The sequence below is a fragment of the Paenibacillus sp. 19GGS1-52 genome (assembly GCF_022369515.1).
Classification (GTDB): Bacteria; Bacillota; Bacilli; order Paenibacillales; family Paenibacillaceae; genus Paenibacillus_AQ.
Map to the genome: position 1 here is coordinate 5,017,069 of NZ_CP059724.1, position 57,671 is coordinate 5,074,739.

At 46.7% G+C, this 57,671-nt stretch carries 43 protein-coding genes and 1 pseudogene (2 of these 44 only partly in view); 17 read left to right on the forward strand and 27 right to left on the reverse strand.

All coding sequences use genetic code 11. The features are described 5' to 3' along the window. A protein-coding gene (locus tag H1230_RS23395; RefSeq protein WP_239712258.1) for a PadR family transcriptional regulator crosses the window boundary here: on the forward strand, positions 1 to 102 show its end. It extends 228 nt beyond the left edge of the window; 102 of the gene's 330 nt are visible here — the last part of the coding sequence; its start codon lies off the left edge, out of view; it ends in the stop codon at positions 100 to 102. After that, positions 99 to 647, forward strand: coding sequence for a DUF2812 domain-containing protein (locus H1230_RS23400; protein ID WP_239712259.1), 549 nt, complete (start codon positions 99 to 101; stop codon positions 645 to 647). The genes H1230_RS23395 and H1230_RS23400 overlap by 4 nt, the downstream gene beginning before the upstream one ends. Positions 648 to 716: 69 nt before the next feature. On the opposite strand, the gene melA is transcribed toward H1230_RS23400, so the two are convergent. The 6 genes from melA to H1230_RS23430 all read right to left on the reverse strand — a co-directional run bounded on the left by melA (position 717) and on the right by H1230_RS23430 (position 9,168). Beyond that, positions 717 to 2,222 (reverse strand): alpha-glucosidase/alpha-galactosidase, encoded by a 1,506-nt coding sequence (gene melA / locus H1230_RS23405; RefSeq protein ID WP_239712260.1) that lies wholly within the window; start codon positions 2,220 to 2,222, stop codon positions 717 to 719. Positions 2,223 to 2,322: 100 nt separating this feature from the next. Continuing rightward, complete coding sequence (locus tag H1230_RS23410; RefSeq protein WP_239717518.1) at positions 2,323 to 3,252, reverse strand: AraC family transcriptional regulator; 930 nt, start codon at positions 3,250 to 3,252, stop codon at positions 2,323 to 2,325. A 159-nt stretch (positions 3,253 to 3,411) separates the two neighbouring features. Then, positions 3,412 to 5,466: a methyl-accepting chemotaxis protein gene (locus H1230_RS23415; RefSeq protein ID WP_239712261.1), complete on the reverse strand. Its 2,055-nt coding sequence runs from the start codon at positions 5,464 to 5,466 to the stop codon at positions 3,412 to 3,414. Positions 5,467 to 5,558: 92 nt separating this feature from the next. Beyond that, positions 5,559 to 6,404, reverse strand: a complete 846-nt coding sequence (locus H1230_RS23420) for a sugar ABC transporter permease (RefSeq protein WP_239712262.1) — start codon at positions 6,402 to 6,404, stop codon at positions 5,559 to 5,561. Continuing rightward, a complete protein-coding gene (locus H1230_RS23425) occupies positions 6,401 to 7,714 on the reverse strand; it encodes a sugar ABC transporter permease (RefSeq protein WP_239712263.1) in 1,314 nt (437 codons plus the stop codon). Before H1230_RS23425 ends, H1230_RS23420 begins: the two co-directional genes overlap by 4 nt. Positions 7,715 to 7,824: 110 nt before the next feature. Continuing rightward, on the reverse strand, positions 7,825 to 9,168 hold the full coding sequence (locus H1230_RS23430) for a sugar ABC transporter substrate-binding protein (protein ID WP_239712264.1): 1,344 nt from the start codon (positions 9,166 to 9,168) through the stop codon (positions 7,825 to 7,827). Positions 9,169 to 10,057: 889 nt separating this feature from the next. Between H1230_RS23430 and H1230_RS23435 the strand changes: the two genes are divergently transcribed. Beyond that, on the forward strand, positions 10,058 to 11,803 hold the full coding sequence (locus H1230_RS23435; RefSeq protein WP_239712265.1) for a glycoside hydrolase family 13 protein: 1,746 nt from the start codon (positions 10,058 to 10,060) through the stop codon (positions 11,801 to 11,803). A gap of 80 nt (positions 11,804 to 11,883) precedes the next feature. Here the strand turns inward: H1230_RS23435 and H1230_RS23440 are convergent, their stop codons facing one another. Next, positions 11,884 to 19,506 (reverse strand): pullulanase, encoded by a 7,623-nt coding sequence (locus H1230_RS23440; RefSeq protein WP_239712266.1) that lies wholly within the window; start codon positions 19,504 to 19,506, stop codon positions 11,884 to 11,886. A 545-nt stretch (positions 19,507 to 20,051) separates the two neighbouring features. Between H1230_RS23440 and H1230_RS23445 the strand changes: the two genes are divergently transcribed. From H1230_RS23445 to H1230_RS23480, 8 genes and pseudogenes are all read left to right on the forward strand, one after another. Beyond that, on the forward strand, positions 20,052 to 21,089 hold the full coding sequence (locus tag H1230_RS23445) for a LacI family DNA-binding transcriptional regulator (protein ID WP_239712267.1): 1,038 nt from the start codon (positions 20,052 to 20,054) through the stop codon (positions 21,087 to 21,089). A gap of 221 nt (positions 21,090 to 21,310) precedes the next feature. Beyond that, positions 21,311 to 21,973 carry a beta-phosphoglucomutase gene (gene pgmB, locus H1230_RS23450; RefSeq protein WP_239712268.1) on the forward strand — a complete coding sequence of 221 codons (663 nt, stop codon included), beginning with the start codon at positions 21,311 to 21,313 and terminating at the stop codon, positions 21,971 to 21,973. 176 nt (positions 21,974 to 22,149) lie between these two features. Next, a complete protein-coding gene (locus tag H1230_RS23455; protein ID WP_239712269.1) occupies positions 22,150 to 24,468 on the forward strand; it encodes a glycoside hydrolase family 65 protein in 2,319 nt (772 codons plus the stop codon). A gap of 90 nt (positions 24,469 to 24,558) precedes the next feature. Then, positions 24,559 to 26,241, forward strand: coding sequence for a glycoside hydrolase family 13 protein (locus H1230_RS23460; RefSeq protein WP_239712270.1), 1,683 nt, complete (start codon positions 24,559 to 24,561; stop codon positions 26,239 to 26,241). Between the two features lie 102 nt (positions 26,242 to 26,343). Beyond that, positions 26,344 to 27,204: an AraC family transcriptional regulator gene (locus H1230_RS23465; RefSeq protein ID WP_239712271.1), complete on the forward strand. Its 861-nt coding sequence runs from the start codon at positions 26,344 to 26,346 to the stop codon at positions 27,202 to 27,204. A gap of 297 nt (positions 27,205 to 27,501) precedes the next feature. Then, positions 27,502 to 28,423, forward strand: a pseudogene (locus H1230_RS23470) (IS1595 family transposase). 32 nt (positions 28,424 to 28,455) lie between these two features. Beyond that, entirely contained in the window at positions 28,456 to 28,842 is a 387-nt protein-coding gene (locus tag H1230_RS23475; RefSeq protein ID WP_239712272.1) for a hypothetical protein, read from the forward strand. A gap of 331 nt (positions 28,843 to 29,173) precedes the next feature. Beyond that, on the forward strand, positions 29,174 to 30,025 hold the full coding sequence (locus tag H1230_RS23480) for a DegV family protein (RefSeq protein ID WP_239712273.1): 852 nt from the start codon (positions 29,174 to 29,176) through the stop codon (positions 30,023 to 30,025). Here H1230_RS23480 and H1230_RS23485 read toward each other — a convergent pair whose 3' ends face one another. The 7 genes from H1230_RS23485 to H1230_RS23515 form a co-directional block, all read right to left on the reverse strand. Further along, entirely contained in the window at positions 30,026 to 31,621 is a 1,596-nt protein-coding gene (locus tag H1230_RS23485) for a PAS domain-containing protein (RefSeq protein ID WP_239712274.1), read from the reverse strand. Positions 31,622 to 31,810: 189 nt separating this feature from the next. Further along, positions 31,811 to 32,500 (reverse strand): ABC transporter permease, encoded by a 690-nt coding sequence (locus tag H1230_RS23490; RefSeq protein ID WP_239712275.1) that lies wholly within the window; start codon positions 32,498 to 32,500, stop codon positions 31,811 to 31,813. Further along, positions 32,493 to 33,413 (reverse strand): ABC transporter ATP-binding protein, encoded by a 921-nt coding sequence (locus H1230_RS23495; protein ID WP_239712276.1) that lies wholly within the window; start codon positions 33,411 to 33,413, stop codon positions 32,493 to 32,495. Before H1230_RS23495 ends, H1230_RS23490 begins: the two co-directional genes overlap by 8 nt. A 106-nt stretch (positions 33,414 to 33,519) precedes the next feature. After that, positions 33,520 to 34,455: a sensor histidine kinase gene (locus H1230_RS23500; protein WP_239712277.1), complete on the reverse strand. Its 936-nt coding sequence runs from the start codon at positions 34,453 to 34,455 to the stop codon at positions 33,520 to 33,522. Further along, positions 34,452 to 35,174, reverse strand: coding sequence for a response regulator transcription factor (locus tag H1230_RS23505; protein ID WP_239712278.1), 723 nt, complete (start codon positions 35,172 to 35,174; stop codon positions 34,452 to 34,454). The genes H1230_RS23500 and H1230_RS23505 overlap by 4 nt, the downstream gene beginning before the upstream one ends. Then, positions 35,149 to 35,805: a class I SAM-dependent methyltransferase gene (locus H1230_RS23510; protein ID WP_239712279.1), complete on the reverse strand. Its 657-nt coding sequence runs from the start codon at positions 35,803 to 35,805 to the stop codon at positions 35,149 to 35,151. Before H1230_RS23510 ends, H1230_RS23505 begins: the two co-directional genes overlap by 26 nt. 18 nt (positions 35,806 to 35,823) lie before the next feature. Then, positions 35,824 to 36,429 (reverse strand): hypothetical protein, encoded by a 606-nt coding sequence (locus tag H1230_RS23515; RefSeq protein WP_239712280.1) that lies wholly within the window; start codon positions 36,427 to 36,429, stop codon positions 35,824 to 35,826. Positions 36,430 to 36,556: 127 nt separating this feature from the next. On the opposite strand from H1230_RS23515, the gene H1230_RS23520 reads away from it, so the two are divergent. From H1230_RS23520 to H1230_RS23530, 3 genes are all read left to right on the forward strand, one after another. Beyond that, positions 36,557 to 36,997 carry a hypothetical protein gene (locus H1230_RS23520; RefSeq protein ID WP_239712281.1) on the forward strand — a complete coding sequence of 147 codons (441 nt, stop codon included), beginning with the start codon at positions 36,557 to 36,559 and terminating at the stop codon, positions 36,995 to 36,997. Positions 36,998 to 37,131: 134 nt separating this feature from the next. Beyond that, positions 37,132 to 37,776, forward strand: coding sequence for a DUF4304 domain-containing protein (locus H1230_RS23525; RefSeq protein WP_239712282.1), 645 nt, complete (start codon positions 37,132 to 37,134; stop codon positions 37,774 to 37,776). 351 nt (positions 37,777 to 38,127) lie between these two features. After that, a complete protein-coding gene (locus tag H1230_RS23530; RefSeq protein WP_239712283.1) occupies positions 38,128 to 39,519 on the forward strand; it encodes a SpoVR family protein in 1,392 nt (463 codons plus the stop codon). Between the two features lie 472 nt (positions 39,520 to 39,991). On the opposite strand, the gene H1230_RS23535 is transcribed toward H1230_RS23530, so the two are convergent. From H1230_RS23535 to H1230_RS23560, 6 genes are all read right to left on the reverse strand, one after another. Beyond that, a complete protein-coding gene (locus H1230_RS23535; RefSeq protein WP_275590952.1) occupies positions 39,992 to 40,786 on the reverse strand; it encodes an ATP-binding cassette domain-containing protein in 795 nt (264 codons plus the stop codon). Between the two features lies 1 nt (position 40,787). Then, on the reverse strand, positions 40,788 to 41,504 hold the full coding sequence (locus H1230_RS23540; protein ID WP_239712285.1) for a GTP-binding protein: 717 nt from the start codon (positions 41,502 to 41,504) through the stop codon (positions 40,788 to 40,790). Continuing rightward, entirely contained in the window at positions 41,501 to 42,499 is a 999-nt protein-coding gene (locus H1230_RS23545) for an ABC transporter substrate-binding protein (RefSeq protein ID WP_239712286.1), read from the reverse strand. The genes H1230_RS23540 and H1230_RS23545 overlap by 4 nt, the downstream gene beginning before the upstream one ends. 293 nt (positions 42,500 to 42,792) lie before the next feature. After that, positions 42,793 to 45,267, reverse strand: a complete 2,475-nt coding sequence (locus H1230_RS23550) for an S-layer homology domain-containing protein (RefSeq protein ID WP_239712287.1) — start codon at positions 45,265 to 45,267, stop codon at positions 42,793 to 42,795. 226 nt (positions 45,268 to 45,493) lie between these two features. Further along, positions 45,494 to 46,693, reverse strand: a complete 1,200-nt coding sequence (locus H1230_RS23555) for a copper amine oxidase N-terminal domain-containing protein (RefSeq protein WP_239712288.1) — start codon at positions 46,691 to 46,693, stop codon at positions 45,494 to 45,496. A 121-nt stretch (positions 46,694 to 46,814) separates the two neighbouring features. Beyond that, positions 46,815 to 48,710 carry a PrkA family serine protein kinase gene (locus tag H1230_RS23560; protein WP_239712289.1) on the reverse strand — a complete coding sequence of 632 codons (1,896 nt, stop codon included), beginning with the start codon at positions 48,708 to 48,710 and terminating at the stop codon, positions 46,815 to 46,817. 157 nt (positions 48,711 to 48,867) lie between these two features. Between H1230_RS23560 and H1230_RS23565 the strand changes: the two genes are divergently transcribed. After that, a complete protein-coding gene (locus H1230_RS23565) occupies positions 48,868 to 49,728 on the forward strand; it encodes a DUF2161 family putative PD-(D/E)XK-type phosphodiesterase (protein WP_239712290.1) in 861 nt (286 codons plus the stop codon). Positions 49,729 to 50,118: 390 nt separating this feature from the next. Here the strand turns inward: H1230_RS23565 and H1230_RS23570 are convergent, their stop codons facing one another. Further along, complete coding sequence (locus H1230_RS23570) at positions 50,119 to 51,336, reverse strand: aminotransferase-like domain-containing protein (protein ID WP_239712291.1); 1,218 nt, start codon at positions 51,334 to 51,336, stop codon at positions 50,119 to 50,121. Positions 51,337 to 51,405: 69 nt separating this feature from the next. Continuing rightward, entirely contained in the window at positions 51,406 to 52,062 is a 657-nt protein-coding gene (locus H1230_RS23575) for a DNA-binding response regulator (protein ID WP_239712292.1), read from the reverse strand. Between the two features lie 285 nt (positions 52,063 to 52,347). Between H1230_RS23575 and H1230_RS23580 the strand changes: the two genes are divergently transcribed. Beyond that, the gene (locus H1230_RS23580; protein WP_239712293.1) at positions 52,348 to 52,755 is read left to right on the forward strand and encodes a hypothetical protein; all 408 of its coding nucleotides are present in this window, start codon (positions 52,348 to 52,350) and stop codon (positions 52,753 to 52,755) included. Beyond that, the gene (locus tag H1230_RS23585) at positions 52,752 to 53,819 is read left to right on the forward strand and encodes a phosphodiester glycosidase family protein (RefSeq protein ID WP_239712294.1); all 1,068 of its coding nucleotides are present in this window, start codon (positions 52,752 to 52,754) and stop codon (positions 53,817 to 53,819) included. Before H1230_RS23580 ends, H1230_RS23585 begins: the two co-directional genes overlap by 4 nt. Before the next feature lie 336 nt (positions 53,820 to 54,155). Here the strand turns inward: H1230_RS23585 and H1230_RS23590 are convergent, their stop codons facing one another. The 5 genes from H1230_RS23590 to H1230_RS23610 form a co-directional block, all read right to left on the reverse strand. Beyond that, the gene (locus tag H1230_RS23590) at positions 54,156 to 54,410 is read right to left on the reverse strand and encodes an AbrB/MazE/SpoVT family DNA-binding domain-containing protein (RefSeq protein WP_239712295.1); all 255 of its coding nucleotides are present in this window, start codon (positions 54,408 to 54,410) and stop codon (positions 54,156 to 54,158) included. A 123-nt stretch (positions 54,411 to 54,533) separates the two neighbouring features. Beyond that, positions 54,534 to 54,998, reverse strand: a complete 465-nt coding sequence (gene trmL / locus H1230_RS23595; protein WP_239712296.1) for a tRNA (uridine(34)/cytosine(34)/5-carboxymethylaminomethyluridine(34)-2'-O)-methyltransferase TrmL — start codon at positions 54,996 to 54,998, stop codon at positions 54,534 to 54,536. A 103-nt stretch (positions 54,999 to 55,101) separates the two neighbouring features. Then, the gene (gene serC / locus H1230_RS23600) at positions 55,102 to 56,193 is read right to left on the reverse strand and encodes a 3-phosphoserine/phosphohydroxythreonine transaminase (protein ID WP_239717520.1); all 1,092 of its coding nucleotides are present in this window, start codon (positions 56,191 to 56,193) and stop codon (positions 55,102 to 55,104) included. A gap of 103 nt (positions 56,194 to 56,296) precedes the next feature. Beyond that, positions 56,297 to 57,184, reverse strand: coding sequence for a hypothetical protein (locus tag H1230_RS23605; protein WP_239712297.1), 888 nt, complete (start codon positions 57,182 to 57,184; stop codon positions 56,297 to 56,299). A gap of 31 nt (positions 57,185 to 57,215) precedes the next feature. Beyond that, positions 57,216 to 57,671: the end of a GH36-type glycosyl hydrolase domain-containing protein gene (locus tag H1230_RS23610; RefSeq protein ID WP_239712298.1), read on the reverse strand. It continues 2,283 nt past the right edge of the window; 456 of the gene's 2,739 nt are visible here — the last part of the coding sequence; the start codon falls outside the window, past its right edge; the stop codon is at positions 57,216 to 57,218.

Here is a 57,671-nt window from a genome sequence, read left to right on the forward strand (position 1 = left end):
AAAATTACGGATGAAGGAATACATGTCGTTCAGACAGAAATGACCAGACTTGACGAACTTCTGAACAATGGAAGGAAGCTAATGGGGGGCGAAGCGGAATGAGTCGAACAGTTCGCAAATTATTCATGGACTTTGAGAAGGAAGAACAATGGCTGAATGAGATGGCCGCCAAGGGACTTGCGCTTATTAAATACTCCTGGGCCTGTTATGTATTCGAAGAAAGTGGCAGAGGGGAATTCATTTACCGGCTTGAGTTGCTTGAGAATGATCCAAAGGGAGCCAAATCTGCCGAATACTTAAAGTTTGTGGAGGAAACCGGAGCCGAGTGTGTGGCTGTCAATTTTCGCTGGGTCATATTCAGAAAAAAAGCAGCGGATGGACCCTTTACAATTTATTCCGATGCCGACTCCATAATAAAGCATTACCAAAGGGTACACCGCCTGTGGATTTCTTTGGCTATGATGGAACTGGTCATCGGCTTCATTAATCTAGGTATGTCTGTCTTGAACAATCGGAGTTCCCTTTCCAATATCAATCTTGTAATTGGTTTGCTGCTTATTGCATTGGGCGCAGTTTTCATTCTGTTCAGTATGCGGGTCCGCAAAAAAATCAAAAAATTATCCAGTGACAAGCTGATCCGGGACTGAGGAGTCTATCCATATTATAATTGTAAATGGGCCTGAAGCAAATTCCATCTGCTTCAGGCCCGTTCTGTGTTAGCGTACCTTTTCGCGGTCCTTACCCTTATCGGATTCCCCGGCATTCTTATTCGCCGCATCACGGTCCTGCATCATTTCGTCAACTGTCTTGACCTTCAAACGGGCAGCACCTTCGTTATTAGACAGAGTCGGCACAAGTTCTCCTGAGGCCAGCCGCTCTTTCGCTGCTGCTATTGCCTTTCCGTACTGAGGCAGCCACTGCTCTCCGGCCATAAGCATCTCGTCAACCATCTGCCAGATTTCTTTAGGATTACAAACCGCACCCACGAGTGGGTCCATCATAAAGGCCTGGCGCAGCAGCAAGTCATCCCCATGTACGGCAGCTTCGACGGCTAAGCGCTGTACTGAAATGCTGACGTTGCACACAGCGGCCAGCCCAAGCGGCAGTTCTCCCACGAGTGCTATGGAAATCCCATTATGGTCCACATAACCCGGAGCTTCAATAATCGCATCACTCGGCAGGTTGGCGATTACACCATTGTTCACTACGTTAAAATGGCCTCTGTAGACTCGGCCTGTTTCTAAACCTTCTATAATATAAGAGCCGTGTTCCTCACCGCGATTCTCCGCAGTATACTCTAGCGCCGGGTCTTGCATCCAGTTCGGAAAATCGGTTTCGAACCAGTTGCGCCCTTCTGTACAAACCCGTAAATATCCACCAGTTTCTCCATTAATCCAGCTTCCCAGGTCGATCCAGTCCATAATCTCGGCGCTGCGCTTGCGGTACCATGGTAAATATTCGCTTAGATGACCGTTCGATTCCGTGCTGTAATACCCAAAACGACGCAGCATGTCGATGCGCACCTTCTCCGTACGGCTGAATTCGGGGTGCTTCTCAAAAGCTTCGAGCAAGCCTGCCGTCAGATCCTTGCCCTGATGCTTCGCTGAGATATACCAGGTCTGATGATTGATCCCCGCACAGATAATATCCACATCGGCTTTGTTCAATCCATAGACATCGGCAATCTGCTGATGCCCATGCTGGACTCCATGACAGAGTCCAATCGTCCGCACACCGCCATATTTATTGCAAGCCCAGGTCAGCATAGCCATCGGGTTCGAATAATTAAGCAGCAGTACATCAGGTGAAGCCATTTCTCTAATGTCACGGCAAATGTCCAGCATCTCAGCAATCCCGCGTTGCCCGTACATAATGCCTCCGGCACAAAGGGTGTCGCCTACACACTGATCAACACCATATTTGAGCGGAATGTCCACATCGGTTGCGAAAGCCTCAAGTCCGCCCAGACGGATGGTACAAAATACGTACTTGGCATCCTTCAGTGCTTCTCTGCGGTTAGTTGTCGGCTGAATCTTTATGTTTAAGCCATTCTCTTGAATATCCCGCTGGCACAGCTCGGTGACCATCTCCAGATTATGGCTGTTAATATCCATAAACGAGACTTCAATCTCTTGGAATTCCTTTACTGTCAGTAGGTCACGCAGCAGTCCACGTGTAAAGCCGATGCTGCCCGCACCGATAAAAACTACTTTAAAAGACATCGATATCATCCTCCGGTCATGAATGGATTGTACTAATCCATTGTAGCAAGGGAGCTACGGGAAGCGTAACCAATATCATGACCAGTTTGGATTAATCGTGTCAAATATCCTCACTATCTTTTTGAATATCCTGCTGGCTGTAACTCCAGGAATGGCGTTCGATGGAATGGCGGTATTCCACAGGAGTGCAATCGGTATATTTTTTAAAAAGAAGATGGAAATATTGTCGGCTATTAATCCCCACATAATCAGCAATCTCGGCAATGGGGATATCACTTTGCCCCAGCAACATCTTAGCCTTCTCCATTCGCAGCATCGTCAAATAATCGGTCAGTGTCCGTCCGGTATGTATCTTGAAAATACGATGCAAGTAGCCGGGATGCAGGTTGACAGCTGCAGCAATATCCTTCACCTGAATATTCTGGTCATAATTCTGATGTAGAAATTCGATGCTCCGCCGCACATAGAGCTGTGTTGGCTGCTGGCTCATGGGCAGCTGTTCCGAGCGTTGTCTGGATATCCGCAGCAATAGCTCACAGAACAACAGATGAACCATACTTCCACCATTAGTCCCGCGCTGATCCAGTTCAAGCACCAACCCCTTCAGGACGTGATAGATCTCCTCTGGATCAGTCAACACCAGACTGGTAAAGGGAGTCTGCAGTAGTTCAGCCAGCGCTGGTTCTTCTTGGGCCAGCCTGCCGATGGAGGGAGCGACTCCCTTATATTCCATAAATCCAAATTCCACATTGAGCATCCGACAGGGAATCCCCTCGTCCACGATAAGCCTATGCGGGACATTAGCATCCAGAATGATTAGCTCACCCCGCTTCAGCCGAAAGCTCTGCTCATACCCTGTATTTGGCCGAACTTCAACAACACAGCTTCCAGAGATAAGATACATAATTTCCGTCGAATTGTGTCGATGATAAGACATCGTGTAATTATTCCATTGCTTGTAGTAGTAGGCAAAAAACTGTGGACTGTAATCTCCGGCCAGCAATGCCTGCTGAAAGAGGCTTCCGTTAATGTTTGGCAAGCTCCTCTCCCCCTTTCATAGCTTGATTATTAACTCAAGTGTAGCCTGCAAGAGAGATCCGGACAAGGGAGCGAGCTTTAAGTGCACAAACAGACCTCCGCATTCCGTGGTTTCCCTACGGCGTGCGGAGGCCCCTAAGTTCACTGCATTTCACACGTGAAAAGAGATGAGAGATTGCTTCAGGTCTTCAGCCAGTCCTTCCAGCTTAGCGGATAGGGCTACCAGTTCCTCGCTGACAATAAATTGCTGTGAGGACATAGAGGCTACTTCCTGCGTTGAAGCATTGGTCTGTTGCACAACTGAACTGACGCTGGCCATCGATTCACCTAAGCGCTGCTGGAACTCTATCAGCTCAAGGATCGAAGCAGAGGAGTGGCCAATGTGTCCGATGAAGAGCTCCATTTCCTTTTTGACACTTTCAAATATCGTTGACGACTCCCGCACGGAGGAGATCTGCTCGCGGAACAGTGGTGCCGCCTCATTGACAACCTTGGCCGTCTCTTCAATGTGTTGGCCAATCTCCTCAGTAATCTTGGAAACGGACTCGATTGACTGATTGGATTGGTTGGCCAACTGGCGGATTTCATCAGCAATCACAATAAATCCTCTACCGGCTACACCTGCTCTAACCGCTTCAATTGAAGCATTAAGCGCTAGAATATTTGTCTGCTTGTTCACGGCTATCATCGGGTGCAGAATGCTCCGAATCAGATGCGTACTTTCTCGCAGCTTGGTGGAATTCTCTTGAATAAGATTCATCATATCCATCGTAGACTCACTTTGCTTCACTAACAGCTTCATTAACTCGGTGCCTTGGTTACTGACGGTTATGACAGACTCAGCCGAGGAATCCAGCACTGTATTCATTTCGGCTACTTCATTCATTTTGCCACCCATAATTTCCACATTGCGGTTGCTTTTCTCCGCCTCTGCTGCCAAAGTGACTGCTCCCTGGGCAATCTCGCCGGTGGCTACTGCCACCTCTCTGGCATGAAGTGAGGTTGTCCCCGAGGCTGCAACCAATTGCTCTGAAGTATCCAGCACCTCTTCCGCCGACCTGTTGCTCTGTGCAGCAAGCCGTGAGATCTGCTCCATCATATTGTTAAAGCTCTGGCCGAGCCGCCCGATCTCATCCTGGCTTTTAAAACGGGTACGAACTTGAAGATTGCCTTTCTCTCCCTCTTCCATCAATCCAGCCAGCTTGCCAAGCGGACGCCCGATTAAGCGCACCAGCATATACCCGATAAACACCGCTATGACGGCTGCCGCGACTACCACTGACAACGTTATGTACAGCAGCTTGCCTGCGGATGCAGTGAAATCACTGACCGGAGCATAACCCATCAACGTCCATTTCGCGGTTGACAACGGCTGATACACTATGAGTTGAGAGTCGCCTTGCTCGTCAGTGGCTGTGAAGGAATGACTCTCCTTCTTGGATTGCTCTGCTCCTATCTGAATAAATGAGGACTGGCCGAGCAAAGCATCATCGTCTCCATAGACGATATCCCCCTCGGGCGTAAGAATACGAATCTCACCCGCAAGTCCAATATGCAGATTGGATAGCACATCGGCCAACGCCTTCCCTTTGATCTCGATCAGCATGTAATACTCCGCATCAGGATGCTGGATATTCCGCAGCAGTCTGCCCATGGTGAGGGAGGATTCGCTATATGCATCGAAGAAGCCCTTGGGGCGGACCGGAAACCAAACCGGATTCCCCTTCGCATCTGTAATTTGCTTCATTCTTTCGAGAACGCCAGCATCACTGCGCACCGAACTCGTACCTGTTGATTTATAAGACTCAGCATCAACTAGACTTTTGGCTACCAGCCGGATACCGAACAGTCGCTCATCCGAACCTTTTACCGAATCCAGCTTTCTGCGTATCCGATCTTCGGCCGCGGTCTTAGCCACCGTAGTGGCTCCAGAACTATTAACAGCCTCCATATCGGCCTTCAATACGGGATCCACAGCAAATTGTCTGGAAAGTGCTTCATATTCAGCAAGCAGAAAATCAAGTTTATCCGCTGCCTGCAGCGCAGATTGTGATGATGCCGTGGCTACCTCATCCGTAATGATCCCTTTGGCTGCATAATATGAAGTCAAACCCAGCACGGAGGTTAGAAGCACTATGGTACAGAACAAAATAACGAACAGCTTTACGCCAACTGATCTGAAATGGTAAGTCCGTAACCGTCTCATTATTCTATCTCCTCATACAAAATAAAGGCACAGCCCCTCCCATAATGCGTAAGGCTGTACCCAGTTTAAACTGTGAAGCATAAAGCTGACAATTATCCTTTGCTGGCGCCTGCAGTCAAGCCGTCTACAAGCAAACGCTGCAGGAAAATGAACAGAATCATAATCGGTACAGCAATCAAAACAGCACCTGCCGCAAAAAGTGTGAAGTTGGTGTTCTGGTTACCATTAACCATATCCCACATCCCGACCGCAACGGTCCAATTCTCTTTGGACCGCAAGATGAGCCGGGCAAAGATGAAATCCACCCATGGACCGACAAACTGAGTCAGTGCCATATAGGTGATCATCGGACGTGACAAGGGCAGAATAATCCGCATAAATATGCCAAAATTACTCGCCCCATCAATTCGGGCCGCCTCATCCAGCGAGCGGGGAATGGTATCGAGAAAGCCTTTAGCGATAAACGTTCCACCTAGTGGCGCACCCGATGCATACACGATGATCAGTGCCAAATGCGTATCCAGCAGATGAAATTCTTTTAGCAGCAGATAAATTGCAATCATACTCATAAAGCCGGGGAACATCCCCAGGATCAGGACCGTCGACAGTGCCGTTTTACGCGCCTTAAAGCGGAATCTGGACACCGCGTAGCTTGTCAGCAGTGTTAGTACCACGCCGATAAGCATGGAGCAGATCGCGATCTTAAGTGTATTGGCATACCAGGTTCCAAACATATAGACCGGTGAAGTAAACAGTTCCCTAAAATGGTCGAATGTGAAATGATCAGGAATCAGCGTCTTGCTGTACAGGGATTTACCGGGCCGGAAGGACGCCAAAAGAATCCATAAGGCCGGGTACAGCGCAGCTATTGCTAGTCCTATTAATACAATGTAACTACCTGTTAAGCGAATAAGGTTAGCGAGTTTGCGTCCGCTCATTGGATCATGTCCTCCTCTTTAAATGATTTGGTCCGGCGGTAATTGTACAGGGAGAAAGAAGCTATAATCACAAAGATAATGATCCCTATGGCCGAGGCCATGCTGTATTTGTTCTGATCCAGCGTCAATTTGTACAGCCAGGTTACCAGCAGGTCCGTCGAACCCGCATATTGATAATCCCCATTGACCGGGTTACCTCCGGTTAACAGGAAGATGGCATTAAAGTTATTAATATTGCCGGCAAACTGCGTAATTAGGGTTGGTGCGGTTGAGAACAACACCAGTGGCAGGGTTACAATTCTGAACTTTTGGTAAGCAGAAGCTCCATCCACCTCGGCTGCTTCATACATATCCCGGGGAATTGTAGTGAGCACACCCATGATAAGCAACATCGATACAGGAATACCAACCCACATGTTAACGACAATAACCGTAACCTTAGCCCATACCGGATCAGTCAGCCAAGGCAACCCGCCCAGTCCGAAATATCCCATATACTGGTTGATCGGTCCGAATTGACCGTTGAACAAATTGCGCATGAGCAAGAGAGAGATTAGCTGGGGTATAGCATAAGGTACAATCAGGAGCGCTCTCCAAACACCCTTGAAGCGGATACCTTTCTGACTAATCAGTAGCGCAACCAACAAACCGCCGAAATAAGTGGTTATCGTAGATAGAACCGCCCAGACAATGGTCCAGGTTAGTACACCATAGAAGGTATGGCTCCATGTCTTGAGCACAAGCAAATTGCGGAAGGTCTGAAACCCGACCCAATCCACCAGCTTGGCTGGCGGCATATGATCCGGCGCGGAATAGTTCGTAAACGCCAGCATGATCATGAAGATAATCGGCATAACGGTAAAGAACAATATACCAATACCCGGCAGGATCAAGAAGGTCTGGGCAAATTTATAATCCAGAATATAACGAACCGTTTTGGGGAACGAATTCGCTTGAAGACCGGCTTCGCGTTCTGCACCGATCTTGTAAGCATCTTTAATGTTCATGTACCAAGCGATTACAATGATTATAAGAATAAGAACGGTGATTAAGCTCTGAATCAATATGTAAATGGAGTGGTCACCCGTGACCATTTTGGCGATGCCATTCACTTTTTTCAGTTTGCTTGGGGTATCTCCTAACGATAGCAAGCCCCATACCGCTCTACCGAGATTCCCGATAAAATAATAAAGTGCTACAGCCTCTACGGCTAGAAAAATTAAACCTTTAATGAATTGGCGGTTATATATTTGTCCCAATCCCATAAATATCGTTGACAGTATTGCGGCTCTCTTACGGTGTCGCTGCATTTCCCTTCCGTTCTCCTCTCCACGCAAAATCATAAAAACCGCCAGCCGCTAACCATGCGGCGGGCGATTGTGATTTCACTATATGCTGTTACTGCCTTGTTCCAACAGTGTTATTGAGCTGCTGCACCGTTGTTCAAATCCTTGATTTGTTCAACCGCTTTTTCCATCGCGGCTTTAGGGTCAGCATTGTTGTCCCAAATTTCTGGAAGTGCTGCATTTACAGGACTCCATACATTGCCCATTTCAGGAATGGAAGGCATCGGTTGGGAGTTCTTCGCTTGTTCTGCAAAAGCCGATACGAACGGATCACCAGTGATTTGTGGATCTTTAAGGGCTTCGTTATTCGTCGGAATCGATCCAATCGTCTTGTTCAGCAGAAGCTGCGCTTCTTTGCTGGAAGCAAAATGTGCATATAATTTAGCTGCATTCGGATATTGAGAATACGCATTAACCCCAAAGATTTTGATACCTGAGAACGTAATTGCCGGTTTACCGTCAATTGTTGGGATAGGAGCGATACCGAGGTTGTCGCCCAGTGCTTCTTTGTAGCCAGCCAGCTCCCAAGGACCAGTAATATCCATAGCTACGTCACCCGTGTTGAACAAACTGCGTTTGATATCAGCATTGATATCGCCGCTCTTGATTGGCAATACTTCTTTCAACTTAACAAAAGTTTTCAAGCCTTGAATAGCACCGTCTGTTGTCAAGCCGATATCATCTTTGTTCGTACCGTTATCGCCGAAGAGATATCCGCCACCAGTAGCGATGAAAGGATAGTCGTAGTACATGTTGCCGACTTCCCACATAATTCCGTATCTGTTCTTGGATTTATCAGTGAACGTTTTGCTGAAAGCAATTACGTCATCGAAGGATTTTGGAGCTTCTTTTACTAAAGATTTATTGTAGTACAGGGCATAAGTTTCAGCCGCTCTAGGGTAACCGTACAATTCACCATCATATGAAGAACCTACGATAGAAGCTTCAGTGTTATCAGCTTTCGTCTGTTCACCGAAGATATCATTTGGAAGAAGCAAGCTTGCACTTGCAGCTTTACCCAAGTTATCATGCGGAATTAGAACAACGTCTGCTGCCAAGCCCGAAGGACCATCCTGAGAAAGCTTAGTCACTTGATCCGGTGGTGCTACTTCTTCAATCTTTACTGGAACATTATATTTTGCGGTAAACTGCTTGGAGATTTCTTCAGCGAAAGGTCTTTCTTCTTTACTTTCCCAGACGGTCAGCGTTGCGCCGTCTTCCGGTACAATTTCATCTGCTGCTGTGGAGCTGACGTTGTTAGTGCCTGCATTGTCTGTTGTTGCATTGTCTGCAGGTGCATTTGTGGCGTTCGCTGCGTTACCCCCGTTGTTATTCGCATTGTTGTTGGAGCCGCACGCTGTAATGGACAGAGCCATAGAGAACGCTGCGGTGAGAACCATGAGTTTTTTCAACTTCATTAATTTAACCCCTCCTAATTTGACAAACAAATATTATGTAGCACTGCCATACAGAGACTTGCGCAAACGATTTCAGAAGAGATCAAAAAAATATTGATTCTATCTTTGTTCACTTCCATATTCCGCTTCAGCAAGTTCTAGAAAGCGCTTCATTCATGAATACATCATACAACAGTAATCTTTGATTGTAAAAACGTTTGCACATAGTTTATTTGGCCGTATTCCTTAAAAAACTCATTAAAACAGTCCATTATCTCGTTATTTCACACGATATTTCTAATTTACGTGTACTTTTAGCGACCGCCAACAAAAGTAAGCGCTTTATAAGTCCTTTTTCAAACCCAAAAGCGCTAATTAATGGCATTACCTGCCTTTCGAATACATAAATCGCACCTTAGACGATGTCGAAATTTGCGCAACTGTTTGTACAAAACTATTGAACCCGTCAATATTCCGTGCTATAATCCAAAACGTCAAGGTTTACACCCTATACAGCACACTGACAACTCAGCCTCTGCTTCATATAACTAAAAGGCAATGTTACTTATGATAGGTACAACCTCGGCCCGTTTCATAGCTGCAGTTGTGCCTTTTTGCTGTGGGTAGAATTTCAGTTAAAGATCTCATTATCCCATTTATTCAAAGATTTAATCGTAACTGTTGCACCGCATTTTGTGCAACAGAGCACAAAATGCGATGCACGAGCGAAAATGGCTCATTAAAAGCGCAAATGCATGCCAACAAAACTTAAGACAATGCTTACGAAGTAGTTTTGCGAAGTAATATCTCAAGAAGCAAATGCTAACAAAACTTAGACAATGCTTACGAAGTAGTTTTGCGAAGTAATCCAATGAAGCAAATGCTAACAAAACTTTTAGGAGGAATCATCATGTTACTAGAAGCTGTATATCATCGCCCGCGCTTAAATTGGTCTTATGCCTACAATGAAAGCACAATTCATCTGCGCCTGCGTGCAAAAAAGGGAGATTTGACCGAAGTATTCGCTTGGGCTGGAGACAAATATGCCTGGGATGCTACTAAAGAGCTGATTCCGATGACCCTCTTTACCTCAGATGCGATGTTTGACTATTGGGAATGTGAGTCCGTCCCTTTGCACCGCCGCCTGAAATATGGTTTCCTGCTGCAAAAGGACAACGAACGCATCTGGATGACCGAAAGTGACTTCCAGCCCAATCGTCCGGAGAATCCGTATCGACTGTTTGAGTTCCCTTATATTAACCGCGGGGATGTATTCACTCCACCGGCTTGGGTAAAGGATGCTATCTTTTATCAGATTTTCCCTGAACGCTTTGCAAATGGCGACCCGAGCCTTAACCCCGAAAATGTGCTTCCTTGGGGCGGGACGCCTACGCCGGACAATTTCTTTGGTGGCGACCTGCAGGGAGTCATTGACCATTTGGATCATCTTAGCGAGCTAGGCATCACAGGCATCTATTTCACACCAATATTTACTGCTACAACCAATCACAAGTATGATACGGAAGATTACATGGCTGTGGACCCGCACTTCGGTGATGCACAGACGCTGAAAAAGCTTGTCGACGCCTGCCACGAACGAGGTATCCGCGTGCTGCTGGACGCTGTATTCAACCATTCCGGCAAAACCTTTGCACCGTTTGTAGATGTTCAGGAAAAGGGCGACGCTTCACCCTATAAGAACTGGTTCCATATCCGCAAGCTTCCGCTTGAGGTTATAGACGGCATCCCGACTTATGATGCCTTTGCTTTTGAACCACTGATGCCAAAGCTGAACACTGAACGCCCAGAGGTCAAACAATATTTGCTGGAAGTAGCCGAATACTGGATTAAGGAAATCGGCATCGATGGCTGGCGTCTGGACGTCGCCAATGAAGTGGATCATGAGTTCTGGCGGGAATTCCGCAGAGTGGTGAAACGTGTGAATCCTGAGGCTTATATTCTGGGTGAAATCTGGCATGATTCGGCTCCTTGGTTAGAGGGAGACAAGTTCGACGCAGTGATGAATTATCCATTTACTGATGCAGTGCTCGACTTCTTTGTCTATGGTACCATCGACGCCGAAGGGTTTGCGAACTCCATTGGCAAACAGCTGTCGCGCTATCCACTGCAAGCAAGTGAGGTTGCTTTCAACCTGCTTGATAGCCATGATACTCCGCGTTTATTAACTCTGGCCAACGGGGATAAGAATAAGCTGAAGCTTGCTGCGTTATTCCAGTTCACTTTTATGGGCACACCGTGCATCTATTATGGCGATGAAATCGGCATGGATGGAGACGGAGACCCTGGCTGCCGCAAATGCATGGAGTGGAACCCAGAGAAGCAGGATCGGGACCTCTTCAGCTACTACCGTAGGCTGATCGCTATCCGCAACAGTCACCCGGCGCTACGCACTGGCACATTCAACTTCCTTGAGGCAGGACAGCAGGGCAGCAAGCTGGCTTACGAGCGCCGGCTAGGTGATGATGTTGTAGTGGTGCTCATCAACACTGAAGAAACAGCTCAAACATTCCGCATTGACGTCGAAGAAGTTCACTGGGAGAATGTGTTCACAGGCGACTCCTTACGAACGGAGCGCGGCAAACTAGCCGTTAAACTTCCGGGTTACGGATCTGCCGTGCTTAAGGCAATCCTTTAAGAAACAACATGATTCCATACCAAAAAAACGGCACTCTTCATCGCGAAGAGTGCCGTTTCTATTCTTACATGTTTACTTGTTTACTTGCTTAACAGCCTGTAGATAACCTGAGCACTTTCGGCGCGGGTCATCTGTCCAGTTGGAGCAAATTGCTTATTCTCTCTGCCCTGAATTAGGCCCATCGCTGCAGCGGCATTGACATAAGTGCCCGCCCACACACTGATGCTGGAAGCGTCTGCGAATGCCGAAGTGACAGCTGTTAAATCAATCTTTGTCCCTTGCTTAACCTCCAGCGCTCGGATCACCATGACGGCCATTTCTTCGCGGTTGATCGTAACGTTCGGAGCAAACACATCCTCGCTTCGTCCCTTAATAATACCCAGCTTCGCAGCTGTAGCTACGTAAGAGGAATACCAGACGTCGGGCTTAATATCAGTGAATGTTGCCTGACCCTCTGTCGGTATACCAAGCGCGCGTACCAGCATTGCAGTAAACTCCGCACGACTGACATAGCTCTTTGGAGCAAACTCGGAATCAGTAACTCCGGTTATGATTTGCTTAGCAGCAAGCGATTTAATCGCCGCAGATGCCCAATAAGCAGCGGGTACATCCTTAAACGATTTATTGATCTCCAGAACTGCATACTTACTAAAATGCCGGATTTGGGCAGTCATGCTATCTCCCTGAAGAGTTCCGCCTACATATTCCAGCTCGTTGTTGTCGCCGAGATAGTAGACACCGCTCCATTCCTTGTGCGGATTACCATTAAGTTTAAAGGTAATCACTATGGGCTCCTTGAACGCAGTTATCGGAATTAGAGTGCCGTCTTTTTTGACGATATGCAGTTTGAATTCATACACTTTGGATACAGAGGTTACCTGAGTATCTGCCTTACCCAACCCAGCTACTAGTGTATTTACCCCTGTCTCTTCAAGTGGACTTACTTCGAACAGAATTTGGGAGCCCTCCGCTTCAGCAGCGTTTACCATCCCCTGAATTATAGTCAATTCTTCATTGGTGAAGGTTACCGACAGATCGCCCGCTTTAATCACCAGATCGTTGGTCCCGAGTGTCTTGGCAGCCAGTATTGGCAATAGCAATGATTTCTTGCCTTGAGCCAACTCGACCTCAACCTTACCGTCCGTAGCATTGTTCAGGCTGTTAACACTAACAACCTGCGTCTCAACTGATATTGTGCCAGCTGTAGGCGATGGTGTTGCTACAGGTGTTGGTGTTGGTGTTGGTGTTGGTGTTGGTGTTGGTGTCACTACTACAGGCACTGCTGCCAAAATAACTGTTCCACCCTCATCTCTGCCCGGCAGATTAATGGTTACCTTCTGGTCATCCGCTACCGTATAGATTTTGCCGCTGTATTCGTCTTTTATAGAAGCTTGGGCGGCAAACGGCACAGTAATAGTAGCTGAGACTCCGTCTGTCTTCGTGTTGATAACTGTCACAATATCAACGTTTCCGTAATGCTTGTTAAAAGCCAAATATCCCAGTTCATCCGAGCCAACAAGCTTCGTCCGTGTACCCTTCGAATACACTTTGGAATACTTGGCACGAATGTTCAATAACTTCTCGTAGTGATCGTGAAGACCCTGCTCGGCTGTCAACTGGTCCCAAGGCATATCCGCGCGGTTCTCGCTGAATTGCCCTTTGGATATATCCACTGCATTTCTTCCCGAACGGCCAAGCTCCTCCCCATAATAAATCACGGGTTGGCCTTTAGCTGTAATTTGCAGCGCAGCTGCGATCTTCAGCTTGCCTTGATCACCGCCTACATACTGTGACAGGAAGCCATCCTCATCATGGCTGCTTAAGAATTGAGCCATCATCTGAGTGTTATCAATCTTCGCTTCACGCTCCTGCAGGTAAGAATCCACATCATTGATCTTACCATTTGTGAAGTTGAGGGCAGCGCCCTTAAATCCAAAATCAAGCAAGCCATCCATCTGGCTGGATTGCAGCATTCCACCGTTATTATCGATGGTACCGCCATAGTATTCCCCAACCATTTTGAAGTTTGGATCAATGGCTGTCAGTGCATTCTTAAAGGCTTTCCACGTTGTTCCCTCCACGTGCTTAACGGTGTCAACTCGGAAATAGTCGATCGTATCCCCACGATCCGTTCTGGCGTTGTCCAACCAGCCTGACTGCCAGGCGATAATTTTCTCCCGCACTGCTGGATCTTCTGTTCTGAAATCTGGCAGTCCGCTAAGTTCGCCACGAACAGGATCTGTATCCGCCGACACTCCGTCCGTACGCAGCATACCAGCAAAACGGTCTTTGTCCTCCGCTGTAATTGTCGGACTATTATCTTCCGGCTTCAAGCCGTAACCGGTATGATTCAGCACAACGTCCACCATAATCTTGATGCCCTTGTCATGCGCCTTCTCGATAAGTTCCTTGAAGGTCGCCATATCACCAAGATGCTCGTCAAGCTTAGTGAAATCCTTGGCCCAGTAGCCATGGTAAGCATACTGCTCACCGTTGAAATCTAAGCCTTTGTTGAAATCAATATTATTCACAATCGGTGAGATCCAGAGCGTGTTGATGCCAAGCTCCTGCAAATAGTCCAGATTGTCGATCATCCCTCTGAAATCTCCACCGTGGTACGCTTCCAGATGAGTTTTATCAACATTCTCGTTATTGGTTGCATCCCCGTCTTTGAATCGGTCCGTCAGCGCGAAATAAATCCGTGCTTCATCCCAATCGAAATCCAGCTTTGCCCCCGTATACGTTCTTGCCTTTACTTCGATTGTGGCTGATTGCTTGTGCGTGTTGCCGAACTGATCCACAAGGGTAATTGGAATATTCTTTATCCCTGCCGTCACAGTATCCTTAACAGCAATCGTTTGTTTCATAAGCTCCGTATCGAGCTGAACTTTGGCGGGACCCCCGAGAGCGGTCAGATCCATGGAAGCATCAGTATAAATTACAGCCTCTGTGGAGGTTGCCTTGACCGTTACAATCGCATTTTGATTAGAGGTAATCGCTTCCGGACTGACTGTGGTCGTAATCGTGACCGCTGGAATGTGATATACAACAGTTGACGAACCGTCAACATTGTTGCTTGGATCGGCGATCTCGCTTGTAGTGCCATCTTTCGTAATCAGGAAAGTATAGTTATACGTTCCTTCTACTACATCGGTCAGCTTGTAGCTATACCATTCCTTAACCGAATCATATACCATGGCGTATTCGATGCCGTTCACCTTTACTTTTGCATCCGTTATAGCTGTCATATCACCACTGCGGAATAGCGCCTCATCACGGTACATGAACGTGATCGTTCCATCTTTCATGACAGGACCGCTAATGCTCGGCTTGATATCAAGCTCCTTGACCATACTGGTCACATTAACCTTGGTGAAGGCCTCACCTGGGTTCAACGGAATAACGCGATCGTCCGGGTAATCCTGTTTCCCCGTGTTCCAATCCGTTCCTTTACGCAACACGAATCCAACGCTAGTTGCATTTGGTGCCACCTCAATAAGCACACTCGCTGTGCCATTCTTGAATGTCGTGAAATTGATTTGGTCATTCGTTGCCCCAGTGTTCCATACCCAGATATTCCAGTCCGTATAATTCTGATCTTCCCGGGTATAGGTGAACTGGACATACCGCTTGTTATCTACAGGTTCGGTCGTAACCTTAACGGTAACCTTAGTTATTTTACCTCCGTAGGAAATGGTAATGATGGCGGTACCTGCGCTAAGCGCTTTTATTACACCTTTGTTTGTTACCGCAGCTACTTCCGGTTTATCCGAGGCGTACACTGAAGTATTAGTAACATTGCTTTTGCTGCCATCATCATATTTTGCGAATACTGTCGTTGTATGTGTACTATTTACCTGAAGTGAGTAGCTTGCACTATCCGTTTCCAAAGAGTCCAGAACTACAGCGGCGGCATCCTTCTGGATGATTACAGCGCTCAGCGGTTCCAACGTAATGGAAGCAGCTGTCAAGCTAAAACCTGTCTGTTTATCCGCGGGAATAGCTGTAATTCCAGCTTCATCATTGTCGACAACTACTTTTCCACCCGTCAAATCCTCTGCCAGCGTAAGTGTTCTTGAGGTACTGTCTCCATTGATGAAGACGTAATAGATACCCGTACCATCCGTTGCCTTATTTTTGTAGCCGATCACAAGATCGCTGGCTTTCATTTCCGGTGCTGTAATAAGGTTAATATTGGTGTCTACCAGATTCTTATCACCCAAACGGAAAGCGTTCGTAAACTTTCTCAGTTCTATTAATCCCGATGTATACTTTCTGGTCGTGTTCTGTACGGGGAAAGCCGTTTCATCGGTTGCTCGGGTCCAATCAAACATATTAATAGCATCCGAGGAATCATAGGAATCGTTGATAAAATAACCGAACGGATTCCCATCCTTGTCCGTCAATTGTGTATACTTCTCCTCGGGTACACCGGCTGCCTTCCATTGCTTTGTACGCCCATATTCCTGTCCTGCTTGCAGGAAGGACGTCCCCTGTGAGGTAAGCACGAGCATATTGCCGAGTCTGATCCGCTCCTGTATTTCCAGTTCGTTCTCTGCGATAGCCGGATCTTTCTTAATCGATTGGGCAATTACGTCGTGCAGAGTCATATTGTCATGCGCTTCAATATACGGAACAATATCCCCTGGATCATCAGCAGGAATATTCGAAGGCTGACCCTTGATATTATTCAGAATCGTTGAAATTGAACGCGCCCCGCCCGTAATAAATCTGGGCTCACCTTCTGAGCCGTAGCCGGACTTTAATTCATTGCGGAATTCATCGGAGAAGACGCCGACGCTGTCCGTTTGATCCATCCAATCCTGATCTGCGCCCTGGCCTGCAAGAGAGGGATCAGCTGCCGCTCCGCCGAACGTTTTCCAGCCTTCACCGATAAAAAGCGCCTTAGGATTGATTTCTGCCGCCGCATCATAAGCTGCCTGCACCGCATCTGCTGTCGCATCGCCCATCATGTCCCAGCGCATCCCGTCTATTTTATACTCCTTGAACCAGTATTTGACGGAGTCTACCATCAGTTTCTCAGCCATCTTGTGGTTAGTGGCCAGGTTGTTACCGAAACCACCGATAAAGTTGCCATTCGCATCCTGGAAAGCATAGTAATTCGGCACGATATCATTCAAAAATTCTTTCTTCGCCATATGTGTATAGACGACGTCCAGAATGACACCCATGCCAGCTTCATGCACCGCATCGATTAAGCCTTTTAATTCTTTGATCCGCTGCTCTGGATCAGCGGGATTCTGCGAATAGGCACCATCCGGCGAGAAATAACTGTGTGGATCATAACCCCAATTGTATTCATTGCCTTTAGCGGAATAATCCGTCTCTCTGACATCCATCTTTGTTTCATCCCCATAATACCAAGCCATCACAGGCAGCAGTTGAATATGGGTTACACCTAAGGATTTGATATAATCGAGCTTTTTCTCAAAAGCCTCATAAGAGCCCCATCTTTCGCCGTCCAGACTGCTCTCGATGGAAGGATCTGAAGTAAAGTCTCTGATATGGACTTCATACACGATCGCATCTTCCCGCTTCTCGTAACCTGCTATATCTGCCGCATGAAAGTTTGGCGGATTCGTCTGGCTTAAATCGACGATAGCCGCTTTGCCAACGGTATCGCCGCCAATACCCGCAGCGCCCGTTGTATTCACGGTGAAGGCTGCCATTGATCTGGCGTATGGATCAAGCACATTATTAGTTACACCGTCATTGGTCACTTCATATTGATAATAGAATCCCCGCACATCATTTGCTGAAGTAGCGCCAGTCAGATCAGCTGGTTGCAGCTCGACCGACCAAACGCCTTGCTCCCCTTCAGTTAGATCAATACGACCTACAAGCACGTTCGCGTCATTCTTATCATATACATTGGCCACGACAGAACTCGCTTTAGGTGCCCACAGCTTCAAGGTGGCAGACTTAGCTGCTGTATGATACGTAGCCCCAAGGTCGTCTCCCGTATAATTGTACATCTCATCCAACATTCTCCAGCCGGAGGTAGCGGATAACGTTTTTCCTGCATAAGTAACACTCAGCGGGGTTTTATCCAAATCAAACACTTCTGTATCAACTTCAAGTGAAGTTGTACTTTTGATCGTTACAGCCGAAACCGGAATATTGTTTCCTTCTTTGTCTTTTACGGTAATTGCCGTCTTTAAGGTGTCCGCACTTAACCCGTCGGTTAACGTAAAGCCGAGCAGAAGTTTGCTGGTTGATAGGACTTCAGCAGATACAAAGCCAATCGGCACTTCACCAAAAGGAGAAACATAGACATTGTTGTCCCCTTCCTTTACCCAAAGCTGATTGTAACGATCCAGCAAAGTAAAAGCTTTATCTCCGCCATCCTTGTCGCCCGTCGCTGGTTTCAAGACGATAAAGCCTATTTTCTTAGCATTCTGTAGGAGTGGAACATCGACATAAGCACCGAAGCGATCCACTTGTCCTGCCTGAAATGGGGTAGCACCGGAAGACCAATTGGTGGAGGGAGTAGTAACATCATCCCATAGCCATAATCCATACTGACCCTGATTGGTGTCGGATCTCATATAATGGACCCGTACGGTATTGGGGGCTAGAGCTACTGGTTCATAAGGCGTGACTTGATCGGAGCCCTCCTTGATCCATATTTCGTTGGTTTGCGGGGTGTTGATTGTGAAAAGCTTGTCGCCAGCATCTTTGGCCTCAGTGCTGCGATTGACAACAAGAAACGAGATTTTCTTCGCTCCGTCCTTAAGTGGCACATCAACATAAGCGCCATAAGTATCCATTTGCCCATCCGGAAATGGAGTTGCACCCGTGGGCCAACTTGCGGAAGGCGCAGCAACATCGTCCCACAGCCACAAAGCCTGATTAGCATAATCGCCAGCGGTGCGTTGGTAATGAATACGCATCTGTCCTTCAGGCACAGGTACAAAGGTTACCGGATCTGCAGGAATTGTAAAATCAGCGGCAACAGTGTTATCTTTCGAATTAAACTTGAAGGTAACCGGTAGCTTCGACGGAAGCTGTAAGGATTGGTCTGTGTCCGGATAGGACATATCCTCAGCCGAAGTGGCTCCCGGAACAAATATCTTATACAGGTAATCACCCTCGGGAACTTCAACCAAATGGTCGTAGATTCCATCATAATTAGGATCGGATAATGTGGTCTTCGCGTCAGTTGGGGAAGAATCGCTGACGTCACCCAGTTCAGTCTGCAAAGTTCCTACCAATCTCGGCAGCTTATCGGCGGCAATCGGTGCATAGTACGTGGAATCGGCGATTTTCTTAGTAGTTGCATTGTAGTAGAAAGTGACAGCTGTCTCGGTGGCTAAGGAAATTTCAATATTATCTCCATTTGCCTTACCCTGTGGATTTGTATAGTTGCTAAACCCATAGCTTTCTGTCCAGCCGCCGTCAAGGGCAACTTTGTATTGATAAGTTCCCGCTGGGAGCGTGCCGGTAAAAGCATAATAACCGTTCCCCATATCAGTCATCTGTGTAGCTTCCGCTGTGGGGTCCCAATCTGCGGTTGGAATAGTCGCTCCTGATGGAGTCAATTCTGACTGCAAATCGCCAACCACAACTACTTTCACTGGTGCAGCACTAACGTTATACGGTTGTATACCAAACCCAGAAAATACGAGTGCAATAATCATCGTGATCACAAATGCCCTCTTACTCCATAAAGCAAACTTCATTCCACCAATCCCCCATATCCTGATTTGTGAATCCCTTATTCTGCTGGCTAAAACCGAACTAAAAGATCTCCTCCCTATCAGTTAATGATGATTCTTTAAGCCTCAATTTAGCGCAAACGTTTGCAAAATTAGACGCGAAGTTGATTGGAATTGAAATTTCTGCTGCAGGACAGACATCCACACAAAATAGACGCATGAAAGCGCTTGCTATATTCTGTTTAACATACTAATCCCATAATTATGCTACTGTCAACCAGAAAATAGATTGCTTAATTCACTTTTTATGTATAAAAATGGTATTCATGCAATTTAAGACAACGTTTGCACGTATTACAAAGCACGATTCTAGAGATTGTTGAGCTAAGGTAGTTCCATCCGCAAAAATCTTGTTTTTGCCCATTTTATATGTGTTATTATGCAAAATATATTACAAGTCCTCCAATAGCTTCTTTTGCTTGCTTTCTGAAAGACTTTAACTATTTACAATTGCCAGTTCTTCGATTAATATTACTTTGTAAAGCAAACGGTTCCATAAGGAGGTTTCTATGACAGTTACCATAAAGGATGTGGCCAAGAAAGCGGGAGTTTCTCCCTCCACAGTATCCCGGGTATTGTCCAACCATCCCAGAATTAGCCTAGAAACTTCCCGCAAAGTTAAGATTATTATGGAGGAAATGGGCTATACCCCCAACATGATGGCTAAGAGCTTGGTATCGAAGACGACCAACAGCATCTGCATCATTCTTCCGAAACCGGCTGAAGAGCTGTTCTCAAATCTTTTTTTCATGGAATTGATCCGCGGTATCGTCACACAAGCTAGCCGTTCCGGCTATGATGTGCTGATTAGCTCCGGCGCGAACGAAAAGGAAGAATTAGAAGCTGTCTCCCGTCTGCTTAAGGGACGCCGTGTTGACGGCGCTATTCTGCTCTATTCCCGGAAAGATGACGCAGTTATTGAATTTTTGGAGACGGGCGGCTATCCCTTCGTTCTTATTGGGAGAAGCGACCGCTATGAGAATATTTTATCTGTTGATAATGATAATGTCATGGCAGCATACGACGCTACAAACCATCTGATTACAATGGGTCATGAACGTATCGGCTTCGTTAGCGGACCGTCTGAACTCATCGTTTCACGCGACCGTCTTGAAGGGTATCGGAAGGCCATGGAAAGTAACGGTTTAGAGATAAGGCCTGAATGGATCGTTGAGGGTGAATTTCTGCAGGATAGTGGATATCGGGCGATGTCTTTTTTCATGAATCTCCCCAATCGGCCCACTGCACTGGTGGCAGTCGATGATATGGTGTCGTTTGGAGTATTGCGCGGTCTGACTGAACTGAAATATAAGGTCCCTGAAGATCTGGCCATTGTCAGCTTTAACAATATTCCGCTCTCCCAGTTATCCAGTCCACCGATCAGCAGTATTGACATCGGAATTTATCACCTGGGTTACACTGCTTCACAGGTGCTGATCCAAAGCATCAAGAATCCGGATAACCATGACGGATATACCAACCGATTTGTGATTCCCCACCGACTGATTATAAGAGAGTCTTCCATGTATTCTGCAAGTAAGAAATGATCTACCTGAATGAATAAATGAAGCTATTCTAGGCTTCATTTATTTTTTGGAAGTTTGTACAAACGTTTGCGCTATATAAAATTAAGTTGTAAAGCTAGTTTTATTGCGAAGTAATTCAGGGAAGTATAGCTTCATAAAACTGAAGCTTATACTTACGAAGTAGTTTTGTACGTCGCTGTTCAATGATGATTATGCTAACAAAACTTGTAGGAGGTAAACGAATGACAGAAATTAAAGGTTGCTTGTTTGATCTGGATGGTGTGCTGGTGGACACCGCCAAATATCACTATATTGCTTGGAAGGAACTCGCGGAGAGCCTGGGCTTCGCTTTCACCGAACAGGATAATGAAAGACTCAAAGGGGTCAGCAGAGTCGCCTCACTGAACATTCTGCTGGAAATCGGCGGACTGACACTGGCTGATGAAGAGAAAACGCAGCTGGCCGAAAGGAAAAATAACCGCTATGTCGAATATATCGCCAAGATGGATAGTTCAGAAATTCTGCCCGGTGCTTTAGACTTTCTGAAAGAATGCCGCGCGCAAGGCATCAAGGTGGCACTTGGTTCCGCCAGCAAGAACGCGATGACCATTCTGAACAATACGGGTCTGACTCCTTATTTCGATGCAATTATCGATGGCACGCACACTAGCGCAGCGAAGCCCGATCCTGAAGTCTTTCTGCTGGGAGCCCAAGCACTGGAGGTTCTTCCTGAGCACTGTGTTGTCTTTGAAGATGCTGAGGCAGGTATAGAAGCAGCTACCCGCGCTGGCATGTTCAGTGTCGGAATTGGTTCCCCTGAGACACTAAGTGCTGCAAACATAGTGGTCCCTTCCCTTCAACAGCTCAGTGTTTCCAGCCTGAGAGAATCATTTTCCACAATTTAACGAACATTAATATCCAACTGGATTCATGCGAGTTCTCTTCTGCTCGTTCTATATAAGATGAACTAAATATGAGCATTAAAGTTACGCGGGCTAGCAGAGCGGCACACACGTAAGCTATATAGTCGAATTTATAGTTCAGTTTATATCATCCCCAACCCTAAAGGAGTCGTTTACACATGAAACAATATTTAAAGATTGATGAATGGTCCATCATTGAGGAATCCTTTGATCCGCAAACTCAGGAAATCTCTGAAAGCGTCTTTAGTATCGGAAATGGTTATATGGGCGGACGCGCGAACTTCGAAGAGCAATACAGCGGCAATAGTCTGCAGGGCAGCTATATGGCAGGCGTGTACTATCCAGACAAAACTCGGGTGGGCTGGTGGAAGAACGGTTATCCTGAATATTTTGCCAAAGTACTGAACAGTACCAACTGGATCGGGATTAATATTGATATCGACGGCACCGCGCTTGATTTGGCGAAGTGCACGGTCACCGAGTTCCAACGGGTACTCAATATGAAAGAAGGCACGCTTTCCCGCAGCTTCACTGCCACTCTTGCCGATGGCAAGGAAGTCAAAGTGGAGAGCGTCCGCTTAGTCAGTATGGTCCGCCAGGAAATCGGCGCTATTCGCTACTCCATCCAACCTCTTAATTTTGCCGGTACGATTACCATTACTCCTTATCTCGATGGAGATGTTAAGAACAAGGATTCTAACTATGACGAGAAGTTCTGGAATGAAGTCGAGAAGAAAGGTCTGCCGGACGGCGGTTATCTCACCCTGAAGACCAAAAAACTCGATTTCCACGTCACTTCGGCGATGGCCTTTGACATTTTCAAGGGCGATGAGTTGCTCTCCATCGAAGCTGAGTCTGTTGAACAGGACAAATATGTGGCCAGTGTCATTACTCTGCCAGTACAATCCGGCGATCAAATCGTTCTTTATAAATATGTCGCTAACGTTACCTCTCGCAACCATGGACTCGGTCAGCTGATCGATGCTGCTACAACCGCACTGCAAAGCGCCAAGGAAGCTGGTTTTGCCACGCTACTAACAGAACAGTCTGATGCTTGGAGAGACAAATGGAAAGAAAGCGACATTGTTATTGAAGGCGATGTTTCGGCACAGCAAGCGATCCGGTTTAATATTTTTCAGCTGAACCAGACCTATAACGGCGAAGACGACCGTCTGAACATTGGGCCAAAGGGCTTCACTGGTGAAAAATACGGCGGAAGCACCTACTGGGATACGGAAGCGTATTGTGTGCCCTTCTATCTCAGCACAGCGGATTCGACAATTGCCCGCAATCTGCTGATCTACCGCTACAAGCATCTGGAAAAAGCGAAAGAGAATGCCCGCAAGCTCGGCTTCACTAAAGGCGCCTTGTACCCGATGGTGACGATGAACGGTGAAGAATGCCATAATGAGTGGGAGATTACTTTTGAAGAAATTCATCGGAATGGCGCCATCGCCTATGCGGTTTATAACTATGTGAATTACACAGGAGACAAAGCCTATCTCGGTCAATACGGCCTTGAGGTGCTGGTGGAAATCTCCCGTTTCTGGGAAGAACGTGTGCACCTGGTGCCACACAAAGACAAATATGTCATGCTCGGTGTAACTGGACCGAATGAATATGAGAATAACGTCAACAACAACTGGTACACGAACCGGATGGCATCCTGGACCCTTGAATATACTCTGGAAGCCCTAGCTTATCTACAGGAGAATGAAGCTTCCCGTTATGCCGAGCTGGCTGACAAGCTGGAGCTCTTGGAATCCGAAACAGAGAAATGGGCCGAGATTATCGCCAAAATGTATTACCCAGCGGACGAGGAACGTGGTATCTTTCTGCAGCAGGACGGCTTCCTCGATAAGGATCTCATGCTCGTCAAGGATATCCCTCAGGAGAATCTGCCATTGAATCAAAAATGGTCATGGGACCGCATCCTGCGTTCTTGCTTCATCAAACAGGCGGATGTGCTGCAGGGACTATATTTCCTCGGTGATCGTTACGATCTGGAAACGAAAAAGCGGAATTTCGACTTCTACGAGCCGCTCACTGTGCATGAGTCTTCCCTCTCCCCTTGCATCCATGCCATTCTGGCCTGCGAGCTGGGATATATGGAAAAGGCATATGAAATGTACCTGCGTACTTCCAGACTGGATCTTGATAATTATAACAATGATACAGAGGATGGCTGTCACTCTACCAGTATGGCAGGCACGTGGATGTCCATCGTACATGGTTTCGGCGGATTCCGCGTGCAAGACGGCAGAGTGGTGTTGAAGCCTTCCAATCCGGGCCACTGGAAATCGTATGCTTTCAAAATCATGTTCCGCGGCTCCCGTCTCAAAGTTAACGTTACCGATACAGAGGTTACGGTTACCAATGAAACCGAAGTGCCGGCATCCATCACGATTTACGATCAGGAATATACCGTGAACGGACTGAGCAGCATCACAGCTCAAGGTTCATCCATTACTGTCTAAAATGTTAGCTTCAAGACCCCGACAGCATGTATGCTAACGGGGTTTCTTCATGCTTTTTTGTAGAATATAACCTGACAAGGAGTGGTCACAGTGAACAAAACCTTTTGGAAAGAAGCTGTAGTCTACCAGATTTACCCGCGCAGCTATCAGGACAGCAACGGAGACGGTATTGGCGACCTGCGGGGAATCATCTCCCGCCTGGATTATTTGCAGAAGCTCGGAGTGGATGTGGTCTGGCTATCGCCTGTATACAAATCCCCCAATGACGACAATGGTTATGATATCAGTAATTATGAAGATATTATGGATGAATTCGGCACGCTGCAGGACTGGGAAGAGCTGCTGGCCGGCATGCACGAACGCGGCATCAAATTAATGATGGACCTCGTCATTAATCATTCCTCAGATGAACATGCCTGGTTCTTGGAATCCCGTTCCTCTAAGGATAACCCTTACCGTGATTACTATATCTGGCGTCCTGGCGGCCCGGAAGGTACACTTCCCAACAACTGGAGCTCCATCTTCAGTGGCCCGGCTTGGGAGCTGGATGAGGGTACCGGTGAATATTACCTGCATCTGTTCTCGCGTAAGCAGCCTGACCTGAACTGGGAGAATCCACAACTGCGAGAAGCGCTGTATAAGATGATTACCTTCTGGCTCGACAAAGGTGTGGATGGTCTGCGGATGGACGTGATCAATATGATTTCCAAGGTCGACGGCCTGCCTTCCGCCCATAGTGAGGGATTGGCTCCAGGCGAACTGGCTGGCGGTGGAGAATATTATATGAACGGCCCGCGAGTCCATGAATATTTGCACGAGATGAATCAACAGGTGCTCTCCAAATACAACATTATGACCGTCGGTGAGACTCCGGGCGCAACGGTAGAGGATGCGATTGCTTACACGGACGAAGACCGTGAGGAGCTGCAAATGGTGTTCCAATTTGAGCATATGGATGTCGATTCGGGTCCAGGAGGCAAATGGGATGTGACGCCGTGGAGTCTGACCCTGTTGCGCGATATCCTTCATAAATGGCAGATTGGGCTAGCCGAGAAGGGCTGGAACAGCCTCTACTTGAATAATCATGACCAGCCCCGCATGGTATCCAGGTTTGGAAATGACGGTCAATACCGTGTGATCTCGGCCAAAATGCTGGCTACCCTCCTGCATACGCTAAAGGGTACTCCCTACATCTACCAAGGTGAGGAAATTGGCATGACCAATGTGAAATTCCCGTTGCTGGAACACTATCAGGATATCGAGACTCACAATATGTATCGGGAAAAAGTAACCGAAGGCGGCGCGGATCATGCCACGATTCTGAACGCTATTCATATCAAAGGCCGCGATAACGCCCGCACCCCTATGCAGTGGGATGCCTCTACCAACGCAGGCTTCACCGATGGGACGCCATGGCTGCGGCTTAATCCTAACTATAGCAACATTAATGTAGATCAGGCACTGGCAGATCCGGATTCAATTTTTTACTATTACCAGAAGTTGATCGCACTGCGGAAACAGAACCCGATCATGGTCTACGGCGAATACGAATTACTCCTGCCAGAGCATGAATATATTTATGCCTATACCCGCACACTGGATGCCGACAAATGGCTGGTGCTGCTAAATTTCAGCGAAACTCCGCAGTCTGTTGACCTCTCCCTTGAGCTGGGAAAGATCGCGGAGATTGTCATTGGAAATTACGGAGATCAACCAGTTGAACCTGCAAGCTTACGGCCTTACGAAGCTATCGTATACCGTCTAAATAGCTAACTCGCTATTTGAATTTACCTGCGACCTGTCTTAAGAGAGCACAGAATAACAGGATTGGGAAGTAGATACATGATAGTATGGATTTAAAGGGAGATGGCGAACTTGGAATGGCTTATCCGCATGAAGGATGCTTTGGATTATATGGAGAGCAAGATGGAGGAGCCACTGAGCATTGAGGATATCGCCAAGGTGGCAGCCTCCTCCCCCTTTCACTTTCAGCGCATGTTCTACATGCTGACCGGAGTATCCGTTGCAGACTATATCCGCAAACGAAGATTAACACTGGCGGCCCAGGAGCTGGCAATCTCCAGGATCAAAGTGCTTGATCTAGCGCTAAAATACGGATACGACTCCCCCGAGTCCTTCGCCAAAGCGTTCCGTAAAGCGCACGGTATTGCCCCGTCTGCTGCACGGGAGCCAGGGGTTCAGCTCAAAGCTTTTCCCCGCCTCTCCTTCCACCTATCATTGAAGGGAGATAAGGAAATGGATTACAAAATCGTGGAGAAAGAAGCCTTTACTGTAATTGGCAAATCAATCAGGGTTTCAACTAGAGACGGTGAGAATTTTCGCAGAATCCCGCTCTTCTGGCAGGAAGCCAATGAAGACGGAAGTTCCGACAAGCTGCTTGAGATCGGTGGGAACAAAGACACCCTTGGCATCTGTATGGATATGGATCACGCAAACGAGGAATTTTCGTATTGGATTGCTGTGGAGGGTGAGCCCGGAACCGGTACTCAGGATTATGAAAGCACAATCATCCCTGCTGCTAGCTGGGCCGTATTCACTTCTATTGGACCGATGCCCGATGCGATTCAACAGGTATGGCAGCGCATCTTTCAGGAATGGTTCCCGGGAACTGGTTATGAGCATACGGGTGGACCAGAGTTCGAGTTATACCCGCCGGGCGATGCGAATGCAGAGGATTATAAGTGTGAAGTCTGGATTCCAGTGAAGAAGAAATAAGGGATCTACATCCGCTATGAAATCAAGCGGAGACCGATCCTCATTATCCTCAAAACCGTTAAAGTCAGCAGAGCAGCGATTCTCCCGTTATTGGAGGATCGCTGCTCTGCGTTTTTGGGGCACTGCTGCTTGCTTCAACACATTTGGTAAAGTTCATCGCACTTATCTATTTATCCTACATTAAGAAAGTGCTGCTGTAGGTTGACGTTACCTTAATCCACCGATTTCAAACCACGCTCCCGCACAGGGAGCGACCGCGGTTTTACACTTAGGTTATGTTATATCTTGATGATTATCATGGAGTTAAAAGACATAAAAAAGCTCGCTGACGCATTAAATGAAAGCAGCAAATAAGAACTTGTATATTTCTTACAGTCTCGAATGAAACCCATGTCGCCTAATATTCGTGCAATTGATGAAATTCAGGAACAAAAGCATAAAGCTGGTCTTGTCTGCCCACATTGCAACAGTCATGATGTTGTGCGATTTGCAAAATATGTTATTAAAACATACACTGGAGAAATTAAACGGCAACGTTACCGCTGTAAATCTTGTCGTCAAACCTTCAACGAACTCACCAGCACTCCTCTTCAACGCACCAGAAGACCTCACCTTTGGATTAGATTCATCGAATGCATGATTGAGGGCTTTTCGCTTAGGAAATGTGCCGAGCTGTTGCATAATGAGGTAACTCATGTAACCCTGTTTTACTGGTGGCATAAGATTCTAGCAGCTTTGAAACAAATTCCAACCGAAACATTCCAAGACATCATCGAGATGGATGAGACCTATTTCCTGTACTCTGAAAAGGGCAAAAGAAATATCTTTGAACGCAAGTCCCGTAAAACGCGGTGGCAAATCTACATATCGTGGCATCAGCAACAACCAAATATGCGTATTGGTCGCCCGCGACCGTCAGAAGATGACTTTCTCTGGCGTTCTTGGACGTGTGCGTATTCGGACTACAAAATTGGATGAAGCGATTGGCGGTCATTTATCAGATTCGAACGTGAACAGCTACCATAGCCGGCTAAAACGCTGGCTTGACCGCTTTAACGGTGTTGCAACGAAGTATCTGCAACATTATTTGGCTTGGTTCCGTTATTTAGACAGCAATGAATATGAGAACACTACGTCGAATAAGAACAATATGTTGGTCTCGTCTTGTCTGTTTCCTGTAAAGGAAACCAACTCTAAACTTAGACTCACGCTTTATTGATTCAAAGTTAATAAAAAAAGAAGGGTTATTTCATGAAAAAACTTTTATTCTTTACGTTAATTGGCTTGTTATTTCTGAGTGCTTGTTCTTCTCAACAAAAGTATTCTTCCGCAATTGAAGCCATAAAGTCCCTTGAAAAGAACATTACACAAATTGAATCACCTGGAGACAAGAATCTTGATGGTGTTCAACCTGTTAGCTATAAACTGAATAATGATGAAATCATAAGGGTTTACGATTTTGGGTCGGAGGAAAATCGAGATATTGGAAAAAAGCACTTTGAAGAGAGTATTCAGCTTCTCAGCTCCCACGCACCAATTGTTTACCAATCTGGGAAGTATTTAGTTCTTTATTACAGCCATGTCGATTCAAAAACTCAAACACCCAAGCTAAACGAAACAAGTTCGGAGAGAAAATAGAAAAAGCTCTCAAAAGCATATAGTAGAGATAGGTAGCCTAGAGCTGCCTATTTTAGTTATACGCTTATTATAGTTGTTGATAGATTCGCAAACTACGGTCTGGCCAATTTTTCTTTTGAATAATTTGCTAAAACCAGTAAGAACCGGTGCCTGCGGCTCAAACTATACTTAATGACTCACGTTGGTCCTGCCCCAAAAAAACCTATAAAGTTCCAAACTAAGAAACTATTATTTATATTTTGAGAATCAGCCAAGCCTTGCTATAATAAAAAGTATTATATTTGTCATGTATCTGACTATTCATATCCGAGGTTTGGTGAAGGAGAAATTCATGTCTAACGTAAAAATATTCTCAGACAGCACTTCCGATTTGCCGCAGGGCTGGAAGGAAACCTATGATATTGGCATTGTCCCTTTGTATGTAATATTTGCAGAGGAAACCTACAAAGATGGTGTGGACATTACACCTGAAGAAATTTACCACCGAGTAGCCGTTAGCGGCTCATTGCCCAAGACTGCAGCGCCATCTCCAGCGGATTTCATGGCCGCATTTAAACCGGTAATCGAGAGTGGCGACGATATTGTATACATAAGCCTCTCCTCTGCGCTTTCCTCTACTTATCAAAATGCTCTGCTAGCTGCCAGAGAGTATCCAGCAGGACGCATACAGGTTATTGACTCGAAGACCGTATGCGGAGGCATTGCGTTGCTAATTATGAAGGCCGTTCGTGCTGCATCTAAAGGACACAGCGCCGTGGAGATTGCTGAAATGCTGAAGCAGACCCGTGAGCTTGTGGAGACCGAATTCGTTATTGATACTCTGGATTATTTATATATGGGTGGACGTTGCTCAGGCATGCAGAATTTCATCGGGAGTCTACTCAAAATCAGGCCTGTGCTGAAAATGGTCGATGGAAGCATCGTTCCAGTAGGTAAAGTTCGCGGCAAAAAGGAAAAAGCGGTTGAACAGATGCTTCAGAACGCCCTCGCCAACATCAACCGCATGGATAAGGAATTGCTGATCATTGCCCATACCCTGGCCGAGGAGGAGGCGCAATACCTGCAAACAGCATTATGGGAAATGACTGGGGTTGAAGAAATTGCTGTCATCCATGCAGGCTGTGTTATCGGCAGCCACTGCGGTCCTCATACGGTAGGGCTCATGTATATTCTAGAATCCTAATTATTCTAATTCTGCTTCGGACTCTTCGCGAAGGAAGGGTAACATGAATCGGAAGGTAGAGCCCCGCCCTTCCTCGCTCTCCACGAAGATCGTCCCACCCATCAGCTCGATAAGCTGCTTACAGATGGCGAGTCCCAAGCCTGTACCTCCGTATTTGCGGTTAATCGAGGGATGCAGCTGAGAGAAAGATTGAAAGAGCAGATTAAGCTTATTATCCGCAATCCCTACTCCGGTATCACGTACGGAGAACTCCAGCAGATAATCCAGGGACTCCGGTAGTTGAAGGTTCTTAACCGATAGGGTTACACTACCGCGTTCTGTGAATTTCAGAGCATTTCCGACCAGATTGACGATAATCTGCCGCAGCCGGCTCGGATCGGTTGTCAGTAAGGCAGGAACGCTTGTATCAACCCACCACCGCAGCGCCAGCTTTTTCTCCTCTGCTTTAGGTGTGAACAGCTCGACAATGCCCGAGACCAACTCCCGCAGATCAAACATCTCGAATTGCAGTGGCATTTTACCTGCTTCCATTTTGCTGAAATCAAGAATATCATTCAATATTTGTAAAAGACTGTAGCTGCTGCTCTGTAGTATCTCTACATAGCTGCGCTGCTCCTCCTGAAGCTCGGTATCGAGCAGCAGTTCTGCCATGCCAATCATGCCATTCATCGGCGTGCGGATTTCGTGGCTCATCATCGCCAGAAAATCTGATTTGGCCCGGGCGGCCTTCTCCGCAGATTCTTTAGCGCGAATAATTTCAAGTTCATTCGTAATATCGCTAAAGACCACAACCGCACCTTCAATCACACCATTATCAACAATAGGGGCCACCCTATAATTCACCAGAAAGCTCGTCCCATCCTTACGCCAGAAGATCTCTTCCTCTATGCTCCGGGTAATTCCATCTGAAATGGTGAGGCTAATTGGAGATTCGTCTACGGAATAGTGAGTGCCGTCAGAACGGGAATGATGGATACTAGAGAGACTGTGCAAGCTAATGAATTCTTCACGTGAATAACCCAGCATTTCCATTGCCGCCGGATTTATAAAGATCGTCTGCTCACTGTTGTTAAGTCCAAATATCCCCTCCGACACCGAGTCCAGAATAAGGCTGTGACGATCATTCAGCTCTTTTAGATGCTCCAGTACAGGATTATGCTGAAATAGCAAATCATAATGTTGCCTTCTTTCCGGCGACGGGTCCCACTCGGAATTGTGTTTGGTTATGTCCTTAGCCATACCATACACTCCAACAATCCCAGCTTCTGCTGTGATCGGAATATACGTTATTTCAACCCGACGAAGCTCCCCATTCTTATGGACAATATCCATTTCATAGCGAGGAGAGGCTCCTTCTAGAGCTAATGCAAGATAATGCTGGCATATTCTTTCCGATAATTGTCCTTCCTTGCACAAAATTTCATTTAATTCATCAAGTGTGTATCCTACAACCTCCCAGAAGGGACGATTCGCATCTATATATTTGCCCTCCCGGTCCATAATATAAATGAAATCCGGGTGATTCTCGTACAACGATTTATAGGCACCATCTTCTGAAAACAGCTGTTTCAGAATAGAGTTTTTGTCTTTATGCACAGTTCACAACCTCTCTGTATCCCCTAAAATCAATCTAAGTCCAAAGCGGAAACAGTCTAATTATGTAGATTTTTATCTTTTTTTTATTCTTATTATAGCAAAGTTACAGGAATACGTATCCGCTAAAAAAAGAAGAAACGGCTTTGCCGTCCTTTACATGGACGGCACCCGTTTCAGATAAAATATTGATTAATCTATATCCGCAGTTTCAACATTGCGGATAGATAAATAGGCAATGAACATGCCCACTACAGCGAGAACTATCGATACTGCCGCCATATTACCTAACCGAAATTCGTCAAAGCCAGAAGAGATCAAACTGACAAGCAGCACCGCCGCTACAATGGTAGTAGGAACTGATTTTTTGCGCATCCCGAAGTACAAAGGAATTAAGCCAATCCCGGCTGCATATACAGCACTAGTTCCCACTTTGACCAGCTCTACACTTAACATCGATAAGGTTAGCTGACCTGGTACGATATTTATAAAATAATTGATCCCAACCAGGATTCCGCCAATCACTATATCTGCCACCACTATATTGACAAGTGTGAAGAGGAACACAATGATCAATTTGGCTGTCATCAGTTTTTTGCGTGAGATTGGATACATAAACAATAACGTTATCGTATTATTCTTGTACTCTTCAATGACCAGCTTGCTCAGCAGAATAGCAGCAAAGATAATATATGTCGCTTTAATAAATACATATATTCCTTCAAATACATCTGTATAAGAAACGAATGAATCACTTTCACTTTGGTCTATGAACACAACAAGGATCATAAAGGCTAGAATCGCCAGATTGGCAATCAGAACACCTTTCAACATACCCAGCAGTTTATTCTTACGAATTTCCAGAGCTATCAGCTTAAGCAATGCCTTCACCCCCGATCAAGTTCAGGAAATAATCTTCCAGCGAATGATTCTTTTTACTGAGACTCTCCAGCTCTATATCTTCCATGACAAGGGCTTTGTTCAGATCTCGCTGCGAAATGCTCTCATCATAAACACGGATCGTACGCGGGTCCATTACTTTGAAATTGGACAGCCCCAGCTTATGCTCCAGAACGTAGACCGCCTTGCTGCTCTCGTTCGTAATCAATTCGATATATTCGGTATTATGGTCACGAATGGTATTCATCGCTACCTCATCTACCAATACACCTTCGCGGATCACACCGATCGTATCCGCAATATGTTCAATCTCGACCAGAATATGACTGGATATCAGCAGCGTCATGCCATATTCCTGACTCAGCATCCGGAACACTTCTCGCATCTCTTTGATCCCGAGCGGGTCCAGGCCGTTAATGGGTTCATCCAGAATGAGCAGCTCCGGTTTGGTCATGACAGCTCTCGCAATACCCAGACGCTGCTTCATTCCTAGGGAGTACTGCTTCACAGGTTTGTTATTACTTCCTGTGAGCTTCACCAGTTCCAGCGCTTCGTTAATCGCCTGCGGATCATAATAGCCCATGTACTCTCCATGCAAGGTCAGGTTCTCTTTGGCAGTCAGCTTATCATAGAACACCGGGTATTCAATGATACAGCCCATCCGCTTCAGCATTTCATAGGAGCGATTCGTCATTTTTTCACCAAAAAATTCAATTTCACCCTCCGTCGGCTTAACGAGGTTTGTGATCATTTTCATGACCGTCGTTTTGCCCGCCCCGTTAGGTCCCAGAAAACCGTAGATTTCTCCTTGTTTGATATTCATATTAACCCGGCTTACGGCTTCTTTGCCCTGATAGGTTTTGGTTAAATTCCGTGTTTGGATTATGGTAGTCATTTCCGCTGTCCCCTTTGGCTTCTTCTTGTCTTCCTGGTTCTTATTCTACACAGCGGAATGTTCTTTTTTATTACGGTATTCTTACGTAAATCTTAAGTTCAGTTATTCAGAATTTCAGCCGCCGAAAAGAAACGGTAAATCCCGTCCGGACATTCGGCTGGCTGACCAGTTTAATCGTCCCATTCATTTGCTCCGTCAGCCGCTTAGTAATCGTTAGGCCAAGCCCGCTGCCCTGATAGACATGGTTTCTTGAATCCTCAAGGGTATACAGTCGCTCGAATACTTTATCCTGATGAGCTGCGGCGATACCCTTGCCGCGGTCCCAAACCTCTATGTATACCTTGTCTTCATCGCTATAAAGACTCATGCCCAATATTCCGCCAGCATCGCCGTATGCAATTCCATTGGAGAGTAAATTGGACAAGATCCGGTCCAGTGCCTCTTCATTACCCATAATAAATAAAGCTTCATCAGGGATATCAATCTGTACCTCGCTGCCCTTGGCGCTTAGGATATCATAGAAGGAGAGGATATTCCGCCGACACACCTCACCAAGCTCCACCCGCGAGAGCGGAATGTCTTTATCGCCTGACTCCAGCTTAGCCAGATCGAAAAAGGTATTCATCAGCGTAATCACTTCCTTAGCCTTCTGATGAATGGTCTGCAGAATACGATCACGCTCTTCCCCTGGCATACTCTCATCATGCAGAATCGTCTCAATATAGCCGAGTACTACTGTTAGCGGGGTCTTCAGATCATGGGAAATATTCGCCAGCATATTGCGCATCGCTTTTTCCAATTTAACCCGTTCGACGGTTCCCCTATGATTAACATCCAGCAGCCTGTTCAGATCGGTCAACAGTGTCTGCAACTCCGGGCTAGTGCTGAACAGGAGCAGTCTTTCATGCGAGCCTTGAGCCAATATACTATTCAGCTTCTCATCAATGTACCTTAACTGGCGCGAATGATTATGCAGCTTCTGGTACTGCCAGAGGATACAGAGCAAGAGCAGAACAATTACAATACTTAGTACCGCAATCATTGTACGGCTTCCCCCAGCTTATAACCGATCCCCCATAACGTCTTGATATACTCTGGATGGGAGGGGTCATCTTCAATTTTCTCACGCAATCTTCTCATATGTACGTTAATGACATTCTCGTCTCCGTAATAATCATCTTCCCAGACACTTCCATAAATCTGTGCTTTGGTAAATACTTGCCCTGGATGAGTCACGAATAACTTTAGAATATGAAATTCCTTAGCCGTCAGCTTTACTTCCTCACCATTCTTCCGCGCCGCGAAATTATCCAGATCCACGGTCAGTCCACGTAGAGTAATAGTTTTCCTCACCTTGACCGCCGATTCTTCTGCTGGAGCGCCTACCGAGGCGTACCCCGCGCGGCGGATAGCTGCCTTAACCCTTGCCGCCAGCTCAATCATGGAGAAAGGCTTGGTGATATAATCATCCGCACCAAAGCCGAGGCCAAGCGCCTTATCCACATCGCTGTCCTTCGCGGACATAATCAACACGGGAATAAGACTCGTAGCTCGGATACTCTGTAGAATATCTGTACCGCTCCGTTTCGGCAACATCAGATCTAACAGAACAAGCTCAAAGGGATCGTGATCGCGGAAGATACGCTCTGCCGCTTCTCCATCAAAGGCCGTCTCTACCTCGTAACCCTCCTTCACTAAATACGAACGGACCATTTCACTGATGGCCTCATCGTCCTCAACTAATAGCACTCGTTGTGACATGGTTGTTTCCTCCTGTTGTGGTGGTTGTATGTGTCGGTTTCGCCCAAATCAGGTGAACCATATTGAGCCAGTAATTCTCTACCTGCTCGATTACGATGCCGGACTCACGAATGAGCCCGACAATATCTCTTGTATGATGACATCCATATACACGGTATAATAGCGGATTTAATCCTTTTTGGAGAGCAGCCACTGCGAAGTTAGAACTGATCCCGTGCTCCAGCAAAAGAATCTGCCCATCGGGCCTGCACCAGCGATTGATATTATCCAATACCTTTAAGGGGTATCTGTAGCTGCATAATGATAACGTCGAAACAATAGTATCGAAGGATTGATCCGGGAAGTTCATTTCTTCAATATCAGCACACTTAAAATGAGCATCCAACCCATGATATTGTGCGGCCACCTTAGCTTTTGCAAGCATGGCTTCACTGAAATCCGTTGCGGTAATCTTTACATCGCGTGGATAGAAGGGGAAGTTGGCACCCGCCCCTACAGCTAGCTCAAGCACTTCACCCTTCGCATGACTTAACAAATGTTTACGCCACCGTTGCTGCTTCGGGTCCTCTCTTTGCTTCTCATATTGATCGGCTTGCTTATCAAAGATACGAATTAACTTCTGCTTCTCCACCGCTCTCCCACCTTACTATTAATTGTCACTTTCGAAAAGGTGATCGATATCCACCTTCCAGATCTCGTCTTCTTTTTTCAATCCATACGCAACTGAACTTGTAAACGATCCTATACTTGCAGTAATCACAACTGCCAGTTCATTCTCCTTAATCGTATCTTCATTTACTTTGATAGAGTCAAAATATCTGTAATCCAGCGCTATTACCATCTCATTATTCATGACTTCCTTGTAGTATTTTGTTCTAAAAATATCAGGTTCAGGTAACGAACCATCATCATAGGTAATGGGATAAATGATGCCCACATCCCCCATAGCAGCGGCTTGAAGGTACACCAGCAGCATTTCTTCCGGAGAGAATTTCTGAAAATGGCGGATATCTTTGTCGCTGACAAAAAGCTCATATTCCCTCAACCGCTCCTCCGGCAATTGCTCCAGATAAGAGAACGGTCTCTTGGGCTCTGCTGCATTATTGGCAATAACGGCCTCTTTGGTGGTAGTGGACTGTGGTGTAACAACAGCGTTCTGTGTAACTTTAACTGCATCGATGTTATTTGCAAAACACCCCGTAAGCAGTGAAAAAGAAGCTATTGTTACGAGTGACAGTAAGATTGTTTTGTTCATAAGTGGCTAACATCACCTCCAAGTAAACATTACCATAATTGGGTAATGAATTCCCTCATTTCTGACAACTAATCTGAATACATTTCCTGATACAATGAAGATAGCAATCGATCTGGAGGTGACCGTCATGCAGTGGGAAGAAGTTCGTAGAACTTATCCTGATCAATACGTTAAACTGCAAATTCTTGCAGCCCATACCGAAGGAAACACCAAGTTTATAGATGAAGTCACGCTTATCCGAGCCATACAGGACCCCAAGGAAGCAACTAAAGAATTACTTCAATCCAAGGACGGTGTCATCGTCTCTCACACCGCTAACGATGAACTAAAAATTGAAATTCGTACACTTCGTGGGTTGCGGGAGACGTGTAATATGGCAATGTCTATGGAACAACCTACATTTACGGATGAACAAAAGAAGAGAATGACTTCAGTAATTTTCAAAGATGATGGCGTTATGTCGCAACTTCGTCAAGCACAGAAGGATCGCAAGGATGGAATCTCCACCTACAGTGATAGCGAGGAAGAGTTCGCCCAATTACTGAAAGAGGTCGGGAATGAAATATAATAGCTACAAAGTTCTCTGGACCACTTATTACGTATTTTAAGGGATAGATCCTGATGAGGAATAGCTTACTCTCTCACTCTACAGATCGATTACTTCTGAAGAAATCCAATTAAATTAGAGGTGTCATTAAATTTATGAAGCCAAAAGAGATGTATAAAATGATGTTATCAGAAAGTATTACACCTCTATTTAAGGAGAAGGGCTACAAAAAGAAAAATAATGTGTTTGTCAGAGAATACCCTGAAGTTGTTCAGATAGTGCATCTTGCTGCTTCAAGTTGGAACCTACCCGATTACTACGATTTTTCAATTGATTTTACATTATTCTCAAAACCTTATTTTGCCCTCATGCAATATGAATTACCTAAGAGTTGGTTCAACTCCACTTTGTACAGACCTATATTGGGAGGTAATATACAACTTTTAAAATCTCCTCGCGGATATATTCCCGATTATCATATCGTGTCTGAAACAAATATGAATAAAGTTGCTGAGGCTTTGAGAAGCGATCTGGTTGATTATATACTTCCATACATAGACCCATTATGGTCAACGGATGCATTAATTAAAGCAATAGAAGTGGCCAAAGGACAAGATATCTTCGGCTCATTACCTAATATTCATGACGAAATAATACTTTACTATTCATTAGATCATAAGGAAATTGCGCAAGAAAAGCTTTCTGAAGCACTAAGCATTGAACATGAGAACCCGTATTATAAGCCTAAACTAATTGAAATCGCAGAAAAATTAGGTCTGAACTACTTTAACCTTATATAAACGTTCTTAGGGATAGGAGTTTTTTTATACAATTGCATATCATTGACTATCAAAAAGAGGCTCTTGAACTTAATGTTCAAGAACCTCTTTTTCATATCGAGCATATTGTTCGATCAGACTCAGCAAAGGCTCATCATTTAGTATTTATACTCCACTAAACGTACTACGTTCTCACTCCGTAGAATGATGATATCTACATTTGCGGGAATCCCCGAAAGCAACCCGAAACAGCTATATTCGCGCTATTCGGCTTGGCCTTTTCTTTTCCACTCATACTCCCCTCCCCCCACCCATATACATAAGAAGAACAGTTCTGGCTGCATTGCAGCGAACCAGAAAGGAGATTAGTTCATGCCCACTGATGAAATCAACGCGCTAGAGCGGGCCATTGCCGAGATTACAGAAATCGCTACGGGGTTTGGTCTGGATTTTTATCCAATGCGTTATGAAATATGTCCCGCCGATATTATTTATACGTTTGGTGCTTACGGGATGCCGACCCGATTCGGGCATTGGAGCTTTGGGAAGACCTTTCACAAAATGAAGTCCCAGTACGATTTCGGCCTGAGCAAAATATACGAGCTCGTCATTAACTCCAATCCGTGTTACGCGTTCTTATTAGACGGAAACTCGCTGGTCCAGAATAAGCTGATTGTGGCCCATGTGCTGGCGCATTGCGATTTTTTCAAAAATAATATGCGGTTCTCGATAACCAACCGTGATATGGTCGAGAGCATGGCAGCCACAGCGGACCGGATTGCCGGTTATTCGGTGACCTATGGGACGGATGCGGTAGAGAGCTTCATCGATTCGGTGCTGGCGGTGCAGGAGCATATCGACCCCAGCCTGATCCAGCCGCGCAAGCTCGGCAAGACCCACCTGCTGGAAGCCAAAATGAAGGAGCGCAAGGACACCCCTCCGGGCAGCGTAAGACCCGCCAATCCCTACAATGAATTATGGGATCTAGATAAAAGTGCAGATGTCCAAGATACAGAATCCAGCAGCAGCCGCGCTTTCCCACCCGAACCGGAGAAGGACATCGTCTGGTTCATTCAGCAGTATTCCACGGTGCTTGAGGATTGGCAGCGCGACATTATGACCATGCTGCATGACGAGATGCTCTACTTCTGGCCGCAGATGGAGACTAAGATCATGAACGAAGGCTGGGCTTCCTACTGGCACCAACGCATCATGCGCGAGCTTGATCTGACCGTGGAGGAAACGGTGGAATACGCCAAGCTGAATTCCTCTGTGGTGCAGCCCTCCCGCCAGAGTCTAAACCCTTACTATCTGGGACTGAAGATCTTCGAAGATATCGAACGGCGCTGGGATCGCGACAAAATCTTCGAGGTGCGCGAGCTGGAATCCGACACTTCGTTTATCCGCAGCTATCTGTCCAAAGAGCTGGTTAATGACCTGGATCTCTATGTCTTTGAGAAAAAAGGACCGGAATGGAAAATCACCGACAAAGCTTGGGAAAATGTGCGCGACCAATTGGTGCTGGCGCGGGTCAACGGCGGATCTCCCTACCTTGTCATTCAGGATGCGGACTTTGAGCGCAACGGCGAGCTGCTTATTGTACATCGCTACGAGAGCATTGAACTGGACTTGAAGTATCTGGAGCGGACGCTGCCGCATATTTACAAGCTATGGGGGCGAGGCGTGCATTTGCAGACCGTAGTTGAGGATAAAAAAGCGCAGTTCTCGTATGACGGCAAGAAGGTGCAGCGGAAGTTTGTGTGAATATCTAGACAAATAAACGAACCTTTTCTCCACTTCAATGTGGGAAATGGGTTCGTTTTTAGGTTCAGCTACGCAGGACCTGACAATACTCTTAAGCCTAAATAGTGAGCCATTCCGAAGGAGCATTATTAACATGGTTTACTGCTGCTAATTGGAGTCCCACTTCTCGTGGAGACCCATTAACATCAGTCAGTGCTGCTAATTTCACATTTTCATCCTATTTTCTTAAATAAAGAGGAAAATAACGGCATTATTTGCCGTTATTCACTGAATTATAGATAATTCTAGGGATTTAACAGCAGCAAATGCTGCTAAATTCAAAAATCTCCTTGGAGTCATAGAAAGTTCGGGTTTGGGGATGAGGAGTTCTGATTTCTGAGCAATCCCCCTTTACTCTCAAAAAGACACCCCAACTTCACTTACTATCATCTTTTCATTCCCCAATATCACGTATGATGCAGTTCCAACCAATTCAGCGATAGCGAAAAGCCGTCGGCGCAAGCGACTCTCCCCGGCGCAACTGCTCACGAATGGCGATCATCGCGGCATCTGCTCTCTGAAGCTCAACCAGTAATGCACTCTCGTCCGCGCTGCTCTCCAGCACCTTGACCATCGCCCCGCCCTTCAGCACAATGCGCCGCTCAGCAAGCAGGGCCAGAATTGGATCATGGGTGGCCATCAGCACAATCTTCTGATTGCGGACAAGGACATCCAGCGCCTGGCGGCGGTCAATCCCGGCGTTCTCGATCTCATCGATCAGGACGATCGGGCTGTCAGATAGAACTGCCGTATCCGCAATCATCAACGCCCGCGACTGTCCACCGCTTAGAGAGGTCAGCGGACTATCCTGCGTAATCGGCTCACCTGTCAGCAGATTCGCTTGGGATATCACTCGCGCGATCAGATCGGCTTCACTGGAGCCGCTAATCGCTTCTTCCCGGCATTCCGCGTGCATGGAGATGAATTCCGCCACGGTGGCATCCATTACGAAATTCATATTTTGCGAGAGCTGGGCAATCAGCCTGCGCCCCCAGGCAAAACGCACAGCGGGTTCAGCCACCTCACCGTTAATAAGGATTTGGCGTCCGCTTGGCGTATCCCGCTGGGCAATATATTCAATGTCGGCGAGCAGTCTGCTTTTGCCCGAGCCGGTCGGTCCAACCACGGCCACCAGATCGCCCGGCACAAGGGTGATTTCGGCCTGTTCTAATTCGCCAGACTTCGAGCGGCCGCCTAGAATGGTAATGGAAGTGATCTCTGCGAACATCTCAATTCACCTCCGGAGCGGCGGGAATCGAGGCAGGAATCGCTATGCTTTTGACATTGCCCATCTGATAATCACTGCCGATCTTCGTCTCGCCCAGACAGTAGGAGCAGACGGCAGCCGGCATGGAGAACCGCAGCTTCCGCCCTTCCAGTCCATCCAAATCTTCCGACTGAGCGAGCAGTGAACCCAGCCGTTCTTTGCCTTGTCCAGTCAGGCCGTTCATCTGTATAATCTCCGCCCGGGCATTCACCTTGCGCACCCGATGCTGGAATACCTCTCGTTCCGCCTGAGAGACAATATCTCCCTTGGTAATCACTACAACATCTGCCTGCTTGAGCAGTGGACCCATCTTGGCGGGGGTATTCATCCCCGAAAGATTGTCAATGACACATATAGCCAGCGCCTTGCGAATGAAGGGGGAGCAGCGGTTGCACAGGCCTGCGCTTTCGCTGATCAGCATATCAAGCCCCTGCTCTTTGCCCCACTGTGCGCAGGCTTCGATATTGGTTACGAAATAGTGATCTGGACATAAATTTCCCGCTAACCCCAGCAGCACCGGGATACCCTTACTGCGGTAACGTTCGTCATCCTCCGAAGAAACGCAGTCAAACTTCACCACACCCACTGAAATCCCAGTCTCTCGCAGCCAATCGATGACCCGCAGCAGCATCGAGGTCTTGCCGCTCGAAGGCGGGCCAGCGACGGTAACCAGCTTCATGACCCCTCCTCTTGGAAGCCTTGCATAAAGGAATGATTGACCGCTTCCGTCAACTGCTGGATCTTGCCGCTCCAGACGGTATCCCAGCCCATCCACAGCAGCTTTCCATCTGGAATCTGTGAGGCCACATCCGGATGTGGCGAGGGAAAGAAGGCCTTCTCGTACATCTCAGCCGTCTCGGGGCCAGTGAAAAAGGACGCAAGCTGCCGAACCTCCGAAGAAACATTATGCTTCATCAGCATAAAGACAGGGCTGGCGACAGCTCCTTCGAGCGGCCACACGACATGTACTCGATCCTGCTTCTGTATCATTTTTGCATAAAAATACGGCATAATGTAAATCGCGGTTCCCTTCTCGTTATCCGTACCCGCCAGCTTGGCCATTTGCCCTGGATGAAGTCCCTGGCGCACCGCACGGCCCAGATGGACAAGCCCTTCGCTACCCAACAAATTGGCCAGAGTCAGCAGAACCGTCTCGCAAAAGCTGTCCCCGTTATGTCCGCGCATAGTCACTTGTTGATGATAGACCGGATTTAACAGATCACTCCATGAACGGGGTTCAGGCAGATCCCCAAGCTTCTTGATATCCACAACCATCACCAACGGATTTACGCACAGCAGTGTGGTTCTTCCCGTAGGGTCCTTCAGACCGATCGAAGCAAAACGCTCATTCGGCTCATACTCGGCAGCATTAGCAAAGACGTCCTGATCCAGAAACTCACTGCGGAAATGATCATGAAAAAAGCTGCTGATTCCAGGTGTAATCACGATATCCGGCAGTTCATCCACACTCGTAAAGCTATCCACCTGCTTATAAAAATCGGTTTGGTTCGCATTCCCTTCGAATTGCAGCTCTTCCGGGTACAGCCCCTTCCATTCTCCCGAGCTTTGCCGGAGCAGAAAGGTTTCCTCCAGTGGCACTTTAAGCGGGCAGGGCAGCATGGCCAGCAAATGACGGGGCAGGCGGCTTTGTTCTTGAATCGTCTCAGATTTCATGATCATCCTCCTGTATGAAATTAATATATTATAATGGATTCCCATTTATATTCACTATTAACATTTGCACATAAATGGCAAGACCCACAGAAGACTTAAATATCTGGGGCAGAAGCTGCCCCGCATACTTATAAGCTATGAGATCGGGCTATGAATCTGCAGACCGTGGTCGAGGTTAAAAAAGCATATTTCTCGTATGATGGTAAAAGGGTGCATAGAAAGTTTATTCTAAAGGCGCGTAAGAAAAAGCGAACCCCCGCAGAGCTAGGCTCTGCGGGGGTTTTGATGCATTACTATGGCAAGGTTATGGTAAGTGCGTCCGGATTAGACTTTCCATCAAGTACAGTAAAGGAGTAGTCAAACATGAGTATCGACTTATCCGCAGAAAGGAGGAGACTATTTATCTTATAGGAGCCGTCAGGTAGATAAAGGTTAAACTTTCCGTTGTTCACCTCAATATTATACGAGTAGCTTGGGCCGGAGTTTATGCTATACATAGATATCCAACCATCGCCAAACGGTATTCCATCTGCATTTTCTATAGTTCCCTCATATTTCTTAGGCAACGTAAAGTCTAACTCGCTCGGTGTAGTCTGACCTTTATCTACCTTGAAGGTAGGTAACATGTTGAGTATAATCTGCTTTTTTGTAGCAGCATTAATATAATCACTTATTGTATAGGTATCATCCGGTAAGTACAGGCTAAATTTACCGTTTACTATTGGAGAACTGTAATGAGCATTAGGACCATATACTGTCCCAGTAACTGATAGAAAACCATCTTCTATGGAAGATCCATCTTCATTTGTTAAGGTACCCTCATATTTGCGGGGGATAGTAATATTTAACAGACTAGGGCTAGACTGACTATCTTCTATCGTAAAGACATAATAAAATTCAATATCTTCTTGACTCAACGAATTATGGAGTGTCCCTAATTGATAACTCCCAGAAGGCAACTCCAGACTGAACTCTCCATTCTTTATCTCAACGGAATAAGTACTCACATGAAATACAGAATCCGTACTGAAAATACCTAATGTTCCATCTTCAAAAACTGATCCGTCTTCATTTTTTATTATTCCCATAACGTTTTTTTCATCTACTATTGGTGGCGATATTACTACTGGCGTTACTGTCGGCGTAAAAGTTGGGACTAACGGTGGTGTTGGTGATGGCAACGACGGTAGTGTCGGTACTTCTATTGGCACTGTCGGTAATGTCGGCACCTCTATTGGCATTGTCGGTAGTGTTGTTACCGCTGTCGGCTCTGCTGATGGTGTTGGGGTTGGCTCTGCTGTTGGCGTTGGTGTCGGCTCTGCTGTTGGTGTTGGTGCGGCTGTTGGTACGGCCGTTGGTGCTCCAGTGACTGGTGATGCTACTCCAACCGATATTACTGGCGTAGGTGAGGGTGACGGCAACACTGTAGCTGCTACTTTATCTACCCCACCAATGTTAACCGAGACATCTGCTGATACATCTTTTCCAACCTCCACTTGGGCTGGTGGATATTCCATTGTAATTCCTGGAGCATTAATTAAAGCAGTTTCTATCTTTCCTTTACCAGAAATATCCATGCTTGCGTTGATGGTAAAGGATATGATTTGGGCTTCGTTATTGAGCTTATTGCCACTTGCCTCTTTATCTATATTTAGCGTCTGAATACTGCCCTGGGGGATTTCTACGATAATATTTTGTGCCAGCACATTTACAGCTTTGAAGCTGCCCGTTAAGCTGACCTGTGAATCTTTAGGAAGCTCTTTGGATAATGTAACTGTATTAATGGATGCTCCTTCATTAGATTCTATATTTGCCGTTGACTGAACCTGAATTTCATCAATCTGCGTGCTGCCTTCGACCACTATTCTTATGCTGCCGATTGCCTTATCAATGATCACTGTAGCCAATTGGGTATTCTCAAAATGAACACTGTGAGCTCCACCGCCCTTAACAGTGGTAATGCCTGTAACAGTAACGTTCTTTAGATACACATTCCCTTCAGCAATTCCTTCTGCCAAAAGCAGATTTCCAGCAATGGTCATATTCTGGAGGGTAACATCCGCTGAGTTGACCACTACATTTTGACTTACTGCAGCATTTCCAGTCTCAGGCCCATAGGTGCCCGCTTTATTATAGGATACAGTCGTCGTTTCACTCTGAATTGCCAAAGATCTATCTAAGATAACAATAGCCTCTGCACGAGTTGCAAAGGATTGCGGATGAAAGGTATTGTCTGAATATCCATTCATAATCCCTTTTGCGGATACGGAGTTAATTGCTCCTTTGCTCCAGGTTGCGCTTGCTGATGTATCGCTGAACGGGTTAACAGCCTCTGAGGCAGTCAGTTGAAGTAGTTTGCTAATAATAACGGCAAATTCCTGACGGGTAACCTTCTTATTGGGGCCGAAGGAGCCATCCGAATAGCCCTGGATATAACCAGCGGCATTTGCTTTCAATAGCTCTGAATTATACCAATCTGAAGCAGTAACATCTTTATACAAGCTCTCCTTAGTCTCCACAAACCCAAAGGATTTATTGATTAACGCAACCAGTTCTGCTCTCGTAATGAATGTATTAGGCTTAAATTGCCCATCTGGATACCCAGAAATAAGACCGTTATCCATCCATTTATTTATTTGCGCCTTAGCCCAATTCCCTTCGATATCAGACGCAGTTCCAGCAAAAATAGTACCAAAAGGTAAAGATGTTAAACAGATAATAAGCATAACTAAGATAGATTTCTTGAGTAACCAGTTTTTAATGAACACTTATTTCCCCCACTTGTCTAATCAATTTTATCAATAGGTACGGCTTACTCAATTATGTAAATCCTACTACTATTCTGCTAAACAGTTTGCTGTGATCATAACATATTAACTTTTAACTAAATATCATTTTATGTCGAATTTTTTATTTAATAAAAAACCATCAAGTTCTCCTGGTTTTTGGAGGCTTGATGGTTTCCTTTTTAACTTTTAAATATGATCACTATCTTCAATTTGCTAACGTATAGGTCAATCCCTCAGTTACTTCTCCAGTAGGGCCTGTGTGAGTGAAAGTGAAAGTCTGCCCTTCCCTTTTGACAAATTGCAATCCCTCTCTAGGTGGCATAGTTGGATTCTTCTCCCATTTTTCAAATTCCACTTGCTCTTCCTTCGATAAGAGCTCCTTATATAACACCACAGGACTATCCAGCTTAGGATCAATAAGCAACAGAGTCCGTGATTCAAAAGGCCGTATAAGCAAAATTCCGTCTTTTACAGAAGCATATTCAACGGTATAGACTTCGTCTAGGCCTCCCAGCTTATTCAAATCAAATCGCTGTTGCACCGTCCCATTAGATCGTACTAATAGCAGTTCAGTGTCATTCAGCATGACGGTTAACCCCTCTGCTTGCGCAATACTGTTCACGGGACTTCCTCCGTAGTAGCCTACCGCTGACTCTCTGATAAGCTTCCCATTATAAATTAGTAGCTTGTAAAGATCATTGCCAAGACTGGGTTCACCATAATTATGGATAACTTGCAGGACGACGGTATGAGTATCTGCTTGCAGGAGAGTCATTGCAGCGTATTGATTCGCTCTTACCGCCGACTGGCCGATGTTATGAGGCATCCCGGAGCCGACAGCCGTATATATGAGGCCATTATCTTTTCGAACCCAATACCAACCTTTGGAATTACCAGCTACTACGTTAAGGATCTTATAAGACAACGTCATTATATGATTGGAGTACAAGCTCAGACTGCCGCCAGACCAGTTCACTAAGTCCCGAAGCGGAATGCTTAGACTGCCATTTTTATTCATCATAGCAGCAGACATTGGGTGTGTTTTTCCGTTCAACATAGCTGTTGTAGTGTTAACCTTCCAGCTTAAGGTCCGGTTTGGACCGCTTATCTGCAAATTTCCGGACTTTTGATCAAAGGACCAAACTAGATCCTGAAATACAGCAGCAGCTTGTTTATAAGACACATAAGTAATCCCTTTATTGATAAAAAAATCAATATTGGTATGCTTGGTGTCAAATGACCAAACGCTAGGGGCTATTTCAACTAGAGGAACTGATTGTTTTATCGCTACGGGCGACGATGTATTTGCTGCTTGAGCATTTCCTAAGCCTCCATATGTACCTAGTAGAACACTTATTGTTAGTGCTAGCAGTAGCATTGTTTTAATCCGATTCCGAATTTTCATTGTTTTCCAATCCCTCCCATTTACTATCACTATTGAGACGCTGTTGGATGTCGAAAAGTTGCATTCCTTAAGACAAGAAGAAACGGACCCTTATGGGGTCCGTCTATATCGATACTGTTCATTACCGGTTCAGCAAGCTTCCCACATACTTCAGCAGCTCATTCGCGCAGATTGGGCAGTAGTCATGCCCGTCGATGAGTCTGGCACAGACCTCGTTAATCCGCTTCAGTTGGCTCTCATCCGGTGTTTTGGAGGAGGTAGTGATCTTGACGATATCCTTGAGGTCGGTAAACAGCTTCTTCTCAATCGCTTCGCGCAGCCGGTCGTGATTGTTGTATTCGAACTTTTTCCCTTTACGGGAATAAGCGGAGATACGGATCAGGATCTCTTCGCGGAAAGCCTTCTTGGCATTCTCAGAGATGCCGATCTGCTCTTCAATGGAACGCATCAGCCGCTCATCCGGCTCCATCTCCTCATCGGTCAGCGGGTCACGGATTTTGGACCAGTTGCAGAAGGCTTCGATGTTGTCGAGATAATTCTCGAACAGCGTCTTGGCCGACTCCTCGAAGGAGTAGACGAAGGCCTTTTGCACTTCACTTTTGGCCAAAATATCATACTCCTTGCGGGCAATGGAGATGAAATTCAAATACCGCTCCCGCTCCTCCTTCGTAATGGAAGGATGCTGATCCAGGCCGTCCTTGATCGCTCGCAGCACATCGAGTGCGTTCATGCACTGCAGATCCCCTTTAATCAAGGCGCTGGAAATACGATTGATGACATAACGTGGATCGATGCCGGACATCCCTTCATCCAGATATTCCGTCTGCATCTCCTTGAGATCAGCCTCTTTATAGCCCTCGACCTCTTCACCGTCATACATGCGCAGCTTCTTGATCAGATCCATGCCCTGCTTCTTGCTCTCCTTCAGCCGGGTCAGAATAGAGAAAATCGCCGCAGCACGCAGCGCATGTGGAGCAATATGCACATGATTCATGTCGCTCTGAGCGATCAGCTTTGCGTAGATTTTTTCCTCTTCCGATACTCTCAGGTTGTAGGGTACAGGCATAACAATCATGCGGGATTGGAGGGCTTCATTTTTTTTGTTGGAGATAAAGGATTTATATTCCGTCTCATTCGTATGTGCAATGATAAGCTCATCGGCACTGATCAACGCGAACCGTCCAGCCTTGAAATTCCCCTCTTGGGTCAGTGACAGCAGGTTCCACAGAAATTTCTCATCGCATTTCAACATTTCCTGAAACTCCATCAGGCCACGGTTGGCTTTGTTCAGCTCCCCATCGAAGCGATAGGCACGCGGATCGGATTCAGAACCGAATTCAGTAATGGTTGAGAAATCAATGCTGCCTGTTAGGTCGGCGATATCCTGCGATTTCGGATCAGACGGACTGAAAGTTCCAATACCTACCCGCTCTTCCTCCGACAAAAGCACCCGCACCACCCGCACCTGCTCGATATCGCCCTTGTATTCATTCTTCAGCCGCATCTGGCAGGATGGGCACAGGTTGCCCTCGATGCGCACGCTGAGCTCCTTCTCAATCTCTGGACGCAGCTCCAAGGGAATTAAATGCAGCGGGTCCTCATGCATCGGGCAGCCCTCAATGGCATATACCGCCCCTGCATCCGTGCGCGAATATTGCTCCAGCCCCCGCTTGAGCAGTGTGACCAGTGTGGACTTGCCTCCACTGACGGGTCCCATCAGCAGCAGTATCCGTTTACGTACGTCAAGCCGCCGCGCCGCCGAATGAAAGTACTCCTCCACCAGCTTTTCCACCGCACGATCCAGTCCAAATATCTCTTGTTCAAAAAACTTATACCGCTTGCGTCCGTTTATGTCCTCTACGCCGTGAGACTTAATCATGTCGTACACACGGGAATGAGCCGTTTTGGCGGGAGAAGGATCTTTTCTAAGCAGTTCTATATAGTCCTTGAAGGTTCCACTCCATGCCAAACGATCATTCTCAGCCCGATATGTTGCTATACGCTCAAAAATATCCATGGCTCGCTGCCTCCTCTTGCGCTCCTATTGCCCCAATCGCATTCAAAAGTGTACTACATACCTATGCGGCAAGCTCGGAATAGTTGACCTCTTTTTTGCTGTGCTATAATAGAGAATCATTAAATCCCCAGGAAAAATGGCACGGGAGTGACGAAGGATGGCGGTACGACATGAAACGGAGCTTTATGCTCCTTTGAAGGTTTTTTTTGAGCAGCAGGGGTATGTCATTAAGGGTGAGGTACGCACCTGTGATCTGGTGGGTGTGCGGGAGAACGAGGAGCAGCCACTCATTGTGGAGATGAAAAAATCGTTCAATCTTGCCTTGCTGCTGCAAGGCGTGGAACGGTTGCGCCTAAGCCCCACCGTCTATCTCGCCGTGGAACGCGTCCGGGATAAGAAGGGCGCGGTGAACCAGCGCTGGGGTGAACTCAGCGGGTTATGCCGCCGCCTTGGTCTCGGCCTCATCACCGTGACCTTCTACAAGACCAAGCCGCCGGTGGTCGAGGTTCTCGTCCTTCCGGACGAGACCTTGCCTCTGCAGCGCAGCGGCGGACGGCGGCGCGAGCGGCTGCTGCTGGAGTTCCGTGAGCGCAGCGGCGACTACAACACCGGCGGCAGCACAGGCGTCAAGCTTGTCACCGCCTACCGCGAAAAGGCGCTGCGCGTGGCGCTCTCGCTGCAGGCCGCCGAAGCGGAGGCGCGCTTGGCCGCGCTGCGCCAACAGAACGGCGTGGCGGCAGACCCCGCTGCTCCAGCTGAGGCTGGAGCAGCGGGAAGAGCCGCCGAGCGCAGGGTGGGCCGCACAGCGATGCCCACCAGCAGCACCGCTGGCGTTACGCCGGCTGAGCTGCGCAAGCGCAGCGGGGTGCCGAACGCGGCACTCATGCTGCAGCATAACTACTACGGCTGGTTCTCACGTGTTGCCCGCGGCCGGTACATACTGACAGCCGCAGGAGCAGCCGCGTTGATTGAATATGCGGCCATAGCGGAGACCAGCGCCGCACGCAGTGAGCAATGATTTCATCCTCTCCTCTAAGCCACCAGAGAGGCCAGATAAGACAAACAGCAAGCTTCCCATTGATTCGGAAGCTTGCTGTTTGTCTCCTTTGCATTTCTAAAAAATGACTTAAGACCAAAATAGTGGTTGGTTAATAAATTCGATCGAACACACAACGAGGCTGTTTTACTTTTCTCCTCTGTTCGGCGGACTGTACAGACGCTATTTCACTTTCGAGCGGGTATACTGAGCATGATGCGGACACAGCAGACACTATTGAAGCAGAAACAGTTCCTTTTGCGAGGAAAGCTGGTTGATAACGTCTCTGGAGTCCGTCAAACTCCCAAATCTCCTGATTTCTAGCAAATAAGCGCTTCTCAGTCCGGTTTCCGGCTTACGCTCTCTTTCCCTTCAACTGCGTGCAGTGAATTCAGTAACCGCCTCGCTCATCAAATTCATGCCCAACAGCAGCTCATCCCGGCCGGGATGACTGAAATTAAGACGAATGTAATTCGCTCCACCGTCCACGCTGCATAAAGGTCCTGGTAAAAAAGCGACTCCTTTACCCAGTGCACATTTTAGCAACGCCAGTGCATCAAGACCCTCTGGCAGCGAAACCCAGAGGAACATGCCACCATCTGGCATGTCGTAGGAGCTGTTCTTCCACGCAGGACGTTTAAGCAGCTCCGCCATCAGTTTCAGCCGCGTATTATATTCGCGGTTTAAGAGGGCGATATGCTCACGCAGATCGAAGGCAGAAACGTCCAGCAAATGATGCAGCAGCCGCTGATTGAGTGAGCTCGACTGCCAATCCGCCATCTGCTTGGCGGCAGTCATCATGCCAATCAGTTCCTGACTGCCTGCCGCCCAGCCCGTCCGCAGCGCAGGCGCGACTGTTTTGCTGAAAGAGCCGATATATAGCACATGCCCACCAGAGCTTACATTTTCCAGCGCATACAGGGAGGGGTACCTTTTGCCTGGTTGCTCGCCATGTCTCTGGAAATGCAGATCGCCGTAGGAGTCGTCTTCCACAATCAGAACGTTATACGAGGTACACAGCTCCAGCACTTCCTTACGCCTCTGCAGGCTCCAGAGAATGCCGCTTGGATTCGTAAAGCTCGGCGTAGCGAACAGCATCTTCGGCCGATGCTGCTGAATCTGCCTGCGCAAATGATCCGGCAGCAGCCCTTCGCGATCGCCCTGCACCGGGATAATTACAGCCCCTTGCATCCGGAGTGCTTGCAGAAAGCCAGGAGAGGTTGGATTCTCCACCAGCACACGATCTCCAGGGTCAATATACACTCGTGACAGCAAATCAACCGCCTGCTGACTCCCTGTTGTCAGCAGAACTCCACCCTCAGTAACCTTTACCCCTTTAGCTGTGAGCCAGTCCCCGGTAAGCCAGTCCCGCAGCGGTGCATACCCTTCAGGATCTCCATATTGGAGAGCCCCGGCATCGGCGGATATCACTGTAGATGCTGCTTCCGCAAGCAGTGACAATGGAAACAGTTCTTCCGCGGGCAGTTCTTCAGCCAACGATATCAATGAGCCCCTCCGCATTTGCGTACGAATACTAAGCAGCGGTGAAGATAAAAGCGTATGTGCGCGAGCAGAAAACTCATATTTCATGCGAAATCCCCCTTTCCCTGGTACCAAGAATATTCCAGTCCGAACAGCATTATGTCGTAAGTCAGAGGGCTAGGCGTAGATTTTCCTATTTTGTCTGGAATATAGAGCAAACTTCTCAATGGCTTGCGCTCTCGTCGAAACGTCAAGCTTTACATAGATCTTTCGCAAATAATTATCGATGGAACGACGACTCACTTCTATTTCAAGTGCGATCTTGTCATAGGTAATACCTTGTACAATTCGCTCCATAATAAACGTCTCTATCTGAGTCATCTTCAGAATACCATCCAATCCTTTAGAGGAGGTAATTGGCCAGTAGCCCTTTTCCAGCCAATTCAGTGGCAGCGACAGGAAACCCTCGCGCAAACCCTGGATCAGCTGCAGCAATTGGCTGGGTGAAGCACCCTTATACAGGATGCCGCTGGCCCCGAGCTCAATTAGCGGCTGAAGCAGCTCCCGACCATCCTCATTGGTCATGACGACAAAATGAGAGATTGGCGAACTTTTTTTCATATCGAATAGCACATTCTCTACCGTACCTTCGGGTAAAGAGTAGTCTGCCAGCACTAGATCCGGTTGCCTATCCCGTACGTTGGAAGCGCCTTCGCCCCATGTGGAATACATCCCCACTACTTCAAGCTCCCCCCCTTCCTCCAAAATCAATTTTGTTCCCAGCATGCTCGTAGGATGACATCCCACTATGACCACCTGCCACACCTTCATCATTAACGCCAAGACCTCCTGCTATTTATGTAGTTTACCCAGAATGGAAAGCGCCGCAGCGTTTTTCGGTTAAAACGCATGCAAGGATGTATGATGTCTTGTCCAATTCATTCTTTCTGTTACCTTGAATACGCCTATCAGATATTCCCATCTATAGAAATTGTATCGCAGTAGTTTAATAGGATGCAATTACTTTTTCCCGTTTTTGAGCTCTCTTTCATTTTTGCGAAAATAGTTAAAGTCTGATAGAATGAGGACTTGAAAAAAAGAATAACCTGAGGTGATAAAATGCAACCGCTAGCGGAATCGACACCGGTACACTCGCGCCGTACTACAGCGAGACACGGACCTTCCGTAAAATGGTTTTTACTGTTCTGGGTTATGATGATTGGATTTGGAATTTATGCTGTATACAGCTATACCAACCATCTGAAGCAGCAGGTGCTGAGCGAGCTTAGCACTCAAAGCCAACAGCAACTTACCGTTTTGAAGTCTGATTATGAAGCGAAAATTTCCGTGCTCTCTAGTGAAGTGAAGGATTTGCAGGATACGGTGCAGAGCTTTAATGAACTGCTAACCTTCACTAAAGATAATGCAAGCGCCAAGACAGACAACAGCAACAAACTCTATACCCAATTAAGCGAAGTTCGCAAGCAACTGGATGTCCTGAAGAAAAAAATGGATCTGCTCAAATGATGACCCCAGTCCAAAGAGTCAACCGTTTCTTCCTGCTCCTAACCGCTCCCTTCTTCGGCTTATTATTATGTCTATGGTGGTATCAGCCGCCGCTGCAGCTGAATCTTGATGTAGGACAGTTCTCCCCTATTGATGGACCTGTTCAGGAAACGGCTGTACTTCAGAAGGAACTGACTCTGGCCCAAAAAGCGGCTTCTTATACCATCGATTCTGTAAGTGCCAGCGCCAAGCTTTATAAAGAAACTACTACTGCAATGAATGCATTGGTAAGTACAGCCAAAGCCCAGAATAGCCGACCGGAACGAATCTATAACAACCGGATTACGGCCAAGCTCGGGATTCCATCCGAAGTCATTAGCAGCGATCGTATCACAATAGAACTATACCGGCTGAATCCCGGAAACTATAAAGCCTATGCACTAAAGATCAAGTTAAAAGATGCGACTGCGATGACAATGAGCCTTGCCGAGTCAAGCTCCGGTGGAGCTGAGACTACGATGCAGGCTGTAAATCGTTATGGAGCTGTCGCCGGAATTAACGCCGGAGGGTTTGCGGACAAAGCAGGCCAACGTTACCCACTGAGCACCACTGTTGTTGGAGGCCAGTATTTGAACGGGTTTCAGCCAAGCTACAAGGATCTCAGCTTTGTGGGTCTTAACAAAGCGGGTCAATTAATCGGTGGCAAATTCTACAGTCGAACACAGCTGGATCAACTTGAACCGAAATTCGGTGCTACCTTTGTGCCTGTTCTGTTGCAGAATAATAGTAAGGTGCCTATACCGGAGAAATGGAATTTGACTCCACTGCGTGCACCACGCACCGTAATGGGTAAATACAAAGATGATCAACTGTTAGTTCTAGTAGCGGATGGCTACAATGAATACGGCAGCTCAGGAGCGACCTTGAAGGAGATTCAAGACAAACTGTACACCATGGGTGTAAGCGATGCTTATAATCTGGATGGTGGCGGCTCTTCGTCCCTGATTTTTAACGGAAAAGTAATTAATAAGCCATCCGATGGCAATCTTCGGCGCGTACCTACCAACTTCCTATTCTCCGAATGATTATCCAGTGCTGTCTATGCGTTACATCACATTTTCGTATATTTTTAAGGGGACGCAGGTTATAATCATGATAACGAATACATCCATTTCTGGAGGTGCCTAACATGACGTTCTCATTGACCTTTTGGATCGTTACCTTTGTATTTGTATTATTTCTGGCCGGGATCCTTACCTCATCTTACAATGATGACAAGACTAAGGGCCTTTAAGACTAAGATGTCCCTGTAACCATATGGTTGCAGGGCCTTTTTGGCTTAGTATAAGAAAAAGCACCACACATCAGTGCGGCGCTCTTTCATCATTAGCTAAACATTACTTCGGGCAAACCTATAGAGCTTAGGCGTGTCTTGGCAGCTGTGTCATTTCAGTAAGGCATTGTGAACAAATAAAACGATCTTTATAGTCACTTACACCCTCCATTGATCCACAAAAGACACATTTGGGGCGGTAACGCTCTAAGATGATATGGTCGCCCTGCACCAAAATTTCAACCGGGTCGCCTTCATTCATTTGATACCTTTTACGTAGGGACTTAGGCAGAACAATTCTACCCAGCTGATCTACTTTACGGACAACACCAGCAGGTTTCATATCTAACGTACACCTCTCCTGTTCAACTAATTATATTAACTACTACTTTATTCGGCTCTAATCATTAATTTCGTTATTAAATTGTCGAATCCTGCTGAGAAAAATAAAAAATTTTGTCTTCTTTTAGACAAGTTCCGGAAAATCCAGTTGACGAAGCGCCTCATAGACGATTATCGCTGCTGAATTTGACAAATTTAGGGATCTAACCGCATTACTCATAGGTAAGCGCATGGTTGTTTCCTTACCAGCTTCCAAGATTTCTGCTGGCAAACCCTTTGTTTCCTTGCCGAATACAAAGAAATCACCATCCTGAAAGGTGAAATCACAATAACGTTTCTCCGCTTTGGTCGTTGCATAGAAAAAACGTCCTTCGCTATATTTCTCTTGTACCTCAGCGAAAGAGTTATGGTATTCAATGTGGACGGCATGCCAATAATCCAGTCCCGCCCGTTTCAAAGCTGCATCATCTGTACGGAAGCCAAGCGGATGCACCAAATGTAGATGTATGCCTGTTGCTGCGCAGGTACGGGAGATATTGCCGGTGTTCGCCGGGATTTCCGGTTCGACCAACACGATGTGAAGTGCCATATGTCGATGTTCCTCTCTGTGGGCCTTAACTGCCCGGTAATTGAACCAGTATTATAACACAGAAAACCCTCCGCCCTTAGGCGGAAGGTTATCAATAGTTTCATTAACCTTGTGTTTTTTGGAAATGGTTCATGAAGTCGGACAGTGCTTTAACGCTCTCATACGGTACCGCATTGTAGATCGAAGCCCGTAAGCCCCCAACACTGCGGTGACCTTTAAGACCGATAAAACCTTCCAGTTCAGCAGCCTTGACGAACTGCTTCTCTAGATCTTCCGATTGCATCCGGAAGGTTACATTCATTATGGAGCGGCTGCTTGACTCAGCAACGCCACGGAAGAAGCCGTCGCTTCCATCGATGTGATTATACAGCAGACCCGCTTTATCGCGATTCTTAGCTTCAATCCCAGCAAGTCCGCCCTGCTCTTCGATCCATTTCAACACTTCATTTACCATATATATAGAGTAGGATGGTGGCGTGTTGTAGAGAGAATTATTTTTGTAATGGGTATCGTAGCGAAGAATCGTCGGAACAGTAGAAGGCGATTCAGCGATCAGTTCTTCCTTAGCGATCACTACTGTTACACCGGAAGGTCCGAGATTCTTTTGTGCACCCGCATAGATCAATCCAAATTTATTCACATCAAAAGAACGGCTCAGAATGTCACTGGACATATCAGCGATCAGCGGAATGGAGCCGGAATCCGGGAATTCCGCATATTGTGTTCCTTCGATAGTTTCATTGGACGTAACATGCAGATATGCGGCATTGTCCGCAGCAGTGATAGTGCTTAGTTCGGGTATAGCAAGAAACTTCTTATCTGCTGAAGAAGCGGCTACATGAGCGCCTCCAGCCAACTTAGCTTCTTTGAATGCTTTATCCGCCCAACTGCCTGTCATCACATAGCTACCTACCTGGCCAGCAGAAATGAAATTCATCGGGATCATGGCGAACTGTGTACTTGCCCCACCTTGCATGAACAATACCTTATAGCCCTTCGGATTGCCTAAGAGTGAAAGCAGACGTTCCTGTGCTTCATTATGCACGGATTCGTATATTGCACCGCGGTGCGACATCTCCATAATGGACATTCCGCTACCTCGAAAATCAACGAACTCTGCTTGTGCACGTTCCAATACTTCAAGCGGCAACGCCGCTGGACCGGCATTAAAATTGTATGCTCTCTTACTCAAAATTGCTCCCCACCCTTTCTCTCCTGTGAATATGGATATGGATATGATAGCAATAATCTTACACACCAGCAAGTATAATTATTCACATAGGAGGTAAGATCGGAGCTTATGAAGTAGTGAAAAATTGATAGGTTCGGCTCCAGCGCTTGCTTTGACGCGGTAAAAGGCTGATGTTCACAAATACTTCTGGAGAAATAACATGTTTCTCTCCCCATAAAGCTATTTTGGATACCAAGAAATCTCCGCTTTCACGTACGCCTGTGCCGCTCGGCTTATGAAGCAGCTCCCAATTGAAGTCTGCAGTCCGCTCTTGCTCCACTTCCAGCTTGCAATAAAAGGGCTTATCCGGCTCTACCTTGAAGCTTAGGCTATCTTCTGATAACTGCAACAGCTCCGTTGTATACGACGATTCTGCATCTGTTATACTAAGCGATCCCGGAAGCCGCAGCTCGTAATCCTTGCCAATCTGCACTCCGTCGATTCCAATAAAGTTATGCACATACTCCTCGGTCTGGAACGGCTTCGAGCCTTTATTATACAGCTCATAGGAAATCGTCAGTTTGTCCTCGTGCAAAGATAAAGTTTTGTTCAAAAGCAAACTGTACCCTTGAACCTCCATCGGCTGAACTGTGTAAGTTATGGACTGAGGGCGAACTTCGCAACTGCTGATAAACGGATTAATCGTATATTCATGAGCAAAGAAATAGGGGCGATCATCCTCCTTCTGCAGCAGCCCCACACCTGGCTTCGGAAACCATTCTCCTACAGAGGCATCATCGTAACCAATTGCCCGGGAAATGCCGAACTCATTGCATAATCCGCTGCCACCGCTGCCTTCTCCGGGGTTCAGACTTTCCGGCACACAGAAAGTATGCTGACCCCGCTCCAGAGTTACCTGCGTAATAAATCCTGTCCAGTCAAAGCGGGCTCTATTATAGGCCCCAATATCGGCAATACTGACTGTTAGAATCCCATTTGACAGAGTGGTACTCATCTATTGACGCCTCCTTCCAGTATAATAACTGTTATGCCAATTCTACTTGCACAAGGTGGGATTTCCCGGCCGGCAGAGCGCTCAGTAGCTCTCTTGGAATAAGAACCCCTTCTGAGACGCGCTGAAGCGTCACCTTGCTGCCATTCAGAGTAACCGAGTGTATTTGGTACTCTCCGTAAACAGAGCTTCCTGTGGACGTATAGACCACTTCCAGCTCACGTTCTGCAAAGATCGTCTTTATCGAGGCTTTGCCTTCTGCGTCGAACTGCTCTTTGACCAGCTTCGGTTCCAGGAGCAGATCGCCTAACCGGCCTTTAACACCAAATACCTCTGTGACCATAGTAAGCAGGAGCCAGCTTGCCGAGCCTGTCAGATACGTATACATCCCTCTGCCCTGCTCATTGATATATTCGGGAATGCCCGGATACATGCGGCTAGTCTCAAAATCAGCACTCAGATTGTACAGTGACTCCAACACCTTGCGCCC

What these genes read in the sequence shown, in the direction of transcription:
- H1230_RS23400 (WP_239712259.1), top strand. Translation starts at nt 99, where the DNA reads ATGAGTCGAACAGTTCGCAAATTATTCATGGACTTTGAGAAGGAAGAA.
- melA (WP_239712260.1), bottom strand. Translation starts at nt 2,222, where the DNA reads ATGTCTTTTAAAGTAGTTTTTATCGGTGCGGGCAGCATCGGCTTTACA.
- H1230_RS23415 (WP_239712261.1), bottom strand. Translation starts at nt 5,466, where the DNA reads ATGAGACGGTTACGGACTTACCATTTCAGATCAGTTGGCGTAAAGCTG.
- H1230_RS23420 (WP_239712262.1), bottom strand. Translation starts at nt 6,404, where the DNA reads ATGAGCGGACGCAAACTCGCTAACCTTATTCGCTTAACAGGTAGTTAC.
- H1230_RS23425 (WP_239712263.1), bottom strand. Translation starts at nt 7,714, where the DNA reads ATGCAGCGACACCGTAAGAGAGCCGCAATACTGTCAACGATATTTATG.
- H1230_RS23430 (WP_239712264.1), bottom strand. Translation starts at nt 9,168, where the DNA reads ATGAAGTTGAAAAAACTCATGGTTCTCACCGCAGCGTTCTCTATGGCT.
- H1230_RS23435 (WP_239712265.1), top strand. Translation starts at nt 10,058, where the DNA reads ATGTTACTAGAAGCTGTATATCATCGCCCGCGCTTAAATTGGTCTTAT.
- H1230_RS23440 (WP_239712266.1), bottom strand. Translation starts at nt 19,506, where the DNA reads ATGAAGTTTGCTTTATGGAGTAAGAGGGCATTTGTGATCACGATGATT.
- H1230_RS23445 (WP_239712267.1), top strand. Translation starts at nt 20,052, where the DNA reads ATGACAGTTACCATAAAGGATGTGGCCAAGAAAGCGGGAGTTTCTCCC.
- pgmB (WP_239712268.1), top strand. Translation starts at nt 21,311, where the DNA reads ATGACAGAAATTAAAGGTTGCTTGTTTGATCTGGATGGTGTGCTGGTG.
- H1230_RS23455 (WP_239712269.1), top strand. Translation starts at nt 22,150, where the DNA reads ATGAAACAATATTTAAAGATTGATGAATGGTCCATCATTGAGGAATCC.
- H1230_RS23475 (WP_239712272.1), top strand. Translation starts at nt 28,456, where the DNA reads ATGAAAAAACTTTTATTCTTTACGTTAATTGGCTTGTTATTTCTGAGT.
- H1230_RS23480 (WP_239712273.1), top strand. Translation starts at nt 29,174, where the DNA reads ATGTCTAACGTAAAAATATTCTCAGACAGCACTTCCGATTTGCCGCAG.
- H1230_RS23495 (WP_239712276.1), bottom strand. Translation starts at nt 33,413, where the DNA reads ATGACTACCATAATCCAAACACGGAATTTAACCAAAACCTATCAGGGC.
- H1230_RS23500 (WP_239712277.1), bottom strand. Translation starts at nt 34,455, where the DNA reads ATGATTGCGGTACTAAGTATTGTAATTGTTCTGCTCTTGCTCTGTATC.
- H1230_RS23505 (WP_239712278.1), bottom strand. Translation starts at nt 35,174, where the DNA reads ATGTCACAACGAGTGCTATTAGTTGAGGACGATGAGGCCATCAGTGAA.
- H1230_RS23515 (WP_239712280.1), bottom strand. Translation starts at nt 36,429, where the DNA reads ATGAACAAAACAATCTTACTGTCACTCGTAACAATAGCTTCTTTTTCA.
- H1230_RS23520 (WP_239712281.1), top strand. Translation starts at nt 36,557, where the DNA reads ATGCAGTGGGAAGAAGTTCGTAGAACTTATCCTGATCAATACGTTAAA.
- H1230_RS23525 (WP_239712282.1), top strand. Translation starts at nt 37,132, where the DNA reads ATGAAGCCAAAAGAGATGTATAAAATGATGTTATCAGAAAGTATTACA.
- H1230_RS23530 (WP_239712283.1), top strand. Translation starts at nt 38,128, where the DNA reads ATGCCCACTGATGAAATCAACGCGCTAGAGCGGGCCATTGCCGAGATT.
- H1230_RS23535 (WP_275590952.1), bottom strand. Translation starts at nt 40,786, where the DNA reads ATGTTCGCAGAGATCACTTCCATTACCATTCTAGGCGGCCGCTCGAAG.
- H1230_RS23540 (WP_239712285.1), bottom strand. Translation starts at nt 41,504, where the DNA reads ATGAAGCTGGTTACCGTCGCTGGCCCGCCTTCGAGCGGCAAGACCTCG.
- H1230_RS23545 (WP_239712286.1), bottom strand. Translation starts at nt 42,499, where the DNA reads ATGAAATCTGAGACGATTCAAGAACAAAGCCGCCTGCCCCGTCATTTG.
- H1230_RS23555 (WP_239712288.1), bottom strand. Translation starts at nt 46,693, where the DNA reads ATGAAAATTCGGAATCGGATTAAAACAATGCTACTGCTAGCACTAACA.
- H1230_RS23560 (WP_239712289.1), bottom strand. Translation starts at nt 48,710, where the DNA reads ATGGATATTTTTGAGCGTATAGCAACATATCGGGCTGAGAATGATCGT.
- H1230_RS23565 (WP_239712290.1), top strand. Translation starts at nt 48,868, where the DNA reads ATGGCGGTACGACATGAAACGGAGCTTTATGCTCCTTTGAAGGTTTTT.
- H1230_RS23570 (WP_239712291.1), bottom strand. Translation starts at nt 51,336, where the DNA reads ATGAAATATGAGTTTTCTGCTCGCGCACATACGCTTTTATCTTCACCG.
- H1230_RS23575 (WP_239712292.1), bottom strand. Translation starts at nt 52,062, where the DNA reads ATGATGAAGGTGTGGCAGGTGGTCATAGTGGGATGTCATCCTACGAGC.
- H1230_RS23580 (WP_239712293.1), top strand. Translation starts at nt 52,348, where the DNA reads ATGCAACCGCTAGCGGAATCGACACCGGTACACTCGCGCCGTACTACA.
- H1230_RS23585 (WP_239712294.1), top strand. Translation starts at nt 52,752, where the DNA reads ATGATGACCCCAGTCCAAAGAGTCAACCGTTTCTTCCTGCTCCTAACC.
- H1230_RS23590 (WP_239712295.1), bottom strand. Translation starts at nt 54,410, where the DNA reads ATGAAACCTGCTGGTGTTGTCCGTAAAGTAGATCAGCTGGGTAGAATT.
- trmL (WP_239712296.1), bottom strand. Translation starts at nt 54,998, where the DNA reads ATGGCACTTCACATCGTGTTGGTCGAACCGGAAATCCCGGCGAACACC.
- H1230_RS23605 (WP_239712297.1), bottom strand. Translation starts at nt 57,184, where the DNA reads ATGAGTACCACTCTGTCAAATGGGATTCTAACAGTCAGTATTGCCGAT.